Origin of the sequence: Microvirga sesbaniae (genome assembly GCF_025460805.1) — a bacterium.
Classification (GTDB): Bacteria; Pseudomonadota; Alphaproteobacteria; order Rhizobiales; family Beijerinckiaceae; genus Microvirga; species Microvirga sesbaniae.
Map to the genome: position 1 here is coordinate 1 of NZ_JAMXFJ010000021.1, position 57,233 is coordinate 57,233.

At 61.9% G+C, this 57,233-nt stretch carries 53 protein-coding genes (1 of these 53 running past the window's edge); 36 read left to right on the plus strand and 17 right to left on the minus strand.

Annotated elements, in window-relative coordinates:
* Positions 1-300 (plus strand): transposase (locus tag OCW50_RS22940; protein ID WP_262299103.1); only part of this gene is annotated, 300 nt, incomplete at its 5' end.
* Positions 301-313: 13 nt separating this feature from the next.
* Here OCW50_RS22940 and OCW50_RS22945 read toward each other — a convergent pair.
* Genes OCW50_RS22945 through OCW50_RS22955 form a run of 3 tightly spaced genes read right to left on the minus strand, consistent with a single transcriptional unit; the run spans position 314 to position 4,141 of the window.
* Positions 314-1,216: a YihY/virulence factor BrkB family protein gene (locus tag OCW50_RS22945; protein WP_262299104.1), complete on the minus strand. Its 903-nt coding sequence runs from the start codon at positions 1,214-1,216 to the stop codon at positions 314-316.
* Between the two features lie 57 nt (positions 1,217-1,273).
* A complete protein-coding gene (locus OCW50_RS22950; protein WP_262299105.1) occupies positions 1,274-3,055 on the minus strand; it encodes a hypothetical protein in 1,782 nt (593 codons plus the stop codon).
* An 18-nt stretch (positions 3,056-3,073) separates the two neighbouring features.
* Positions 3,074-4,141 carry an NAD(P)-dependent alcohol dehydrogenase gene (locus tag OCW50_RS22955; protein ID WP_262272564.1) on the minus strand — a complete coding sequence of 356 codons (1,068 nt, stop codon included), beginning with the start codon at positions 4,139-4,141 and terminating at the stop codon, positions 3,074-3,076.
* Positions 4,142-4,712: 571 nt separating this feature from the next.
* On the opposite strand from OCW50_RS22955, the gene OCW50_RS22960 reads away from it, so the two are divergent.
* The 7 genes from OCW50_RS22960 (at position 4,713) to OCW50_RS22990 (ending at position 12,766) form a co-directional block, all read left to right on the plus strand.
* On the plus strand, positions 4,713-6,659 hold the full coding sequence (locus OCW50_RS22960) for a PrkA family serine protein kinase (protein WP_262272563.1): 1,947 nt from the start codon (positions 4,713-4,715) through the stop codon (positions 6,657-6,659).
* Positions 6,660-6,688: 29 nt separating this feature from the next.
* Positions 6,689-7,993 (plus strand): YeaH/YhbH family protein, encoded by a 1,305-nt coding sequence (locus OCW50_RS22965; protein ID WP_262272562.1) that lies wholly within the window; start codon positions 6,689-6,691, stop codon positions 7,991-7,993.
* On the plus strand, positions 7,990-9,534 hold the full coding sequence (locus tag OCW50_RS22970; RefSeq protein ID WP_262299106.1) for a SpoVR family protein: 1,545 nt from the start codon (positions 7,990-7,992) through the stop codon (positions 9,532-9,534). Before OCW50_RS22965 ends, OCW50_RS22970 begins: the two co-directional genes overlap by 4 nt.
* Before the next feature lie 212 nt (positions 9,535-9,746).
* Positions 9,747-10,208 (plus strand): hypothetical protein, encoded by a 462-nt coding sequence (locus tag OCW50_RS22975; RefSeq protein ID WP_262272560.1) that lies wholly within the window; start codon positions 9,747-9,749, stop codon positions 10,206-10,208.
* 66 nt (positions 10,209-10,274) lie between these two features.
* Positions 10,275-10,565 (plus strand): DUF8829 domain-containing protein, encoded by a 291-nt coding sequence (locus OCW50_RS22980; protein ID WP_262272559.1) that lies wholly within the window; start codon positions 10,275-10,277, stop codon positions 10,563-10,565.
* Positions 10,566-10,784: 219 nt separating this feature from the next.
* On the plus strand, positions 10,785-11,738 hold the full coding sequence (locus tag OCW50_RS22985; protein WP_262299154.1) for an MDR/zinc-dependent alcohol dehydrogenase-like family protein: 954 nt from the start codon (positions 10,785-10,787) through the stop codon (positions 11,736-11,738).
* Between the two features lie 2 nt (positions 11,739-11,740).
* Complete coding sequence (locus OCW50_RS22990; protein ID WP_373371494.1) at positions 11,741-12,766, plus strand: Gfo/Idh/MocA family protein; 1,026 nt, start codon at positions 11,741-11,743, stop codon at positions 12,764-12,766.
* Positions 12,767-12,930: 164 nt separating this feature from the next.
* Here the strand turns inward: OCW50_RS22990 and OCW50_RS22995 are convergent, their stop codons facing one another.
* The 6 genes from OCW50_RS22995 to OCW50_RS23020 are packed head-to-tail and all read right to left on the minus strand — an operon-like array spanning position 12,931 to position 18,271.
* The gene (locus OCW50_RS22995) at positions 12,931-13,860 is read right to left on the minus strand and encodes a glycoside hydrolase 5 family protein (protein WP_262272557.1); all 930 of its coding nucleotides are present in this window, start codon (positions 13,858-13,860) and stop codon (positions 12,931-12,933) included.
* Positions 13,857-14,630 carry a TIGR04290 family methyltransferase gene (locus OCW50_RS23000; RefSeq protein ID WP_262299108.1) on the minus strand — a complete coding sequence of 258 codons (774 nt, stop codon included), beginning with the start codon at positions 14,628-14,630 and terminating at the stop codon, positions 13,857-13,859. The genes OCW50_RS22995 and OCW50_RS23000 overlap by 4 nt, the downstream gene beginning before the upstream one ends.
* Before the next feature lie 8 nt (positions 14,631-14,638).
* Entirely contained in the window at positions 14,639-15,451 is an 813-nt protein-coding gene (locus OCW50_RS23005; RefSeq protein ID WP_262272555.1) for a sugar phosphate nucleotidyltransferase, read from the minus strand.
* Positions 15,452-15,453: 2 nt separating this feature from the next.
* Positions 15,454-16,563: a CgeB family protein gene (locus OCW50_RS23010; RefSeq protein WP_262299109.1), complete on the minus strand. Its 1,110-nt coding sequence runs from the start codon at positions 16,561-16,563 to the stop codon at positions 15,454-15,456.
* Entirely contained in the window at positions 16,560-17,171 is a 612-nt protein-coding gene (locus OCW50_RS23015; RefSeq protein WP_262299110.1) for a histidine phosphatase family protein, read from the minus strand. Before OCW50_RS23015 ends, OCW50_RS23010 begins: the two co-directional genes overlap by 4 nt.
* A gap of 17 nt (positions 17,172-17,188) precedes the next feature.
* Positions 17,189-18,271 (minus strand): inositol-3-phosphate synthase, encoded by a 1,083-nt coding sequence (locus OCW50_RS23020; RefSeq protein ID WP_262299111.1) that lies wholly within the window; start codon positions 18,269-18,271, stop codon positions 17,189-17,191.
* A gap of 410 nt (positions 18,272-18,681) precedes the next feature.
* Here OCW50_RS23020 and OCW50_RS23025 point away from each other — a divergent pair, with 410 nt between their 5' ends.
* From OCW50_RS23025 to OCW50_RS23055, 7 genes are all read left to right on the plus strand, one after another.
* Positions 18,682-19,794 (plus strand): NAD-dependent epimerase/dehydratase family protein, encoded by a 1,113-nt coding sequence (locus OCW50_RS23025; RefSeq protein WP_262299112.1) that lies wholly within the window; start codon positions 18,682-18,684, stop codon positions 19,792-19,794.
* A complete protein-coding gene (locus OCW50_RS23030) occupies positions 19,791-20,909 on the plus strand; it encodes an NAD-dependent epimerase/dehydratase family protein (RefSeq protein ID WP_262299113.1) in 1,119 nt (372 codons plus the stop codon). The genes OCW50_RS23025 and OCW50_RS23030 overlap by 4 nt, the downstream gene beginning before the upstream one ends.
* A gap of 42 nt (positions 20,910-20,951) precedes the next feature.
* Positions 20,952-22,085 (plus strand): glycosyltransferase family 4 protein, encoded by a 1,134-nt coding sequence (locus OCW50_RS23035; protein WP_262299114.1) that lies wholly within the window; start codon positions 20,952-20,954, stop codon positions 22,083-22,085.
* Positions 22,082-23,194, plus strand: a complete 1,113-nt coding sequence (locus OCW50_RS23040; protein WP_262299115.1) for a CgeB family protein — start codon at positions 22,082-22,084, stop codon at positions 23,192-23,194. The genes OCW50_RS23035 and OCW50_RS23040 overlap by 4 nt, the downstream gene beginning before the upstream one ends.
* A complete protein-coding gene (locus tag OCW50_RS23045) occupies positions 23,191-24,285 on the plus strand; it encodes a CgeB family protein (RefSeq protein WP_262299116.1) in 1,095 nt (364 codons plus the stop codon). Before OCW50_RS23040 ends, OCW50_RS23045 begins: the two co-directional genes overlap by 4 nt.
* The gene (locus OCW50_RS23050) at positions 24,282-25,391 is read left to right on the plus strand and encodes a CgeB family protein (RefSeq protein WP_262299117.1); all 1,110 of its coding nucleotides are present in this window, start codon (positions 24,282-24,284) and stop codon (positions 25,389-25,391) included. The genes OCW50_RS23045 and OCW50_RS23050 overlap by 4 nt, the downstream gene beginning before the upstream one ends.
* A gap of 109 nt (positions 25,392-25,500) precedes the next feature.
* Positions 25,501-26,535, plus strand: coding sequence for a UDP-glucuronic acid decarboxylase family protein (locus OCW50_RS23055; RefSeq protein WP_262299118.1), 1,035 nt, complete (start codon positions 25,501-25,503; stop codon positions 26,533-26,535).
* A gap of 251 nt (positions 26,536-26,786) precedes the next feature.
* Here OCW50_RS23055 and OCW50_RS23060 read toward each other — a convergent pair whose 3' ends face one another.
* Positions 26,787-27,977 carry a YihY/virulence factor BrkB family protein gene (locus OCW50_RS23060; protein WP_262299119.1) on the minus strand — a complete coding sequence of 397 codons (1,191 nt, stop codon included), beginning with the start codon at positions 27,975-27,977 and terminating at the stop codon, positions 26,787-26,789.
* Positions 27,978-28,237: 260 nt separating this feature from the next.
* Between OCW50_RS23060 and OCW50_RS23065 the strand changes: the two genes are divergently transcribed.
* Complete coding sequence (locus tag OCW50_RS23065; RefSeq protein ID WP_262268041.1) at positions 28,238-28,447, plus strand: hypothetical protein; 210 nt, start codon at positions 28,238-28,240, stop codon at positions 28,445-28,447.
* Positions 28,448-28,527: 80 nt separating this feature from the next.
* On the opposite strand, the gene OCW50_RS23070 is transcribed toward OCW50_RS23065, so the two are convergent.
* Positions 28,528-28,764, minus strand: coding sequence for a hypothetical protein (locus OCW50_RS23070; protein ID WP_262268040.1), 237 nt, complete (start codon positions 28,762-28,764; stop codon positions 28,528-28,530).
* Positions 28,765-28,836: 72 nt separating this feature from the next.
* On the opposite strand from OCW50_RS23070, the gene OCW50_RS23075 reads away from it, so the two are divergent.
* Positions 28,837-29,223: a response regulator gene (locus OCW50_RS23075; protein WP_262268039.1), complete on the plus strand. Its 387-nt coding sequence runs from the start codon at positions 28,837-28,839 to the stop codon at positions 29,221-29,223.
* A 55-nt stretch (positions 29,224-29,278) separates the two neighbouring features.
* On the opposite strand, the gene OCW50_RS23080 is transcribed toward OCW50_RS23075, so the two are convergent.
* From OCW50_RS23080 to OCW50_RS33240, 3 genes are all read right to left on the minus strand, one after another.
* Positions 29,279-30,154 carry an aldose 1-epimerase family protein gene (locus OCW50_RS23080; RefSeq protein WP_262299120.1) on the minus strand — a complete coding sequence of 292 codons (876 nt, stop codon included), beginning with the start codon at positions 30,152-30,154 and terminating at the stop codon, positions 29,279-29,281.
* Between the two features lie 123 nt (positions 30,155-30,277).
* Positions 30,278-30,667, minus strand: a complete 390-nt coding sequence (locus OCW50_RS23085) for a response regulator (protein WP_262299121.1) — start codon at positions 30,665-30,667, stop codon at positions 30,278-30,280.
* 340 nt (positions 30,668-31,007) lie between these two features.
* The gene (locus tag OCW50_RS33240; RefSeq protein ID WP_315974464.1) at positions 31,008-34,019 is read right to left on the minus strand and encodes a bifunctional diguanylate cyclase/phosphodiesterase; all 3,012 of its coding nucleotides are present in this window, start codon (positions 34,017-34,019) and stop codon (positions 31,008-31,010) included.
* 921 nt (positions 34,020-34,940) lie between these two features.
* Between OCW50_RS33240 and OCW50_RS23105 the strand changes: the two genes are divergently transcribed.
* The 6 genes from OCW50_RS23105 to OCW50_RS23130 all read left to right on the plus strand — a co-directional run bounded on the left by OCW50_RS23105 (position 34,941) and on the right by OCW50_RS23130 (position 40,812).
* Positions 34,941-35,627 (plus strand): response regulator transcription factor, encoded by a 687-nt coding sequence (locus tag OCW50_RS23105; RefSeq protein WP_262268036.1) that lies wholly within the window; start codon positions 34,941-34,943, stop codon positions 35,625-35,627.
* A 72-nt stretch (positions 35,628-35,699) separates the two neighbouring features.
* Positions 35,700-36,062 (plus strand): hypothetical protein, encoded by a 363-nt coding sequence (locus tag OCW50_RS23110; RefSeq protein WP_262299122.1) that lies wholly within the window; start codon positions 35,700-35,702, stop codon positions 36,060-36,062.
* Between the two features lie 303 nt (positions 36,063-36,365).
* Positions 36,366-39,167 carry a hybrid sensor histidine kinase/response regulator gene (locus OCW50_RS23115; protein WP_262299123.1) on the plus strand — a complete coding sequence of 934 codons (2,802 nt, stop codon included), beginning with the start codon at positions 36,366-36,368 and terminating at the stop codon, positions 39,165-39,167.
* A 2-nt stretch (positions 39,168-39,169) separates the two neighbouring features.
* Positions 39,170-39,658, plus strand: a complete 489-nt coding sequence (locus OCW50_RS23120; protein ID WP_262299124.1) for a chemotaxis protein CheW — start codon at positions 39,170-39,172, stop codon at positions 39,656-39,658.
* 50 nt (positions 39,659-39,708) lie between these two features.
* Positions 39,709-40,092 (plus strand): response regulator, encoded by a 384-nt coding sequence (locus tag OCW50_RS23125; protein ID WP_262268033.1) that lies wholly within the window; start codon positions 39,709-39,711, stop codon positions 40,090-40,092.
* A 6-nt stretch (positions 40,093-40,098) separates the two neighbouring features.
* On the plus strand, positions 40,099-40,812 hold the full coding sequence (locus tag OCW50_RS23130; protein ID WP_262268032.1) for a protein phosphatase CheZ: 714 nt from the start codon (positions 40,099-40,101) through the stop codon (positions 40,810-40,812).
* A 225-nt stretch (positions 40,813-41,037) separates the two neighbouring features.
* Here OCW50_RS23130 and OCW50_RS23135 read toward each other — a convergent pair whose 3' ends face one another.
* The 3 genes from OCW50_RS23135 to OCW50_RS33245 all read right to left on the minus strand — a co-directional run bounded on the left by OCW50_RS23135 (position 41,038) and on the right by OCW50_RS33245 (position 47,294).
* The gene (locus OCW50_RS23135) at positions 41,038-43,797 is read right to left on the minus strand and encodes a heparinase II/III domain-containing protein (protein WP_262299125.1); all 2,760 of its coding nucleotides are present in this window, start codon (positions 43,795-43,797) and stop codon (positions 41,038-41,040) included.
* Between the two features lie 163 nt (positions 43,798-43,960).
* Positions 43,961-44,581: a response regulator FixJ gene (fixJ, locus tag OCW50_RS23140; protein ID WP_262268030.1), complete on the minus strand. Its 621-nt coding sequence runs from the start codon at positions 44,579-44,581 to the stop codon at positions 43,961-43,963.
* Positions 44,547-47,294 (minus strand): PAS domain-containing sensor histidine kinase, encoded by a 2,748-nt coding sequence (locus OCW50_RS33245; protein WP_315974465.1) that lies wholly within the window; start codon positions 47,292-47,294, stop codon positions 44,547-44,549. Before OCW50_RS33245 ends, fixJ begins: the two co-directional genes overlap by 35 nt.
* Before the next feature lie 379 nt (positions 47,295-47,673).
* Between OCW50_RS33245 and flgB the strand changes: the two genes are divergently transcribed.
* The 13 genes from flgB to OCW50_RS23215 all read left to right on the plus strand — a co-directional run.
* Positions 47,674-48,060 carry a flagellar basal body rod protein FlgB gene (gene flgB, locus OCW50_RS23155; RefSeq protein WP_262268028.1) on the plus strand — a complete coding sequence of 129 codons (387 nt, stop codon included), beginning with the start codon at positions 47,674-47,676 and terminating at the stop codon, positions 48,058-48,060.
* Positions 48,060-48,476, plus strand: a complete 417-nt coding sequence (gene flgC, locus OCW50_RS23160; protein WP_262299126.1) for a flagellar basal body rod protein FlgC — start codon at positions 48,060-48,062, stop codon at positions 48,474-48,476. Before flgB ends, flgC begins: the two co-directional genes overlap by 1 nt.
* A gap of 1 nt (position 48,477) precedes the next feature.
* The gene (gene fliE / locus OCW50_RS23165) at positions 48,478-48,807 is read left to right on the plus strand and encodes a flagellar hook-basal body complex protein FliE (RefSeq protein WP_173950050.1); all 330 of its coding nucleotides are present in this window, start codon (positions 48,478-48,480) and stop codon (positions 48,805-48,807) included.
* 10 nt (positions 48,808-48,817) lie between these two features.
* Positions 48,818-49,606 (plus strand): flagellar basal-body rod protein FlgG, encoded by a 789-nt coding sequence (gene flgG / locus OCW50_RS23170; RefSeq protein WP_262299127.1) that lies wholly within the window; start codon positions 48,818-48,820, stop codon positions 49,604-49,606.
* A 24-nt stretch (positions 49,607-49,630) separates the two neighbouring features.
* Entirely contained in the window at positions 49,631-50,092 is a 462-nt protein-coding gene (flgA, locus tag OCW50_RS23175; RefSeq protein ID WP_262299128.1) for a flagellar basal body P-ring formation chaperone FlgA, read from the plus strand.
* Positions 50,092-51,192 (plus strand): flagellar basal body P-ring protein FlgI, encoded by a 1,101-nt coding sequence (gene flgI / locus OCW50_RS23180; protein ID WP_373371493.1) that lies wholly within the window; start codon positions 50,092-50,094, stop codon positions 51,190-51,192. Before flgA ends, flgI begins: the two co-directional genes overlap by 1 nt.
* A gap of 32 nt (positions 51,193-51,224) precedes the next feature.
* Complete coding sequence (locus OCW50_RS23185; RefSeq protein ID WP_262299129.1) at positions 51,225-51,704, plus strand: MotE family protein; 480 nt, start codon at positions 51,225-51,227, stop codon at positions 51,702-51,704.
* The gene (gene flgH / locus OCW50_RS23190; protein WP_262268022.1) at positions 51,701-52,399 is read left to right on the plus strand and encodes a flagellar basal body L-ring protein FlgH; all 699 of its coding nucleotides are present in this window, start codon (positions 51,701-51,703) and stop codon (positions 52,397-52,399) included. Before OCW50_RS23185 ends, flgH begins: the two co-directional genes overlap by 4 nt.
* Before the next feature lie 24 nt (positions 52,400-52,423).
* Entirely contained in the window at positions 52,424-52,933 is a 510-nt protein-coding gene (locus OCW50_RS23195) for a flagellar basal body-associated FliL family protein (RefSeq protein ID WP_262299130.1), read from the plus strand.
* A gap of 66 nt (positions 52,934-52,999) precedes the next feature.
* Positions 53,000-53,737, plus strand: a complete 738-nt coding sequence (gene fliP / locus OCW50_RS23200; protein ID WP_262268020.1) for a flagellar type III secretion system pore protein FliP — start codon at positions 53,000-53,002, stop codon at positions 53,735-53,737.
* A gap of 117 nt (positions 53,738-53,854) precedes the next feature.
* Complete coding sequence (fliF, locus tag OCW50_RS23205; protein WP_262299131.1) at positions 53,855-55,492, plus strand: flagellar basal-body MS-ring/collar protein FliF; 1,638 nt, start codon at positions 53,855-53,857, stop codon at positions 55,490-55,492.
* A complete protein-coding gene (locus tag OCW50_RS23210) occupies positions 55,492-56,136 on the plus strand; it encodes a hypothetical protein (protein ID WP_262299132.1) in 645 nt (214 codons plus the stop codon). Before fliF ends, OCW50_RS23210 begins: the two co-directional genes overlap by 1 nt.
* A 6-nt stretch (positions 56,137-56,142) precedes the next feature.
* Positions 56,143-57,233, plus strand: the 5' portion of a protein-coding gene (locus OCW50_RS23215; RefSeq protein ID WP_262299133.1) for a MotB family protein. The gene runs 145 nt beyond the window's last position; the window shows 1,091 of its 1,236 coding nt (coding positions 1-1,091); it begins with the start codon at positions 56,143-56,145; its stop codon lies beyond the right edge, outside the window.

The window sequence follows — 57,233 nt, forward strand, 5'->3', positions numbered from 1 at the left end:
CAGGCTGCGGCTCTGATCGAGGGCCTGCCCGCCCAGGCGGTGTTGGGCGACACGGCCTACGATGCCGATCATCTGCGCCAGGCCATCGCTGACAAGGGCGCTCTTGCGGTGATCCCCAACAATCCCGCGCGGGCCAGGAAGCACCCGCTCGACAAGCACCTCTACGCTCAGCGCCACCTGATCGAGTGCTGCTTTGCCAAGCTCAAGCAGTTCCGCCGCGTCGCCACGCGCTTCGAGAAAACGGCCCGAAACTATCGCGCCGTCGTCACCTTGGCCGCCATCGTCCTATGGTTACGATAAGTGTCCACACAGCCTAGAGCGAGCGAGCCGGGACCTCCCGGCTCGTTTCGCGTTCGGGCTCCGAGACGGGCCCGAGACCCCTGCTGCCGCGGCTCTCGGCATAGGCCTTGGTGAATTCGGCGCCGAAGAGCAGGATCAGGGACGAATAATAGATCCAGAGCAGAATTGTGATGATGGAGGCGGCCGCCCCGTAGCTCGACGCGACGTTGCTCTTGCCGAGGTAATAGCCGATCAGAAACTTGCCGAGGGTGAAGAGCAGGGCCGTCACCAGAGAGCCGGTCCAGACATCGCTCCAGCGCAGGTCCACGTTCGGGAGGAGCTTGAAGATCATGGCGAACAGGAGCGTGGCGACCGCGAAGGCCACCAGGCTGTTCAGGAGCCGCAGGATGACCGTGGCTCCCGAGAAATGAGCCTCCAGATAGTGTCCGACGGCCGTCAGACCCGTATCGACGACAAGCGACACGAGCAGAAGAAAGCCGATCCCCAGCACCAGGGCGAAGCTGACGAGCCGGGTCCGGACGAAGTCCAGGACGCCGTAGCTCGCGGGCGGCTTCGCCTTCCAGATGATGTTGAGATCGTCCTGGAGTTCGACGACCGCCCCGGTGACCAGGAGGAGAAAGGTCACGATCCCGACCGTGGTGCCGATGATGCCCGACCCCACATTGCTGGCGCTCGCGATCATGGCCTCGAGGGCGGATGCCTCGTTGGTTCCGATCAGGCCGCCGAGTTCGGCCACGATGGCCCCCTGGGCCGCCTCCCGTCCGAAGGCCAGCCCGGCAACGGCAATGGCCGCGAGCAGCATGGGGGCCAGGGAGAAGACGGTGAAGAACGCGATGGAGGCGCCCAGGCTCATGGCGCGGTCGCCCCACCAGCCCGCGAACGCCACTTTCAAGAGCCGCCATGTGCCGGAAAACATGCAAGGACCGATCCGACGGGCCCGAAGGTCCATCATTGCAAGCGTGTGACTTGGCCGTTAACGGATGGGAACTTTCCCTTGTTCCTGGGAGCGCGACACGGCATCGGGCTGCCGCAGAAGGCGGCCGTAGCGGCCGGCGGCCTTGCGCAGGCGGATCGCTTCCTCGCCGCCAAGCGCGCTCGCCGCCATGAGGTGGGCGCCCAGCTGGAAGGCGCAATAGCAGACGAGCAGGAACGCCGGCAGTTCGGCGGGCACCGGATGGCCGCCCTCCCGCTCGACCACGGCGCGAAGCCGGGCGGCTTCCTCCTCCGTGAGGCCGAACTCGACGATCGCTCCGGCAATGTCCCAGCCGATGTCCTGATGCCCGATCAGGTCGTGGGCGGCGCTGTGGTCGAGCGCGTCCGTCTTGAGGAGGCGGTCGCCGCAGACCAGCCATTTCCACGGAGGCATGCGGTTGTCGGACCAGACCCGGCGCACCCTTCGCTCGAGGTGCCCCGGGTCCGGCAGGGATCGCTCCAGGCGCGAGGCTGCGGCGTCTCCCAGGGCCTGCCCGGTATTGTAGACCGCCATGCGCCGCAACTCGTCCAACGATGCCCCGGGCTGCCCGTCCGCAGGGCAATGGCGGTTGCGAAATCCCAGATAGGCCCCGAGGTGATCGACCAGCCGGGTGCGATCGACCGGGACCTGATCGAGGCTCGGTGCATCCTCGTGCCAGCGTTGCACGAGAAAGCCGTGGCGGTAGCCTGCGACCTCCGGCGCAAATCCGGCCTCGTGCAGGAGCCGGGCCATCCGGAGTTTCCTGGCGCCCGCCTCCCCGAGACCCGCAAACTTCACCAGCCACGGGATGCCGTTGCTCCGCGCCAGGAACTTCCGTCGCTCCTGCTGGACATTGGAGGCTGGCCAGCTCGCCTCGTCGCCGTAGCGGCGCGATCGCCAAGCTCCGCCTGACAGGTCCTCGAGCGGCCCGTCCCGGGAGCCGACCAGGTCTCGTACCCAGACGGAAAGGTGGTGGGCGGGTGAACCGCCGAGCAGAAGATCGTCCATGGCGCGCACATGCCGTTCCGCTCGGCTCCACCGCTCCTGGTGAGAGGCGCTGGCCTGGGGGCCGAGCGGACCGTGATGACTCGGAAAGAAGACAATCCGCTCGCGCGGGACACCGGCCGCCTCCAGCCAGTCGGCGACCGCCCCGAACGAGCTTCCGGACAGGCCGGGCCCTTCGTCGACGATGGCGAAGGCCCTGTCCCGCTCCGCCGTCAGCTTTGCGGCGAGAGCCGGATCCACCGCCACCTCGCGCCGGAACGGATGGCCGACCGGGCGAAGGGTGACCGGGGGCGGGGCGTCGATGGCGGCGGCCACGAGGGCGCTCAGACCGGCGCCGATGCTGCGGATCCCGATGACCTGAGTCCTCGCATCCAGACCCGAAGCCCTGGCGGCTTCCAGATAGCTTTCCGGATAGAGGGCGTAGAAGGCATAGCCCTCCGCCTGCTTGACGCGGATCCTCCGGGATGGATCGAAGCTGAGAAGCGTCGCGAGGAAGGTCGAGGCGGGGCCGTTTCCCTGAAACCCGTTCCACCAGGATCCCGCGATGCTGCGGGCAAGGATCGAGAGGCATTCCATGCCTTTCCCGTGGACCGCGGACGGCACGTCACGGCCATGGTCGTGGAACTGCGCGTCGATCATTCCCTGAACGAGTTCGCTGGTCGCGATGAAGGCCGCCACGAGAGTGCCATGCCGCTCGATCCCGGGCGGCATGGCCTGCATCCTGGTCAGGATGTCGGCGATGGCGGCTTGCCGGGCCCCCACCGTCTCCTCCGTCTCGACGTCCCCGTAGACCAGCATCGAACGGCCCGTCCGGGCTCAAGCCGCCGCCGCGTCCTGCTTCAGCGACGCCATGTCGATCACGAAGCGGTATTTCACGTCGCTCCTGAGCATCCGCTCATAGGCCTCGTTGATCTTCTGGATCGGAATGATCTCGATTTCGGACGTGATGCCGTGCTGGGCGCAAAAATCGAGCATCTCCTGCGTTTCGGCGATGCCGCCGATCAGGGAGCCGGCCAGCTGACGCCGCTTCATGATCAGGTTGAACACGGTCGTGGCCGGATGCGGCTCGGCCGGAGCGCCCACCAGAACCATGGCGCCGTCGCGGGCGAGCAGGACGAGATAGGCGTCGAGATCGTGCGGCGCCGCCACGGTGTCGAGGATGAAGTCGAAGCTGTTCAGGTGCGCCTTCATGGCCTCTGGATCCCGCGACACGACGACCTCGTGGGCGCCGAGCTTGAGGGCGTCCTCCCGCTTGTTGGGCGAGGTGGTGAACAGCACCACATGCGCCCCCATGGCCCGTGCCAGCTTGACGGCCATGTGCCCGAGGCCGCCGAGGCCGACCACGCCCACCTTGTGCCCCGGCTGCACGCGCCAGCGGCGCAGGGGCGAATAGGTGGTGATGCCAGCGCACAGAAGCGGCGCCGCCGCGGCCAGGTCCATTCCGTCGGGCACCTTCAGGACGAAGCTTTCGTCGACCACGACGGTGTCGGAATAGCCGCCATAGGTGTTGGCACCGGTGCCCTGCTCGGGGCCGTTATAGGTGCCGGTGAACCCGACCTCGCAATACTGCTCCAAGCCCTCGCGGCAGCTCCGGCAGGTGCGGCAGGAATCGACCATGCAGCCGACGCCGACGAGATCGCCTTCCTTGAACTTCTGAACGCCCGGTCCGACGTGCGTGACGCGGCCGACGATCTCGTGGCCTGGCACACAGGGATAGAGAGTGCCACCCCATTCCGCCCGCGCGGTGTGCAGATCGGAGTGGCAGACGCCGCAATAGAGGATTTCGATCTGGACATCGCTTTCGCGGGGCTCGCGGCGCTCGAAACGGAAGGGGGAAAGCGGTGCGGACGCATCCTGGGCGGCGTAGCCGAAAGCTTTGATCACGGGAGTGTTCTCCGGTTGGGAAAGGCTTGAGTGTGCAGATCCGCTCGCCCTGGGAGGGATCCTGCCGGGCCTTCTGGGCACCCAAGACCATAGGCGCGATCGGTCCGCCGTCAACGGCTCGGCATGCGCTTTGTTCAAGGGAAGTTCAGTCTGGATCCGGCATCACTGAATGTGGAGTTTTTCACATGGTCACGTTCAATTGACTCGCCGGCTCCTGGTATTTGCGGACCGGCATTCCCACTCTCTCATAAGGTCCTGCGATGGCTTGCGGAGAGGTGCCAGCCAGCTGCCGGCGGCGGCAATGCGGCACAGTGGATTTCAGGGGGCATCGAGAAACTTTAACTTGCTGTCCCGCCCGCAATCCGCGAGGCTAGCTGCTGAGGGCGGGCATATTTTCAGGGCGCACGGGTCGACCCGAACACAATCGAGCCTGTCGCGACCTGCCTTTTTCTCCGCCATGACAAAAGGAGTACGCCGCATCATCTTGGCCGCATCATAGTATCGCATGGTCTGGGCAACCTTAGCGGTGCACAATAGTTGTCTCTGAGAGGGATTGGATTTCGGTGGCGCCATGCTTCATTCCGACGACCTGTTCTCGAGTTTCTTGAAGACTTATGAGACCCGCCGCGAGGCGGAGATGTCCCTGGCGGACTACCTGGAAGGGTGCCGCAACGATCCCATGATGTATGCGAGCGCTCCCGAGCGCATCCTGGCGGCGATCGGCGAGCCCCAGCTTGTCGATACGTCAAAGGATGCACGCCTCGGCCGTATCTTCATGAACCGCACGATCCGGGTGTATCCGGCCTTCTCCGAGTTCTACGGCATGGAAGAGACGATCGAGATGATCGTGAGCTTCTTCCGCCACGCCGCTCAAGGCCTGGAGGAGCGCAAGCAGATCCTCTACCTGCTCGGACCCGTCGGCGGCGGCAAGTCCTCCCTGGCCGAACGCCTGAAATCCCTGATGGAGGTCAATCCCATCTATGTCCTCAAGGCAGGCGACGAGATCAGCCCGGTCTTCGAAAGTCCGCTCGGGCTCTTCGACCCGGAGCAGATGGGTCCCATGCTGGAAGAGCGTTACGGCATCCCCCAGCGGCGCCTGACCAATCTGCTCAGCCCCTGGGCCATCAAGCGCCTCGACGAGTTCAAGGGCGACATCTCCAAGTTCCGCGTGGTCAAGATCAACCCGTCCCGCATGAGGCAGATCGCCATCGCCAAGACGGAGCCGGGCGACGAGAACAACCAGGACATCTCGTCCCTCGTCGGCAAGGTCGACATCCGCAAGCTGGAGACCCTGTCCCAGGCCGATCCCGACGCCTACAGCTATTCCGGCGGTCTCAACCGCGCCAATCAGGGCATCCTCGAATTCGTCGAGATGTTCAAGGCGCCGATCAAGATGCTGCACCCCCTGCTGACGGCCACGCAGGAGGGGAATTATGTCGGCACCGAGAATATCGGGTCCATCCCGTTCAGCGGCATCATCCTGGCCCATTCCAACGAGGCGGAATGGCAGACCTTCCGAACGAACAAGAACAACGAGGCCTTCATCGACCGCATCTACGTGATCAAGGTGCCGTATTGCCTGCGGGTCACGGAGGAGCAGAAGATCTACGACAAGCTGATCCGCACCTCGGAGCTGGCCGGCGCGCCCTGCGCTCCCGCCACGCTGGAGATGCTGGCGCGGTTCTCGGTCCTCTCGCGCCTGCGGGCGCACGAGAACTCGAACTTCTATTCCAAGATGCGGGTCTATGACGGCGAGAGCCTGCGCGAGGTCGACCCCCGCGCGAGAAGCCTGCAGGAGTACCGGGACTCGGCCGGTGTCGACGAGGGCATGGACGGCATCTCGACCCGCTTCGCCTTCAAGGTCCTGTCGGCCACCTTCAACCACGACACCATCGAGGTCGCGGCCGATCCGGTCCATCTCATGTACGTGCTCGAGCAGTCCCTGAGGCGCGAGCAGCTGCCCCAGGACGTGGAGCGACGCTATCTGGAGTTCATCAAGGCCGAGCTGGCGCCGCGCTACGCCGATTTCATCGGCCACGAGATCCAGAAGGCCTATCTCGAATCCTATCATGATTACGGCCAGAACCTGTTCGACCGTTACGTGGCCTATGCCGATGCATGGATCGAGGATCAGGACTTCAAGGACCCCGATACCGGACAGCTCCTCAACCGGGAGCTCCTCAACCAGGAGCTGACCAAGATCGAGAAGCCGGCCGGCATCGCCAATCCGAAGGACTTCCGCAACGAGGTCGTGAAGTTCTCGCTCCGGGCCCGGGCCGGCAACCATGGCCGCAACCCGTCCTGGACCAGCTACGAGAAGATCCGCGACGTCATCGAGCGCCGCATGTTCTCGCAGGTCGAGGAGTTGCTCCCCGTGATCAGCTTCGGGTCCAAGAAGGACAGCGAGACCGAAAAGAAGCACGGCGAGTTCGTGGCGCGTATGATGGACCGCGGCTACACCGAGCGCCAGGTGCGGCGTCTGGTGGAATGGTACATGCGTGTGAAGCAGGCGGGCTGACAGAAGACGGAGGCAGATCAGGCGATCCTATGTACATCATCGACCGGCGCCTCAACCCAGGGGGCAAGAGTCTGGCCAACCGCCAACGTTTTCTTCGCCGAGCCAAGGCGCAGATCCAGCGGGCCGTACGCCAGACCGCAGGCGATCGGGACATCACCGATCTCGAGCGGGGAGGGGAGGTCTCGATCCCGGCCGATGGTGTTCGCGAGCCCAGCTTCCGGCGGTCCGGCGAGGGCGGCGTGCATGACCACATCCTTCCGGGCAACAAGCGCTTCGTGGAAGGGGATACCATCGAACGCCCGCCCGGCGGGGGCGGAAGCGCGGCCGGGGGCGACAACGGCGAAGGCGAGGACGATTTCCGCTTCGTCCTGACCCGCGACGAGTTCCTCGACCTGTTCCTCGATGACCTGGAACTGCCCGACCTCGCCAAGAGGCGGGTCGCCACCGTGGAGACGCAGGGGATGCGACGGGCCGGCTACACGGTCACCGGGTCGCCCGTGAACCTCGCCTTGCTGCGCTCCATGCGCAATGCCCTGTCGCGCCGCATCGCCATGCGGCGGCCGAAATCCCAGGATCTGCTCCGTCTCCAGGAGGAAATCGACCGGCTGGAGGAGCGCGAGGGGCCGTCCGAGCGCCTGACCGCCCTGCGCCAGGAGCTGGAGCTGCTTCAGCTGCGCAGCCGGCGCTTTCCCTACATCGATCCCATCGATCTGCGCTATCGCCGCTTCGAACCCGTGGCCAAGCCCGTGGCGCAGGCCGTGATGTTCTGTCTCATGGACGTGTCCGGCTCCATGACCGAGCACATGAAGGATCTGGCGAAGCGCTTCTACATGCTGCTCTACATCTTCCTGACGCGGCGCTACAAGCACGTGGAGATCGTCTTCATCCGCCACACTCACGAGGCCAAGGAGGTGGACGAGGAAACCTTCTTCAACAGCCCCGAGACCGGCGGAACGGTGGTATCCTCGGCCTTGCGCGAGATGCAGCGGATCGTCGAGGAGCGCTACTCGCCGGACGCGTGGAACATCTACGCGGCCCAGGCCTCAGACGGCGACAATTCCCCGAACGACGGCACCACCAGCGCGGCCATGCTGCGCGACGTGATCCTGCCCGTGTGCCAGTACTATGCCTATCTCGAGGTCGGCAGCGACAGCGACCGCATGCAGACCGGATTCATCAACCACAAGACCTCCCTGTGGCAGACCTACGAGACGCTCCAGGAGCAGGGGGCCAACCTCGCCATGCGCAAGGTGAACCACCGTCGCGAGATCTACCCCGTCTTCCGCGAACTCTTCCGCCGGCGGGACGCGGATGCTGGAGCGAAGGTGCCATGAGCATACTCGGGCGCGACAACCTGCTCTTTCATGGGGCGGATTGGGACTTCGGGACCATCCAGCGCATCCATGACGCCGTCGAGGCCATCGGGGTCGGCGAATTGGGGCTCGACGTCTATCCCAACCAGATCGAGGTGATCACCGCCGAGCAGATGCTCGATGCGTACGCGTCCATCGGCATGCCCCTGTTCTACAAGCACTGGTCCTTCGGGAAGCGCTTCGCCCTGCATGAATCGAGCTATCGCCAGGGCCTCATGGGGCTGGCCTACGAGATCGTCATCAATTCGAATCCGTGCATCTCCTACATCATGGAGGAGAACTCGGCGACGATGCAGACCCTCGTCATCGCTCACGCGGCCTTCGGCCACAACCACTTCTTCAAGAACAACTACCTGTTCAAGGAATGGACCGACGCGGACGGAATTCTCGATTATCTCGAATTCGCCAAGGGCTACATCACGCGCTGCGAGGAACGCTACGGGCACGCGGCCGTAGAGCGCGTCCTCGATGCCGCCCATGCGCTGATGTCGCATGGGGTTCATCGCTACCCGCGCAAGAAGCGCCCCGACCTGCGCTCGGAGGAGCGGCGGGAGCGCGAGCGCCAGCTGCATCAGGAGCAGACCTTCAACGACCTGTGGCGCACGGTGCCCACGAAAGGCGCCGCCGCGAAGCCCCAGCTGAGCGAGGAGCGCCGCCGCGCCCTTCTCGAACTGCCGCAGGAGAACCTCCTCTACTTCCTGGAAAAGTCGGCACCGCGCCTGCAGCCCTGGCAGCGCGAGATCCTGCGCATCGTGCGCCAGATCGCCCAGTACTTCTATCCGCAGCGCCAGACCAAGGTGATGAACGAGGGCTGCGCCACCTATTGCCATTACCGCATCATGATCCGGCTGCACGAGACCGGGCAGATCAGCGACGGCGCCTTCCTGGAGTTCCTGCAGTCGCACACCAACGTCACGCGGCAGCCGGAATTCGACGATCCGCATTACGGCGGCATCAACCCGTACGCGCTCGGCTTCGGCATGATGCAGGACATCGAGCGCATCTGCACGGAGCCGACGGCGGAGGACCGGGAGTGGTTCCCCGACATCGCCGGCGGCGGCGACGCCATGGCGGTGCTGCGTGACGTGTGGGCGAACTACCGGGACGAGAGCTTCATCTCGCAGTTCCTGAGCCCGCATCTGATCCGGCGGTGGCGCATGTTCCACCTCGTCGACGATCCGGACCGCCCGGAGCTCATGATCGAGGCGATCCACGACGAGCGCGGTTACCGGCGCCTGCGGCGCTCCCTGTCGCGCCACTACGACGTCGGGTGGAGCGATCCCGACATCCAGGTGGTGGACGTGGACCTCGCCGGCGACCGGCGCCTGATCCTGCACCATCACGTGCTCAACCGCACCCTGCTGCACAAGGACGATGCCCAGCGCGTCCTCCAGATGGTGGCCAATCTGTGGGGCTATGCGGTCGTCCTGAAGGAGGTGGAGCCGGCCACCGGCGCGATCTTCCAGGAACACGTTGCCCACCCGCACGAAACGCTCTTCTGACGCCTCGGCGTCGGGCTCGGCAGCCGCTCGGACGCCGGGTCCGGCCCGATGCCTCCCGGTTGAAAAAACGGGATCGTCGGCAGCGGAAAAACGGGTCTTCTTTCCGTACGATGCGCCCGTTTGACGCAAAAAAGCCAGGGACTCACGCGATCATAGGATCCCCTGGGCTCGGCCCTGGTTTCGAGGGTCGGCTCCCTTGCAGGAGAATACCTATGGAACACAAGCCTGTAGAGAAGCTGCGTAGCGTCGCTGAAGTGCATGAGTTGAGCCAAGGTTTCCTGTCACGGCGCGAACGCCTCGAGCGTTGGGCCGAAGTGTTGGAGCGCCAGCCGAAACGGCGCCTGCGGTCTCTCGGCGAGATCGAGTTCGTTCCCAAGGACAAGCGGCCCGAGCTGAGATCCGACGAATCCCCCATCACGGTGGCTTTCGAGGATCCGGTCCTGCGGGCGGCTGGCCTGAAGGGCGACACGCTCGGGGATGCCATGGAATTCTTCGAGCTGTCCGAGGGAGCCTCCCATCGCCTTCTCTGCTCCTGCATGAACGGCTGGAGCATGGAAGCCGGCACCACGGCGCGGAAGGTCCACCGCATCGCCAATCCCGACCATCGTCTCATGCTGTTCACGACGGCAGGGCTGCTGACGGCGGCCCCTGCGGTGTTCTACTTGCTGAGCTGAAGGAAAGCTGCGGCGCCGAGCCCGGCGATCGGTCGGGCCCGGTGCCGGTTGGATGGAGACGAACGAATGACGGATGCGCCGTCCCGTCGGATCGGACTGCCCTGGTACACCCGCGAGGATTACTCCCGCATCCGTGAGATGATCATCGATCCGCACAACCTCGCACCCACCTACGATGCCTGGCTGGCGGCGGCCGAGAACAACGAGAATGTCGGTCGCCAGGCCGGTCTTCAGATCATGCGGGTCACGCTCGAGCCTGACGCCTTTGCACGATGGTGTCGGGAACAGGGCCTCCAGCCCGACAGCGCAGCGCGCACGAGATACGTCGCCGAAGTCAGCGCCCAGAGCGCCGGCTGAAGCGCCACAGTCTTCATGCCCCGCCGGCGGCCTGCCCCAATAGCCAAGCCTTGACGTCTCCTGCCTTGACGTCTCCTGGCTTGACGTCTCCTGGCCCGTGCCTAGTTGCTCGGGCTGTAGGGTGGAGGCACAAACTTGCTGAACGAGAGCGGCGCGAGCAGCGACATTTCCGGCTTTCCCGCCGATGGGAAGGATGGGCCCGCGGTGTCCGGGCACACCATGCGGGCGGCCGTCCTGACCGGGCCTGGGCAGATCGAGATCCGCGAGGTCCCCCGTCCGGAGCCGGGACCCGGTCAGGTGCGTCTGCGCCTGGAAGGGTGCGGCGTGTGCGCCTCCAACCTGACGCCGTGGGCAGGACCGGAATGGATGCAGTACCCCACCGAGCCGGGCGCGCTCGGGCATGAAGCCTGGGGCTTCGTCGACGCGGTCGGCGCAGGCATCGAGGGCTTCTCTGTCGGCGACCGGGTCGTGGCGCTCTCCTATCGATCCTATGCCGAATACGATCTGGCCGAGGCCGATGCGATCGTTCGCCTGCCGGACGCTCTCGCGGGTCAGCCCTTCCCGGGCGAGCCGCTCGGATGCGCCATGAACATCTTCCGGCGCAGCGAGATCGAGGCAGGACAGACCATCGCGATCATCGGGATCGGCTTTCTCGGCGCCCTGCTCACCAAGCTCGCCTCCGACGCCGGCGCGCGTGTCATCGCCATTTCGAGGCGGCCGTATTCGCTCGGTCTCGCCCGCCGCATGGGCGCAGCCGAGACGATCGCGATGGAGGACCATCATGCGATCATCGAACGGGTCAAGGAGCTGACCGGCGGCACGTTCTGCGATCGTGTGATCGAGGCGGTGGGCAAGCAATGGCCGCTCGATCTTGCCGGCGAGCTGACGCGCGAGCGGGGCAAGCTCATCGTGGCCGGATACCATCAGGACGGGCCGCGGCAGGTCAATATGTGGCTCTGGAACTGGCGCGGCATCGACGTGGTCAACGCTCATGAGCGCGATCCCAAGATCTATGTGCACGGAATGCGCGAGGCGGTGGATGCGATCGCGTCGGGGCGTCTCGATCCGAGCTCCCTGTACACCCACAGCTTTTCCCTGGACCGACTCGGCGAGGCGCTCGATGCCACGCGCGATCGGCCGGACGGTTTTCTCAAGGCCCTGGTGACGTATTGATGGTGCAACAGGCTGTGCTCGAGACGGGTTCTGAAGCTGCGCCTGCGCGTCCGCGTGTCGGCTTCCTCGGCGTCGGCTGGATCGGGCGGCACCGCATGCAGGCCATCCTCGGCACCGGCGCCGTCGACGTCGCGGCCATCGCGGATCCATCCCCGGCGATGGCCGCCGAGGCCGGCAAGTCCGCCCCCGGGGCGCAACAGGTTGCGACCCTCGACGAGATTCTCGATCTCGGCGTCGACGGCGTCGTCATCGCGACACCGAGCGCCATGCATGCCGAACAATCGATCAGGGCGCTGGAGCGCGGCGTCGCCGTGTTCTGCCAGAAGCCGCTCGGACGCACGGCCGCGGAGGTGCAGGCCGTGGTCGATGCCGCGCGCCGATCCGATCGGCTGTTGGGCGTCGATCTCTCTTACCGGTTCACGGAGGGCATGCGCCGCATCCGCGAGGTCATCGGCACGGGTGAGCTGGGACCTATCTATGCCGTCGATCTCGTGTTCCACAACGCTTACGGCCCCGACAAGCCATGGTTCTACGATCCCGTTCTGTCAGGCGGCGGCTGCGTGATGGATCTCGGCGTCCATCTGGTCGATCTCGCCTTGTGGACCCTCAACAGCCCCGGCGTCGCGGGCGTGACCGGCAAGCTCTTCGCCGGCGGCGCGCCGCTGCAGGATCCCGCGTCCCAGGTCGAGGATTATGCCGTCGCGACGGTGACGCTTGAAACGGGCGCCGTTGTGCAGCTCGCCTGCTCCTGGCGGCTCCAGGCCGGATGCGACGCGATGATCTCCGCCACGTTCTATGGAACGCAAGGAGGCCTTTCGCTGCGCAATGTGAACGGATCATTCTACGACTTCACGGCGGAGCGCTACCGCGGGACATCCCGAGAGACATTGGCCGTGCCGCCCGACGAGTGGGGTGGACGCGCTGCTGCCGATTGGGCATCCCGCCTGGCCGCGGGCGAGCGGTTCGATCCGGCTGCGGAGCACTTGGTAGGGGTCGCGAGAGTGCTCGACTCGATTTATGGGCGTTGACGGCCATCGCACGAAGCGGTGCACCGTCATCCCCTCGTGGTCGTCACCGGCCCTTGTGCCGGTGATCCCGAACATCCGGAACGCCGGGTCCCGTCGGATCGGGATGGCCGGGACAAGCCCGGCCATGACGTGACGGGTGTCAACATTCTGAGACGCATCGTGCGTCAGAGAACTTCCAACACCTTGCCCGGCGAAGCAGCCTGTCCCGACGGCGCATAGCGGCGGATCATGCTGGCGCAGAACTCCGCGAACTCCTCCTTGACCTGCGGTGCGCTGGTGTGATGCGGAGCGATCCCGCGGTGCTCGGGCGTGAAGCAGAAGGTCACGGTGACGTCGAAATCCGCCAGCGCCTCCATCTGACGGTCGAACCATTGGAGCGCGTTCGGGCGGAAGCTGTCCGCCCAGGACAGGCCCGTGCGCAGGTATTTCACGCCGAGCCGCTTCATCCACGTCACCGCCTCGTCGAGGCGATGGTCCTCATAATGGAACCACTGGCACAGGCCCATCTGCGGCGTGTATTTCGCGAATTCCTCGAGAGCCGGCTTCGGCGTGCCGTCTTCGCGCAGGAGACCCATGTAGAAGTGCCGGTAGTAGGACGAGCCTTCGGCTTCCCTATGGCGCGTCGTGGCCTCCCAGGCGCGGGGAAGATCGTAGAGGCTGTACCAATGAATCTTCGGCACCTTGCCGATCAGGAGTTCCGCCGTCCGGTTCAAGCCCCAGGCCTGGACCTCCTCGGCGCCGAAGGTCGAGATTCCGACCTCGCTCACCCAGATGGGCTTGTCCGTCACGGCGCGGACCTCGTCGATCTTCGCGGGCCAATCGTGGATCTGCCACAGGTTCCAATCGAGCGGGAATCCGTGCACGGCCACGACATCGATCTCATCGAGGGCGCCATGGCCTTCCAGCTTCTTGATGAAGCCGGGGTCGATGGGCGAGATGCCGCCGAGCACGCGGGGCAGGTTGGGGTTTTCGGCCCTGATCGCCTGACCCGCAACGATCGCCATCTCGGAGAAGAGCTTCCAATCCGGGTCGATCTCCGGATCCCAGTGGGACTTGTTGTTGGGCTCGTTCCAGATCATCGCGGCTTCGATCATGCTTGTCTCCCTTGGGCCGGATAGACGGCGCCCGCACCGGGCGGAGCGTCGACACGGCGGCAGATGTAAACTTCAGTTTCGGGGTGCTGGACGATCTCGAATCCGGCGCTGCGGAGCATGGCTTCGACGCAGGCGGCGTTCGGGGCCCACCAGTTGGTCGGATCATCGGCATAGCGATGCTCGATGAAGTGCATCTTCGGGTAGCGCGGATCATCGAAGTGATCCGTCTGCCAGAAGGTGTAGTTCTCCGCGACCGGCATGACCTCCGCGGACCCACGCTGCATGGACTGAAACACCAGAAGATCCCTGGCGACGTGCTCGTGGATCAGGTCGAGGGCCAGCAGCGGGTGGCGCAGATGATAAAGCACGCCCATGAAGAGCACCACGTCGAAACGCTCCCCGAGCTGGCCAAGATCGTAGACCGAAAGCTTCCGGAACTCGATGTCGTGGCCCATGGTCTGGGCGGCGAACCGGGCCTGGGCGAGATAGGTTTCGTCGAAATCGATGCCGAGGACGCGCTCCGCGCCGCGCTTCTTCATCTCCATGGAGTAGAAGCCGCCGTTGCAGCCGATGTCGAGCACGGTTCTGCCGGTGAGATCCTGCGGGATCGCGTCGGCGAATTGCCGCCATTTCACGGCCGGATAATTGCCGAGGAAGTGGTCAGGAGCGGTCCAGACGCCACCCTTCAGCTCGATATTGTGAAACCATGGCCCGAGCGCTTCGGCTTTCCGGCGGATTTCGTCCGGCGGCGTGGGATCGATGGCATTCATCGTAGCGACTACTCCCTGTTCAAGTCGTGAAGCCCCCGAGGCAGGCGCCCCGCCGGCCAGCCCAGGGCCACCCGGGCGCCGGTTATTGTGTCGTGCTGGGCAGCCTCGCTCAGCAAGCCGATGGCGGCCCGATATCCGTGCAGGGTCCCCACATCGACATAGGATTCACCGGCCTGCACGCCGATAGCCTCGCCTCCTTGAGCCAGATAGGCATTCACCAGCGTGCCGAAATACTCATCCTGGCGGTCGCGTGAAATCCAGAGCTCGTGCAGGGCTTTCAGAATGTGCCCGGACATCTTGAAAGCCCCCCAGATCCAGCGCGACCCGGCGTCGCTCCGCTTCACCTGGATTTCCCGGACGCGCTTCTCCTCGTCCAGGATGACCGCATCGAAAACGTCGGGATTGTCGACGGGAAACAGCAGAAACGAGAGAACGTCGTCCGGCAGTTCCGCCAAGGCCTTCTCGGGAAACCAGACCGTATCGGGCAGGCCGACGATCACGCTTTCGTCCAAGGGAATGAGCGGCGCGGCCTGGAAGATTGCATCGCACAACCCACTGGCCTGCGGCTGAACCACATAGGCCATGGAAGCGCTGCCGTAGCTTGCGCCATAATATTCCATGATGTCGGATTTGCCCGGAGAAATCACGAAGCAGATCTTGTTCGCTCCACCATGGATCATGCGCTCGACGAGGTACTCGCTCACGGCGCAGGGGCGCTCGATGCCGTTGTCGAGCCGGCTTCCGACGGGCAGAAGCTCCTTCGAGAACGCCAGGGGCTGGATGCGGCTGCCGGTCCCGGCCGCGGGTACGATTCCCCACATGATCACGCCTCCATCATGGCGGCCGGGCCGCCGGTCGAGCGCGAAAGGGATGTGGCGCCGCCGAGCAGGATCTCAAGTTCTCGCGCCCTGTGCTCCGACGTATGCTCTTCGAGCACCCTGTCCCGCCCGGCCTTGGCTATTCGGCCCAGTTCGGCGTCCGTGAGGTCGAGGGCCGCGACCGTATCCTCCATATGGCCGACAATCAGGATCTCCTTGCCGGGCTGGAAGAAGCTGTCGAGCCCCTCCCAGGTGTCCGACAGAATGGGCGCCCCGCAGGCCGCGGCCTCGAAGAGCCGCCCGGATGGACACCAGCCCATCTCGGCCATGGCCTGCCGGGTGATGTTGAGCGTGAGGCGCGAGGACGAGAAGAAGGCCGGATGTTCCGGCGGGGGAAGGTGCCGCACGAAATGGATGTTGGGCTGCCAGGGGAAGTCGTCGGGATACTGTGCCCCTCCGATCAGGAAGCGCCGGTCCGGGCGGCGGGCAGCCGGATCGATGAACAGACGTTGCAGCGTGTCCTGGCGGTCCGCCGCATAGGTGCCGAGATAGGACAGATCCGAACCGTAATGCTGGACCCGTAGCACGGGACGGTGCACGTCCGGATCCACATGGCCGTAAAGCGGCGCGACACGTTGTGCGCCGAGTTCCGTCTTCAACCTCTGGAGAGCCCGGCCTCCGGTATAGCTCAGGACCAGGTCGAAGCCCGCGAGCCCCTGTGGACCGATGTAGCTGATCGGCTCGCCCGCATCGAGACGCGAGAATGTCACCGGCGTGTCGAGATCATAGAATACGCGGGTTGCGCGCGCGCTCGCCAGCACGAGAGTCCCGGCGACGATTCCGTCCGGGCAGTAGGACGTGACCATGGCGACGTCCGCATCTCTCACTTCTTCCTCGGCCCGACGGCGAACGTCGTTCCATTCCTGATAAAGAATGAGATCACCGCCCGGGATCTCGACGAAGTCCCGATTCGCGCCGTAATAGGGCACGTCCTTCTCGAAGAACACGACCCTGTGCCCTCGCTTCGCGAGCGCTCGGCACAGGCCGCGCCACAGGGTCGCGTGGCCGTTGCCCCAGGATGACGAAATGGTCAGACCGAAGACGACGAATTTCATGGGCCTGCCACCTCGTTCAGGCGTAGAACCTTGGAGCCCCAGTCGCCCACGACCAGAGTGGAGATCGAAGCGGGTTCCACGTCGATCCGGTCATAGGCGTCGATCGGCATGCCGAGGTGGTAGAGGAGGGCGGCCTTGATCACATCGCCATGGCTCACGAGAACGACCGCCCGGCCTGCATGAAGGCTGCGCAGTTGTTCCATGACGCCGACAATGCGCGCTTGCGCTTCCAGCATCGTCTCTCCATCAGGAGGGCGGCTGGTGCTGCGCGAGCAGTTCCAGGACAGCCAGAGCGGATCCTGTCCCAGCGCATCGAAGCTCATGCCGGTCCAGCGACCGTAATCGATTTCGGTGATGGCGTCACGAACGTGAAGCCTCTGTCCAAGGCTCGCCGCGACGGGCTGGGCCGTTTCCAGAGCTCTCTCGAGGGGGCTTGCGCAGACGCAGGCCACATCGTCCCTCGCAAGACGCTCCGCCAAGCACTCCGCCAAGCGCTCGGCCTGGCCTTTCCCGACCGGGCCGAGCTTCACATTCGGCATGCGCCCGCACAGGATGGTGCCGACCCGATCATGGGCGGCATGGCGGACGAGGAAGAACGTGGTGGTCACCGCGACCCTCCCGCGCCCTAATCGCCATCGCCGCTGATGAAGCGGAGGGTTCTGTCGCGGGCCTCGTTGTCGGTGAATTGCTGCGGCGGAGACTTCATGAAGTAGCTCGACGGGCCCGTGAGAGCGCCCCCGATCCCGCGGTCCATGGCAAGCTTTGCGCAGCGCACGGCGTCGATCACGATGCCGGCAGAGTTCGGAGAGTCCCAGACCTCGAGCTTCACCTCCATATTGAGCGGAACGCCGCCGAAGGTGGTTCCCTCGAGACGGATGTAAGCCCATTTCCGGTCGGTGAGCCATGGCACGTGATCGCTCGGCCCCACATGGATGTCGCCTGCCGGGAGCGGAACGTCGAGCTGGCTCGAGACGGCCTGCGTCTTCGAGATTTTCTTCGACTCGAGACGCTCGCGCTCCAGCATGTTCTGGAAGTCGGTGTTGCCGCCGAAATTGAGCTGATAGGTGCGGTCGAGACGCACCCCACGCTCCCGGAACAGATTGGCGAGCACGCGATGGACGATGGTGGCGCCGACCTGGCTCTTGATGTCGTCGCCAATGATGGGGAGGCCGCGTTCCTCGAACCGTTTGCGCCATTCGGGGTTCGAGGCGATGAAGACCGGGATGCAGTTCACGAAGGCGCACCCTGCTTCGAGCGCCCGCTCAGCGTACCACTCGGTGGCCTTCTGCGAGCCCACGGGCAAGTAGGACACGAGAACATCGGTCTTGGACTCACGCAGGATCGCAGTGACGTCGGCTTCGTCGTGAGAGGATTCTTCGATCGTCTCGCGCAAATATTTGCCGAGCCCGTCCAGCGTCCTGCCTCGATTGACGATGATCCCGCTCTGTGGAACGGACGCGAAGCGCTGGGTATTGTTCGGCTCTGCGAAAATGGCCTCGGATACGTCGCGGCCGACCTTCGAGGCATTGACGTCGAAGGCAGCAGACACTTCGACGTCTCTGATATGATATCCGCCGAGCTCCACGTTCATCAGGCCGGGCACGGGCTCGTTGCCGATCGCATCCTTGTAGTAGGAGAGTCCCTGCACGAAGGACGAGGCGCAGTTGCCGACGCCCACGATGCCGACGCGGACCTTCCTCGAACTCATGACGGATCTCCCATGTATGGCCGGCCGGATGCTGTCTTGTCAGGCAAAAGTATATATGCGGCCGCAGGCATCCGACCTGGGCCTTCTCCTAAGCTTGGCCTCCAACGTTTGAAGAAGGTTCCTTGTTCCGTCCGGAAACCGCGTCTGTGACTCTTGTCTTCACGGCTGTGCGCCCAAACTACTGCCCTGAGGGAAGGAACAAAGATGATCCCTCGGAGTTTGTTGAACGCAATCTCAAGCTTCTGAAGGGGATATGTGGCGCAGCCCGCCATTGGCGAGGCCTGCTGCAATGCCTGCTCTCGGACTGGACCATGCGTCGGCTCTGCGTCGCATCTCCAGCTTGGGACTGGGCAGTCGTCTCCTGCCCGATCCATTGGCGCTCAGACCAGGAACAAATCTGGAGACATCTCGTGACGGATACGATCCTTATTACCGGTGGTGCAGGTTTCATCGGACGATACGTTGCGCGGGCGTGCCTTGACCGTGGTCATGAGGTTCGTGTGCTCGACAGCCTCATCGAGCAGGTCCATGGCGACAGAACCCAGGCCGACGGGCTCGATCCGGACGTGGAGGTCGTTGTCGGAGACGTCCGTGACGAGGCGGCGCTCCTGCGGGCGCTCAAGGGCGTAACGAAGGTCGTCCATCTTGCGGCCGAGGTTGGCGTCGGTCAGAGCATGTATGCGGTCGACCGTTATGTCTCCGTGAACGATTACGGCACGGCCGTGCTGTTCCAGCAGCTCATCGACAATCCGGTGAAGCGGGTCGTGGTCGCGTCTTCCATGAGCATCTATGGCGAAGGTCTCTATCGCGACGTCGATGGCCGAATCCATGAGGATGTCGTCCGCAAGCCGCGTGCAGGCGAGAACGATCCGTGGGATCCTCTGGATGAGCAGGGGCGGCCTCTCATCCCGGTGCCGACACCCGAATGGAAGAAGCCGGCCCTGGCGTCGGTTTACGCGCTGTCGAAATATGTCCAGGAGCGCCTGACGCTGACCCTGTGTCCGGCCTACGGGATGGAAGGCGTGGCTCTCCGGCTCTGGAATGCCTATGGGCCTGGGCAGGCCCTGTCCAACCCCTATACGGGGGTTCTCGCCATCTTTGCGTCGCGGCTCCACAACGGCCAGCCTCCGATGATCTTCGAGGACGGTCAGCAGCGCCGGGACTTCGTTCACGTGGAAGACGTGGCGCAGGCCTTCGTTCTGGCCCTGGAGCATGAGAGGGCGCCTGGCGGCGTCTACAATGTCGGAAGCGGACAGGATCGTACCGTCTCCGAAGTCGCGCAGCTTCTGTCCGAAGCAATGAACCGGCCGATGGCGCCGGAGATTGCCGGCAAGGCGCGTATCGGCGATATCCGCCACTGCATCGCCGATATCAGTCGGATCCAGCAGGAACTTGGCTACGCGCCCCGAAAAGACTTCACCGAGGGCCTGGCGGAGCTCGCCGAATGGGTCGCCAAGCAGGAAGCCAAGGATCTCGTCAATGAAGCTCGCAAGGAGCTTGAAGCCCGGGGCCTCGTGGCATGAAAGCATCAGACGCATCGGCTGCCGCACCGGCCGTCCTTCGCCGCCGTCCCATTCTGGTGACAGGCGGCGCCGGCTTTATTGGATCCAATCTTGCCGACCATTTCGCCACTGAGGGGCACGATGTTCTGATCTACGACGCTTTGGCTCGGCCCGGCGTCGAACGTAATCTCGAATGGCTCAAGAAGCGGCACCCGAGCAGGATCTCAAGCGTGATCGGCGACATCCGCGACGAGACATCCGTTGCCGAGGCGACACGCGATGCTCAGGCCGTGTTCCACATGGCGGCCCAGGTTGCCGTGACGACCAGCCTGACGGACCCTCGCGCTGACTTCGAGATCAACATCCGCGGAACCTTGAATGTGCTCGATGCCCTCAGGCAGCGCGGCGATCGTGTTCCTCTGATCTTCGCCTCGACGAACAAGGTCTATGGCGACCTTGCCGATGTGGAGCTGGAGAAGACGAACGACGCCTACAAGCCGCGCAGCCCCGCAGTCCGGAATGCGGGAATCGGCGAAAGCAGACCTCTCGACTTCCATACGCCGTACGGTTGCTCGAAGGGAGCGGCGGATCAGTATGTGCTGGACTACGCGCGCTCCTTCGGAATTCCGACCTGCGTCATGCGCATGAGCTGCATCTACGGGCAGCGGCAGATGGGAACGGAGGACCAGGGATGGGTCGCCCATTTCCTGATCCGCGCTCTCAAAGGCGAACCCATCACGATCTACGGCGACGGCTGCCAGGTTCGCGACGTGCTCGATGTTTCCGATGCGGTTGCCGCATACGCCTCGGCGTGGAAGCGGATCGATACGGTTCAGGGGCGGGCTTTCAATCTCGGCGGAGGCCCGGCAAACGCGATCAGCCTGCGTCAGCTCATCACCCACATCGAGGATGTCATCGGTCGTTCGGTCGAGACGATCTACGCTGAATGGCGTGCCGGCGACCAGCGCTACTACGTCTCGGACACCCGCCTCGCCACGCGCGATCTCGGCCTGAAGGAACCGATCTCCTGGCTCACGGGCGTGGCTGCTCTCGCGGCATGGCTGCAGGATGAGAATGGGCTCGCGCGCTCGAATTCTCTGCCTTCCTCCGTTCAGAATGCCGAGGCTCTGTCATGAGGACCCATGTTGCCTGCGGGTTGCGTGACAACGAGAGACGCCATGGCATGGCCTGACGGTGTAGCAGGTCTGCATGTGCTGATGACAGCAGATGCGGTCGGCGGGGTCTGGCAATACGCGCTCGATCTCAGCGATGGTCTGCGTGCACACGATGTCAGCACCACGATCGCCGTGCTCGGGCCTCCTCCATCGGCCGATCAGCAGGCGGCGGCTCAAGCCTCGGGTGCGACCCTTGTGATGACGGGCCTCTCGCTGGACTGGACCGCCCAATCCCCGCATGAGGTCGAGGAAGCCGGCGAAGCGATTGCCCGTCTCGCCGCGGACCTTCGCCCGGATCTCGTTCATCTCAACGCGCCGGCGCTGGCTGCTCGCGCGAACTTCGACATTCCTGTCGTGGCCGTGTGTCACTCTTGCGTTGCGACCTGGTGGCAGGCTGTGAAAGGCGGCTCCCTGCCGGAGGAATTCGTATGGCGGACCGAACTCGTCAAGAGAGGCTATGCGTCTGCCGGCCGCCTCCTGGCGCCGACCCTCGCATTCGCTCACGCCACGGCGAAGGCCTATGAACTCTCCCAGGTCCCGAGTGTCGTGAGAAATGGCAGGCGACCCGCGCCGGTCTCGGCAAGCGGGCCAAACGGCGATTTCGTCTTCACGGCTGGGCGCCTCTGGGACGAGGGTAAGAACTTTGCAGGCGTCGACCGCCTTGCATCCCGTCTCGCCATACCGGTTCTCGCCGCCGGATCGGTTCAAGGACCCAATGGCGCGAAAGCTCAGGCCGCTCATGCCAGAGTGCTCGGCCAGTTGAGCGACATGGAGGTTGCCCGGCACCTGAGCGGCAAGCCGATCTTCATCTCGCTGGCGCGATATGAGCCCTTCGGTCTTGCCGTTCTGGAAGCCGCCCAGATGGGATGCGCCTTGATCCTTTCCGACATACCGACGTTCCGGGAATTGTGGAAGGATGCCGCGCTGTTCGTCGATCCGGACGACGAGAGCGCCGTTATCGAGGCAACCGAACGCCTTGTCCGGGATCCGGAAACCCGCCGCGTCCTAGGGAGCGCTGCACGAGCACGCGCCGACGCCTACACCATCGAAGCCATGAGTGCCGGGGTTCTGAGCGCGTATCGGTCCCTCCTGGAACCGAAGCCCTCGCGATCCCCCCTTGAGGGAGCCGCTGCATGAAGTTCGTGTATTTCACCCATTCCCTCGCCTCGTGCTGGAACCATGGCAACGCGCATTTCCTGCGCGGCGTCCTGCGAGAACTCGTTCATAGAGGGCATGCTGTCGCCGCCTACGAGCCACGGGGAGCCTGGAGCCTCGAGAACCTCCTCAAGGATCATGGAGATGCAGGGCTCGATGCCTATCGCAGCCTCTACCCTGAATTGTCCTCGGACGTCTTCGACCCGGACCTGGACATCGAGGAGGCCCTTGCCGATGCCGACGTGGTGATCGTTCATGAATGGAACGAACCATGGCTGGTCGCAGCGATTGGAAAAGTGCGCCGGCAGGGCGGCCGGTTCACGCTCCTGTTCCATGACACGCATCACAGAGCCGTCAGCGATCCCGATGCCATTCGTCAGTTCGATCTCGACGGCTATGACGGCGTCCTCGCATTCGGGGAAACTCTCGCGGAGGTCTATCGACGCTGGGGCTGGGGAGATCGGGTCCATGTCTGGCACGAGGCTGCCGATACAAGGCTCTTTCACCCGCCTGCGCGTGACGTGGGGCGGAACGGCCTGGTGTGGATCGGCAACTGGGGTGACGGCGAGCGAAGCGCGGAGCTCGAAAGCTTCCTGTTCCGCCCCGCCCAGGCGGTCGGCCTTCCTCTCGATATCTACGGCGTGCGGTATCCTGACGAGGCGCTGCGCATGCTGGCGCGCTATGGCGTCACCTATCGCGGCTGGCTGCCGAACGCCCGGGCTCCCGAGGTGTTCGCGCGCCATGTGGCGACCGTTCACGTACCGCGGCGGTTCTATGTCGAGGTGCTCCCAGGCATTCCGACGATTCGCGTCTTTGAGGCTCTTGCCTGCGGGATTCCGCTGATCTCCGCGCCCTGGCGCGACTCCGAAGGCTTGTTCAATCCCGGATCTGATTTCCTCGTTGCCGAGAATGAGACGCAGATGGAACGCCATATGAAGGCGGTTCTCCATGATCCGGACCTGCGCAAGTCGCTGGTGGAGAATGGCCTCGACGCCATTCGCAGCCGGCATTCCTGTGCTCATCGCGCCGAACAGCTCCTCTCTCTTCTCGCAGATCATGGCGCCGCGTCGCCAATGGAGATGTCCGCATGAAAATCGCCTTTTATGGCTCCAGCCTTCTGTCCTCGTATTGGAATGGTGCCGCCACCTATTATCGTGGTCTCCTGAGCGACCTCGCCCGCCGTGGCTACAGCATCACGTTCTACGAGCCGGATGCGTTCGACCGCCAGAAGCATCGGGATATCGAGCCGCCGGACTGGGCGGAGGTGAAAGTTTATCCTGCGACGGTCGAGGCCATGCGTGGAGTCGTGTCGGAGGCGGCAAGGGCCGATGTCGTGGTCAAGGCTTCCGGCGTCGGTGTTTTCGACAGCGAGTTGCTGGAAGGGATCGTTGCAGCGTCTCGTCCCGACGCGATCCGCATCTTCTGGGATGTTGACGCGCCTGCAACCCTCGCTGAACTGCGCGGAAGCCCCGATCATCCGCTGCATCGCGCAATGCCGGCTCTCGATCTTGTGCTGACCTATGGCGGCGGTCCGCCGGTGATTGACGCCTATGAGAGCTTCGGCGCCCGCCAGTGCATCCCGATCTACAATGCCTGCGATCCGTCGACCCATCATCCCGTCCCGGCGGATGATCGCTTTCGGGCAGATTTGTCCTTCCTCGGCAATCGTCTGCCCGATCGCGAGGCTCGTGTGGAGCAGTTCTTTCTGGAGCCCGCCGCCCAGCTCCCGGACCGTCAATTCCTGATAGGCGGCAATGGCTGGGAAACAAAGGGAATGCCGTCGAACGTCCGTCACATCGGCCATGTTTACACGCGCGACCATAACGCCTTCAACACAAGCCCGCTGGCGGTTCTCAACATTGCCCGCGACTCGATGGCAAGCACCGGATATTCGCCCGCAACCCGCGTTTTCGAGGCTGCGGGAGCCGGAGCGTGCCTGATCACGGATGCCTGGATCGGCCTGGAGTTGTTCCTGAAGGAAGGAGAAGAGGTGCTGGTGGCCCGCGACGGCAGGGATGTCGCTGACCATGTCGAGGCCCTTAACCCCGAGCGTGCCCGCGCGATCGGCGCCGCGGCGAGGGAGCGGATCATGGCTGAGCACACGTATACCCGCCGCGGCGCCGAGGTGGATGCGATTCTGCGCCAGGAAGTCTCCCGGAAGCGCGAGAGGAGCGTGGCGTGACCAAGCTCCGCGTCGTTGTCCTGGGATTGAGCCTGTCCTCCTCATGGGGGAACGGCCATGCGACAACCTTCCGCGCGCTGTTGAGGGCTTTCGCGGCGCGGCATCACGATGTGCTTTTCCTGGAGCGCGACGTGCCGTGGTATGCCTCTCATCGCGATCTGAAGGATCCTGACTTCTGCCGGCTGGAGTTCTATTCCAGCCTGGAGGATCTCAAGCGATACCAGGAAGCGATCAAGGAAGCCGATGCGGTCATTGTCGGCTCCTATGTGCCGGACGGTGTCGAGGTCGGCCGCTACGTCCAACAGACAGCCCAGGGCGTCGTGGCGTTCTATGACATCGACACGCCCGTGACGCTCGCGAAACTGGCGAGGGGCGACTACGAGTACCTCGCGCCCGGCCTGATCCCGGATTACGACGTCTACTTCTCGTTCACCGGAGGGCCGACGCTCGACGTGCTGATGGCGAACTACGGTTCGCCCGCCGCCCGGGCGCTTTATTGTTCGGTCGATCCCGAAGCATATCCGAGCCTTGACGAGGAGAAGCGCTGGGATCTGAGCTATCTCGGGACTTACAGTCCCGACCGGCAGCCGACCCTGGAGCGGCTCCTGATCGAGCCGGCCCTGCGAGCGCCTCATCTTCGTTTCGTCGTTGCCGGCCCCCAATATCCGGCAGACATCGCTTGGCCGGAAAACGTCGAGCGCATCGATCATGTGCCTCCGAGCGGCCACCCGGCCTTTTATGCGCGGAGCCGCTATACTCTCAACGTGACCCGGGCCGACATGATCAGGGCAGGGTACAGCCCGAGCGTTCGCCTGTTCGAGGCCGCAGCCTGTGGAACGCCGATCATCTCCGACATGTGGGACGGAATCGAGACGCTTCTCGAACCTGATCGGGAGATCGTGCTGGCGCGCCAGTCTGACGATGTTCTCACGGTTCTCGCTACTTGGCCCGACGACAGGAGAAGGGACCTGGGAAGCCGAGCACGGCTCCGCATTCTCGAAGAGCATACATCGGCTCACCGTGCCGCATCGATGGAGCGGGATCTTTTCGAAGCCCTTCGAAGCCGACGTCAGGAACGGCCGCTCGCTTTGGCAGTTGAGTCCTGATGCTATGAATAGATTCAAGCGAGGCATTGAACAAATGCCAGGCTTTGCGGTTGGGGCAGAGTAGGTTTGTACCTTGAGACCCTCTGAAGGTCTGAGAAGGAGCGTTCTCATGAAGAATGGCACAAGTAAGCATGTTCTCGTAGCCGGTGGGGCCGGATTCCTTGGGTCGCACCTCTGCGATGCTCTTCTCAGCGAAGGTGCTCATGTGACCGTCCTCGACAATTTTCAAACGGGTCGAAAGCAGAATATCCGCCATTTGGAGCGGGAGCCGCGCTTCGATGTCATCGACAGCGATATCATCAAGCCTCTGCCGACCCGGCTGCGGTCGAAGCGGCTGAAGGTCGATCAGGTCTTCAATCTTGCCTGTGCAGCCTCCCCTCCGCATTATCAAGCCGATCCGGAGCACACGATGCTGACGAGCGTCGTGGGCACGCACAATCTTCTCACGTTCGCTGAGGCGACAGGTGCCCGCTTCTTTCTCGCTTCGACCAGCGAAATCTATGGCGATCCGGAAGTGCACCCGCAGACGGAGAGCTATTGGGGCAACGTCAATCCGACCGGGCCGCGCGCATGTTATGACGAAGGCAAGCGCGCCGCCGAGACGCTGACCTTCGACTTCGACCGTGCAGGAAGGGCCGACGTTCGCGTGGCGCGGATCTTCAATACCTATGGCCCGCGCATGCGTGCCGACGACGGCCGCGTCGTGTCCAACTACATCTGCCAGGCTCTTGCAGGCGAAGAGATCACGGTCTACGGGGACGGAAGCCAGACACGATCGTTCTGCTACGTGTCCGACCTCGTCGATGGTTTCTTGCGCCTGATGGCCTATGACGGCCCGTTCCCGGGTGCGGTCAACCTCGGCAACCCGGTCGAGCTCACCGTGGGTGATCTGGCCGAGAAGGTTCTCGCCATGACCGGCTCTTCTTCCCGCGTTGTCACGCGGCCTTTGCCGGTCGATGATCCGCGCCGCCGGCGTCCCGACATATCCCTGGCCAAGAAACTCCTCGGATGGTCGCCACGCACAGCGCTGGATACTGGCTTGGGAGCGACGATTGCCTGGTTCTCGGACGAACAGGCCAATGACGGCACGTTGCCTCGCAAGATACCGGCTGTCGGAGGTACGATCTCGGCCGGACAAGTCTAGAGCATTTTTCGGCGAAGTGGACCCGGTTCGCCGTCAAACATGCGGCAAGCCAAAGAAGAGAGGTGATTCCACGCCAGGGGAAACAGCTCTAAGGCCCTGCGACAGACATAGACGGCCCATAGGGGCGCGCTGGATAACCAACAGCGCGCCCTTGTTCGTTCGGGATCGATGGCGGAGCGGGACGCCTCAGGCATCGACATGAAAGAAGGCGCCCCCCGGGGAAGCGCCTTCTCTGGTCGTTCTTCCGGTGATCAGCTCTTCGCGACCCCGATCGTGTCGGCCATCCGTGCGCCACGAACGCCCATGGGCTGGTCGGTGCCTTCGGTTGTATCCTTCGCCGTCTGGTGCTCCATCTCCGAGTTGATCTCGGCACCCAGCAAGACGACGATTGTCGACAGCCAGATCCAGGTCATGAAGCCGATGACGGCGCCAAGCGAGCCATAGGTCTCGTTGTAGCTTCCGAAATTCGCGACATACCATGAGAACAGCATGGAGACGGCAAGCCACAGGACCGCAGCGATGATCCCGCCGGGCGTGACCCACCGCCACTCTGCCTTGTCACGGCTCGGCCCGAACCGGTAGATCAGCGATAAGCCCAGCACGACTCCGATCAGCAGAATCGGCCAGCGCGCAAGGGATACCAGCCATTCGGCTCCTGAGCCCAGGCCGATGAAGTTGAGCACGATCGGCAGAACGATGATTCCGGTGAGGGCGACAAGAATGAAGACGATCGCTCCCAAGGTGAAGGACAGGGACATCAGGTTCAGTTTGATGAAGCTTCTCTTCTCCTCCTCGCCATAGACGATGTTGAGGGCGTCGAAGATGGCCTTCATGCCGGCATTGGCGCTCCACAGGGACAAGCCAAGACCGAAGATGAAGCCGAACCCGAGAGCACCGCCGCCCTTGGACGCGATACGGGTGACCTGTTCGCGGATGATGTCGAGCGCACCCCCGGGCAACACGCCCGACAGGGTATTGAGATGATCCTGGATCGTGGCCGGATCGGCAAAGAGGCCGTAGATGGAGACAAGGGCTGCGATCGCCGGAAAGAGCGCCAGCAGGGCGTAGTAGGTGACGCCGGCCGCAACCGACATGATGCGGTCTTTGCCGAACTCTTCATAGGTGCGCCACAGGATGTCTTTCCATCCTTGGGCTGGGATCTCCGTTGGCGTGTCGGCGCTCCGCCCGCGCCCCTTCTCGGCAGCTGCCTGCGGCGGGGCATGCTGCTTCTCGCCCAAGTCTGAATCGCTCCGTCGGTCCTGACGGCGGGTCGATGCCGGTTGCGACGACGATCGTCCTGTTTGGACGGGATCCGCGCGATCCCCTCCGACAACGAGCCGAAGGAGGGCCCATCCGAGCACCACGGCCCACATGGTCGTGACAGTCGAGGTTGAGGAGGATTGCCTCCCTCCAAGTTGCTGAATTGCCGGATTATTCGCCATGATCGACACTGCCTCGGTTGTCGGGTGCAGGCCGAACGGCCTGGTTCAACCGTAAACCTTCCGAATTACTCAGTGGTTCCACGCACTTATTGAGTGGAGACGGTCCTGAACTACTCACCATAAGGTTTGGTCTTGATCTGCATTGCAGAGGCGGAGAGCCGGTTCGTCGGTTTTGCACGACCGCATTTGATCGGACGCTTTAACCCGGATGCAAGACTCTCTGGACCAGTGTCTCCCTCGATCCACGAGGAGGGTCTGAGATGGACGAGTGGTCAGGACGCAAGTGGGAGCCAGTCACGGAGGAGCGTCTGCTTCGGGCGATCGATGTGCTGGTCGATATCGCGAAGGAGCACGGGCCGGCTTTCAATCCGGTCCTTGAAACGGTCCGCCAGGAGCTGCACGAATTCCGCTCCCGGACGAAGCCCATGGCCGAGCAGGCAGAGCAAGCCCCTGTCCGCAAGGCAGGCTGAGCCCGCTGCTGCCACGGAACCTGTGAGGGGGCACCGCCATTTGTCCAGCTGTCGGGCGGTGCTTCCCTCAGGAGGGTTCATCAGGCGGGCTGAAGCTGCTCCTCGCGCACGAGGCGCTCCGGGCCTTGCTGGTTGCCTTTGATGTGGTACTGAAAGCCGCTGCTGTCGGCAGGGAGAAGTCGGATCACCTCCCAGGTGTCTTGAGGCTGGACGACGTCGATGGTCGCAACCATGTTCAGGAAGGCCTCGACGGTGTTGGTGCTGGCAAGCTTGACCATTCGCACCTGATCTCCGACCTTGTACTTGTGCGATGCCATGTCTCTGGATTCCCGCTCAAAAACCTACCTGAGCTGTAGGAACTAACATAAGTTAGTTTCGTTCCATGGCTCATGATGAACAAATATTCAGAGGACACTCCGGTTGTTCTGCTCGTCGAGGATGAACTCCTCGTGCGGATGGCGGCGGCCGGCGATTTGGAAGATGCCGGCTTTCATGTGCTGGAAGCGGCCAATGCCGATGTAGCCCTTGCGGTTCTGGAAACCTGCTCCGACGACGTCCAGGTGCTTTTTACCGACATCGACATGCCGGGATCCATGAATGGACTTGATCTGGCTGAAAATGTCCAGCAACGGTGGCCGCACATCTCGCTCCTGATCTCGTCTGCCTATCACAAGCCCACCCCCGGGCAGATCCCCGATGACGGCCGTTTCGTCCCGAAGCCGTATTCCAGCGAAGACGTGGTTCAGCACATCCGTGAACTCGTGACGAGCCAATAGGCCGGGCGGGCATCGGAGTGGCCAACGCGCAGCTTGAAGGTCCCCGGCGACAGGATCAGACTCCCCCGTGACGGATCGTGATCTTCATGACGAAGTCACGCGCTCCGCCGGGCTGAATGAGAACAATGCCTGGCTTAGTGGACAATTCACCATCGAAGCCTTCCGGATCCGCATGACCCTGCCAAGGTTCGATGCAGATGAAGCCGGCGCCAGGCTTGGTCCAGATGCCCAGATGCGGCATCCCTGAGAAGTCGACACGGATCGATCCGCCCTGTGGCGCTCCATAGACGACCGATCGGCTTTCGAGGCGGTCGAAGACAAGAGCATCCGCCTCAAACAGCGCGTCGTCCAGTAAGAGCGTTCCATCGCGAACGGGGCTCGTCTCGGCTTTGCTGCTGATCAGACCGTCGACCGGCCGGCGAATTGGAGCGGGCTCCTCGCGCTCGAAACGAATTGCGTGTGCCTCCCGCGGCGCCCCAAACGGCAGCGGCCATCGAAAGGCCGGGTGAAATCCGAATGAGACCGGCATGGCGGCCGAGCCGGAATTGGTGACTGAAGCTGCGATCGTCAGCGTCGTTCCGTCGATCGTGTAGGAAACGTCGAGTTGGAAGGGAAACGGATACTGCCGAAGCGTGGCCTCGTCGGAATGCAGGCGGAACAGGCACCGGGACGGCTCGACCTCTTTGATCTCGAACCGGGATCCCCGTGCAAAACCATGCTTTGGCAGCTCATATTCGGAGCCATCGACTTGGATCCGATCATTGCTCACACGGCCGACGACGGGAAAGAGAAGTGGGGAGCGCCCAGTCCAGAAGGCAGGATCGCCGTCCCACAGAAGGTCCCGGCCCCGCTCGTCCTGAAGCCGAACGAGCTCTGCGCCTTTATCGGACACCTGAGCCCGGAGTTGGGGGCTCGCAATCGTAACGCTCATCGGAACAAGTCCTCGCTTGGCCGACCACCTTAGCACGGAGCGGGGCGTGGAGCCGATCACGGCGTGAGGGTATCGACAGATTTGATGAATGGCCCTTGGAGCGGCTTTCACCAAGCCTGAGCATCAGCGCGCAACCCTGACGAGTGGGGGTAGAACTTGCGCCAAGTCATTTGGGTTGAAGGGCTTTTCCCAGCACGGGACTGACGAGTAAGCCTGCGGAACGGAGGCCGGTGCATAACCCGTCGCAAACACGAACGGAATGCCTTGCTCGATCAGGGCGTCGGCGACAGGGAAGACGGCCGCGCCACGCAGGTTGATGTCGAGCACGGCCGCATCGACCTGCTCCGAAGACGAGAGCAGGGCCAGAGCTTTCTCCCGGTCAGAAGCAGGTCCGATGACCGTGGCGCCTAGTCTTTCCAAAGCCAGAGCCATGTCCTCGGCAATGAAATACTCGTCCTCGACCACGAGGATTCGACAATCCTGCAATGCCTGCGTGCTTTCAGAGACCGCCATGCGCCTACTCCTCTGCCAAACAACCTCGCGATGGGGCAGTCTTCTTGATAGGCTGGCTTGAGCATTAAAAGGAATAACATAAGTAAGCCCTGGAGGTTCCTCCCGGACCAGAAATGCTCGGGGAAGCTCAAACTCCTAAGGACGGTGATGGGCTTGGCCCGGCTGCCAGTACGGCCGGTTGGGCTGCGTTGCCGCCCGGCGTGCCATATCCCTCCGCCCTCTGCCCCTAGCGCATCGTGCGGAAAAGTGGATCCGGTTTTCCGTTCTGACCGATGCTCTCATTCAAGAAGAAAGCATCGGATCTGATCCCAAAAGTGGGTCCACTTTTGGGTCCGATGCTCTAGCGGCTCAAGAGTTCCATGTTTCTCTCAGATCGGGGCTTTATGAGCATTCTGTCCCACTGCATCAAGAGATCCGGGACATGGGACGCCGCCATGGGCTTCGCATAGAGGTAGCCCTGCGCATGATCACATCCCAGATCACGCAGGCGCCGGGCTTGACCATGCGTCTCCACGCCCTCCGCCGTCACCTGCAATTGCAGGCTTCTGCCAAGGCCGATGACGGCCGCCGTGATCGCCTCGTCGCCGGAATCATGCTCGAGATCACGGATGAAGCTTCTATCGATCTTGATGTGGTCGACGGGAAACTGCTTCAGGTGTGTCAGCGAGGCATAGCCGGTTCCAAAATCGTCGAGCGCAATCTGAATGCCGTGTTCCCGAAACTGTGCGAGAGCCGAGGCGACGTTGCTGGAGTTCCTCCCCAGGAGCACGGTCTCCGTGACCTCGACCTCGAAGACCCTGGGCGGAATTTTTAGCCAGTCGAACGTTCTCAACATGCCGTCGACCAGCCCCGACTGGCCGAACTCAGCCGGCGACAGGTTCAGCGCGATGCGGCCGAAAGGGAGGTCCTGATCAAGCCACTGACGCACATCCGCTGCGATCTTCGAGATCAGAGCCTTCCCGATCGATATTGCTGTTTCATGGTCCTCGAAGACGGCCCCGAAGGTGTCGGGAGTCAGAACGCCTTTCGTTGGATGCTGCCAGCGCGCCAGGGCCTCAAGGCCGACGATTTCGCCTGTCGAGAGATTCACTTTCGGCTGGTAGAACGGAATGATCTGATCGCTTTCGACCGCCTCTCGCATCCCTCGTCCCAAAGAGACGCGCTGTTCGAGAACTCTCCGCATGTCCGGCGAGTACGTGACGACTCTGTTGCGCCCCTGAGATTTTGCCTGGTACATGGCAATATCCGCATCTTTGACCAGTTCCGTCGGCGTCCCATCGTGATCTGGGAACGCCGCGACGCCGATGCTTACGCGACTGATGAGGGTTCGCTTCCGGTATGTGAAAGGCTTGCGCAGCATATCTGAAATCAAGGTGCCCAAACGCGCGGCGTTTTCGAGCTTGAGGGGATCGACAACCAGCACCGCGAACTCATCTCCACCGACCCGAGCCACGGTATCACAAGCGCGAACCATGGCCGAGAGACGACGGGCCGTCTCCTGCAGCAGCGCGTCACCCGCATCATGACCAAGCGTGTCGTTGATGTCCTTGAAATCATCCAGGTCGATCAGCAGGAGGCTGACGCTCGTGCCGCCCTTCTGGGCGGAAGCGAGGGCGGCCTCAAGCCGACGTTGGAAGAGATTGCGGTTGGGAAGACCCGTAAGCGCGTCGTGATTGGCCGAGCGCCAGATTTCCTCCTCGGCTTCCTTTTGCTCGCTGATATCGAACGTGACACCTACGATCCGATCGGTCCCGGCTCTCTCGGCCCGCGCTCGGAGCCATCGAATCTCACCGTTCGGCAGTACGTAACGGCACTCCACGGCGTCGGAACCGCGGATCTGGATCCGTTGAAGGAACTCTTCGACCCTCTGATGGTCGTCCGGATGGACACCCGTCATGAAGGTTCTATCAGTGCCAGGCGTGACGCCCAGGAGTGCAAGCGCATTCTCAGACCGCGTGGTGGCACCTGTCTGCGGATTGAACTCCCACGCCATCATATGCGCGGCTTTCAAGGCGAGACGCAAACGTTCTTCACTTTCCCTCAGAGCCTGCTCTGACTGCTTGCGCTCGTGAATATCCATGGCAATGCCGAACCATTGCTCAACCTTGCCGTGCTCATTCTTGAGCGGTTGCCCTCGGATGATGAACCAACGATGCATCCCATCCGACGCACGTCGCAGCGGCATCTCAAGTTCGAACGATTGACCGCCGCGAAGAGCGCCGTCCCACATCTCGGAAGCCCGCTCGCGATGGAGCGGGTGGATCACCGTGAACCAGCCTTTTGGCGTCGAGGCGGGACCGGGCCCTGCATATTCATGCCAAACATCGTTGCAGTATGTGAGTTCCCCGTCCGGATCGCTGAACCAGACCACCTGCGGAGACGTAAAGGAGAGGGGCATGACGTCCATGAGCGTGCGAAGGCGCTTCTCGCTCTTTCGGAGGCTCTGCTCTGCTCGGCGGAGCTCCGTCACGTCGCGGGAGATGCACAGATACGCTTGTGGAGTCCCATCGCGCCCCATGATGGGCGTGACCACCACGTCCCACCATCTCTGCCCCCCTGCCGTTGTCGCACAAGGGCCCTGAAAACGTCCAATCCCGCCCGATTTCGCTTTCTCGAGCGCTTCACACGCCTCTCTCTCGGCGACACCGCTCCAGAGATCAGCCCAGCTGCGACTTTCGATCGTACTGAAATCCGCCACATCCATCGCGCGCAAACCGCTTTGGCTCATGAAGCGAAGGCCACCTTTGAGGTCGAAGACTTTGATGCAGTCGTCGGAGCCGGCCAGCAGACGCCGCGTAAACTCCTCGCGGTCTGCGGCCGCCCTGTTGGCGAGCTTCAGCTCCAGTTGACACATCACCGCGCCCGCGAGGGCCGTCAAAGCGTGCTCCTGTTGCTCGCTCAAACCCTTCGGGCGTGCTTCGTGGCCGAGCACGCACAGCATCCCCAGCGGAAGGCCGTCCTTCGTTTTAAGAGGTGCTCCCGCGTAGAATGAAAACTTGGAACGTCCGTTGGCTAACGGATGATTCTGAAATCGAGGATCGGTTGCCAGGTCTGAAACAACAAACACTCCCGGATGCAGCATCGCATGGTTGCATATCGAGATCTCGCGAGGCGTCTCTGAGATCTCGAGGCCGATCCGCGCCTTGAACCACTGCCTGTGCTCATCCAGGAAGGAGATGAATGCCGTTTCCGTCTTGCAGATCTCTGCTGCAACTTTTGCGATGCTGTCGAATTCGAGCTCCGCTTCGGTATCAAGGATGTCGAATTGATGAAGGGCAGCAAGGCGGTCGACCTCGTTCCAACGAGGTGCATCGCAGTGGCCAGGACATTCTACCATTCTGAAATCGCCCACGCCGAAGCATACAAGTTGCTCAGGAGATGTCGGAGCCCAACGGACACAGCAGAATGGCGTCATGCCTCGAGGACATCTCGATCTGCCGCTGATGGAACATCCGGGCTCACAACCGGTAAAATGGCAAAGCGTCATGCTGGCCCGTCAATCAGGCCTGCCATAGTGCTGACGTTGGTTCTGTCTGCAATAAACTGAACTATATTCAACCCTGGGATAGCCGCCAGTTACGGTTGAGGTCAAGCAGCGGCGAAAGCTCCCTCGCCATTACGGTTAACAGGACCTACGCGGACCGGCGGACGTTCAACGGGCGTGCGGCCTTGCCCGACGGCCTCCGTCGGGCCGCAAGTCCAATAACGGGACGCGCGCGAGAGGAAGTCCGCTCCGCGCAATCTTCATCAGATACGAAGCGATGCGGGATTCGATCCTGGTGCGGGCTCCGGTTCAGGATTGCGATGAGCCGAGACCATTCGCGGCCGGGACCGGTCGTCAGCGGATTCGCCTGGAACGGTCGGGCGCCACGGATCGAGCGGGACAGGCGGATACGTGGTTCCACGTAGAGAAAAACTGCGGACACTACGTAGATATTTCGTGTCATCGGCGGCCAGCCTGCGCCGGTGACTGCAATTCTGCAACATCGGAATGGTAAAAAGCACTGGATTGTCAGCCTGTTGCTCCTGCGATCCGGAGAGGCCGCTGCCCCTGACCCTCACCGAGAGGCCCCTTAAGAGCTGCTTAAGGTTTGTTAAACGGCATTAACCATAACCTCGGGGTCGCTCCCATTATTTACGTATTGTCCGTCATGGGGGCAAAATATACATTCTCCACATCGCCGAATGACGTGGATATCCAAAGTAAATATATCCCTGGCGAAAAGCAAAAATGTGAAGAACGCACTTAATTATTAAGGCGGGGCAGAATAAAATGTATATCGTCGTCGATGACCGGCAGATGGTTACGTCTGGATATGTTGCAAGCTTCAAGCGCGAAGGCATATCCTCCCTTGGCTTGTACGCTAACGAATTCACCGACTGGCTGGAATCGGCATCCGACGCCGATCTCGAAGCGGTTCAAGGCTTCGTCCTTGGGAGCTTCGAAGAGCGGGTCCATTCTGCCGAAAGCATCCGCCGCTATTCCAAAGCCCCTATTATCGCTTTGAGCGATGTTCGGTCCCTCGAGGAGACCCTGGAACTCTTCACGGCGAAATTTGACGACGTCGTCCGCAAACCCGTCCATGTTCGCGAGATCCTCGCCCGGTCGGAAGCCGTGTGGCGTCGGGTCAATGCGGGTGCCGGAAAGAAGATGCACAACGACGCCGACCGGTTGAAGGTCTTCTTCGATGGTCGCGATCCGGAGGTCGACGGGATGCCTTTGGCGCTTCCGCGCCGCGAGCGGCATATCCTCGAATACCTGGTCCGCAAGAGAGGACATCGTCTGACCAAGAAGCAGATCTTCGACGCGGTCTATGGGATCTACAGCGACGACGTCGAGGACAGCGTCGTGGAAGGGCACATCAGCAAATTGCGGAAGAAGCTTCGGCAACGTCTTGGTTATGACCCTATCGATGCCAAGCGGTATATCGGCTATTCCTACGTCGGGGCAGCTTCATAGGTCTGCCCGTCGGAGGCTCCGTTCAGCGATCCGCGGCCGATAACCACCGGCCAGCGAAATCCCTGATATGTCGTGATTGCAGCAATCCCCCGCGGGCCCGAGCCCTCGCGGGGTTTTTTGTGTTGTCGCCATGATGCGGGAACGAGAGCCCGCCGCGGGAAATGCGCGGACCGTGGATCGCTGCTCGGCGGACGCAGCGCATGGACGGCATGGAACCTGGACCGGCAAAGGGTCTTTCCATCGATCAGTGCGCTGCAGCTGCTGAACATCGCAATGCAGCGGATCCCGATGTTTGACGAAAGTTCCGAAATAAAATCGGTTTGTCTTCATGGCGTTAACTTTATTGCAGGGAACGAGGACTTATTCTTCCTCAGCGTCATGAGTGAAGCTGCAATGACATGGGAGCTTTTCTGGATCGTCGTTCTTGACCCTTGAGGTCGTCGGACCGCGCCAGACCTGCCCCGACAAGAACATCAGCAGACCTCTGACGGAGTGAACAGGGCTATCGGGGCAGGGTATGACGGCGCAAGTCTTGGCGACTCCCATCCAGGGACGTTCTCACACCGGCTGGGCATCTTCCAGTTCTTGAGCGAGGCTCAGGATGCCGCCCTTCGAACTCCAAGCATGGACATGAGGTTCAGCGCTTTGTTGCCGGCGTGAAGGCCGCAGGATTCATCCATCGTGAGGGGCTCGATGATTGTGCCCGTCAGTTCGCGTAACTAGAGTTGAGATACGGCAATGGACGACCTTCTTCTTGAATTTCTAACCGAGACCAACGAGCACCTCGAGACGGTCGACGTGGAGATGGTCCGATTCGAGCAAGACCCCAATAACGAGGCAATTCTCAGCAACATCTTCCGGCTGGTTCATACCATCAAGGGAACCTGCGGATTCCTCGGTTTGCCGCGCCTTGAAGCTCTTGCCCATGCGGCTGAGACCCTCATGGGAAAATTCCGGGACGGCATGCCGGTTACAACGCCTGCCGTCTCGCTCATCCTTGCGACCCTCGATCGGATCAAGGAGATCCTGGGCGAGCTCGAGCGGCAGGGCGCGGAGCCCGAAGGGTCCGACGGCGATCTGATCGAGATGCTCGACAAGATGGCATCACAGGAAGCGCCCGCTCCCGAACCCTTCGTTCCTGCGCCGTCGCCGCAATCCTCCGGCCAGTTGGTCTATCAGGTCCTGGAGCGCGAGCTGAAGCCGGGAGAGGTCTCGCTGGACGAGCTCGAGCGGGCCTTCCAGGAGGCGCCAGGTCCAGAGAAGGCTTCGACCTCCGGCACGCTGACCTATCAGGTGCTGGAACGTCCGTTGAAGCCCGGCGAGGTGTCGCTCGACGAGCTCGAGCGAGCGTTCCGAGAAGCGCCCGGGCCGGCTCCCCTGGTCATTGACAAGCCCGCCGCCAGTGCCCCGAAAGCGGAGGCCGCAGCGCCTCAGCGTCCGGCCCAGGCGTCCAAGAAGAATTCGGACGCATCGGATGCCGGCGAAGGAGCTGAGGGCATCGCCGGGAAGGTCCAAACCATCCGCGTGAATGTGGACACGCTCGAGCATCTGATGACCATGGTCTCGGAGCTCGTTCTGACCCGGAACCAGCTGCTCGAGATCGCCAGGAGAAGCTCCGACGACCACGGATACAAGGTACCCTTGCAGCGGTTGTCCCAGGTGACGGCAGAGCTGCAGGACGGGGTCATGAAGACCCGCATGCAGCCAATCGGCAATGCGTGGCAGAAGCTTCCCCGCGTCGTCCGGGACCTCTCGAACGAACTTTCCAAGAAGATCGAGCTCGTGATGCAGGGTGCCGACACCGAGCTCGATCGGCAGGTGCTCGAAGTCATCAAAGATCCTCTCACGCACATGGTCCGCAATTCGGCTGACCACGGCATCGAGAGCCCGGCGGATCGAAAGGCTGCCGGAAAGCCCGAGAAAGGTACGATCCGCCTCAATGCCTATCACGAGGGCGGGTCGATCACGATCGAAATCTCCGATGACGGCAAGGGCCTGAACTTTGCCGCCATCCGGAAGAAGGCTGTCGAGAGAGGCATCGCGGGCGATTCCGAAGTGGAGCGCATGAGCGATGCGCAAGTGGCCAAGTTCATTTTCCATCCGGGCTTCTCGACAGCCGCGAAAGTCACATCCGTGTCGGGGCGCGGCGTCGGCATGGACGTCGTCAAGACCAATATCGAGCTGATCGGAGGCACCGTCGATATCCGTTCCGAGCAGGGACGCGGCACAACATTCACGATCAAGATCCCGCTGACCCTGGCGATCGTGGCCGCGCTCATCGTGGCTTCGAAGGATCAGCGCTTTGCGATACCCCAGGTCGCCGTCTCCGAACTCGTCAGAGTGTCGCCGTCGTCCGAGCATTCGATCGAACGGATCAACGGGACGCCCATCCTCCGCCTGCGGGACCGGCTGCTGCCGATCGTCCCGCTCTCGAAGGTCATGGGCCTGTCCGGGAATGAGGACGTCAATAACGGCTTCGTCGTCGTGACACAGGTCGCCCACCAGCGCTTCGGCATCCTTGTCGACGGTGTCTTCCATACCGAAGAGATCGTCGTGAAGCCGATGTCGTCGAAGTTGCGACATATCCAGCTCTTCTCCGGCAATACAATTCTGGGCGATGGCGCCGTCGTGCTCATCATCGATCCCAACGGTCTCGCCCGGATGGTGGGCTCGGGCGCCGACAGCAACGAGTTCCAGAGCGATGCCGGCCTTGAGCAAACGATCGCGGCGGCGGATGAATTGACGAGCCTGCTTGTCTTCCGCGGCGGTGGGGAAAGTCTCAAGGCGGTTCCGCTCTCTCTCGTAACCCGTCTGGAAGAAATCGATGCCTCGACCATCGAGTGGTCCAGCGGCCGCCCGGTCGTCCAGTATCGCGGACGCTTGATGCCTCTCGTATCGTGCGACGATGAACTGGCCATCAAGCGGCAGGGGATGCAATCTCTGCTGGTGTTCTCCGATGGCGAAGTCTCCATGGGCCTGGCTGTCGCCGAGATCGTCGACATCGTTGAAGACAAACTCGACGTGGAGCTGCTTGCCGAGCGGTCCGACCTGGTTGGATCTGCCGTGGTCCGTGGCCGCACGACCGAGATCGTCAACATCGCACATTACCTTCCGATGGTTCTTGAAACCTGGGCCCGCAAGGACCGGCGCGGCGGACCCGACAAATCCCTGCTCCTCGTCGACAGCTCGACGTTCTTCCGCGATATGCTTGTCCCCGTCCTCAAGGCGTCAGGATACAGGGTTCAAACCGCCGCGACGGCCCAGGAGGCAGTTCGCCTCCTGTCGAACGGGTTGCAGGTCGATGTGATCGTCACCGATCTGGAACTCTCGGGACATTCCGGCTTTGCGTTGGTTGCTTCTCTGCGAGCCGATCCGCATCACAGTTCCACCCCTGTCATCGGAATGACCGTCAAACCTGACGCGCAGCAGATTGCCCTTGCGAGGAAACTGCGTATTTCGGAGATCGTTTCGAAAATCGACAGACGGGGGCTCCTCTCCGCCCTGGCAGAGCTGAACGCATCGCTTGAAGAGGCTGCATAAGAATGAAACAGATTGAACCGATTGCAACCGGTGCAACCAAGGTTACCTCCAAGCAGATGGAATTCGTGACGGTCACGGTCGCTGGGCAGCTCCTCGGCTTGCCGATAAGCCGTGTTCATGATGTTTTCGTCGTCAGTGAGATGACGACTGTCCCGCTGGCCCCCGGCGAAATTGCAGGTCTTCTGAACCTGCGTGGCCGGGTCGTGACTGCCGTTTCGCTCCGCCGACGCCTCGGCTTGGGAGACTCGACCAGCGTTGAACGACGCATGGCGGTCGGACTCGAAAACCATGGGGAGGCTTACGGCCTCCTCGTTGACGAGGTCGGCGAAGTCCTCAAGCTCGATCCAGACGAGATGCAGCCCAATCCGGTTCACATGGACCGAGGCTGGGTTGGGCTATCGCAGGGAGTTCATCAGCTGCACGACAAGCTCCTGATTGTTCTGGATGTCGATGCCGTTCTGGCGTTCGAAACCGAACGGGAAGCTGCATAATCGGTTCCAGGAGCCTATCGGGCGTCCGCGCATTCTGAGGATTTGATACCGTGAGTCTCGACCTTTCTACTCCTGTCCTTGTCGTTGACGATTACCAGACAATGGTCAGGATTCTCCGGAACCTTCTCAAGCAGATCGGTTTCAACGATGTGGATGATGCCTCCGACGGGCAGGCTGCTCTCGAGAAGCTGAGGGCCAAGAAGTACGGGCTCGTCATCTCGGATTGGAACATGGCTCCTATGACGGGTTACGAATTGCTTCAGCAGGTTCGGTCCGATGCTGAGCTAAGCTCCTTGCCGTTTATCATGGTCACCGCCGAGGCGAAGACCGAGAACGTCGTCGCTGCGAAGAAGGCGGGCGTCAACAATTATATCGTCAAGCCGTTCAACGCCGATACGCTGCGGACGAAGATCAGCGCTGTGTTCAGCGGATAAGTGATCATGAGCAAGGTCATGAAGCTACAGAAGAGCTATCGTATCGAAGCGAGCATGGGCGTGCTCCCTCACGACGAGGGGGCGCAGGAGCGGCATTCCGAAATTATGAGCTTGCTCGGCACGATCAGGGAGTCGATCGTTCCGGCACGCGACATCTCCGCCTCGCTGCTTGAGGAGCATCGGCGGGACATGCAGGAGGCACTTCGCCTGAAGGTGGAGCTGGACTCCATTTATGAGGCCATCAACCGGACCAAGAGGGAAATTGCCACCCTTCGCTATGCCGGCGCGCAAGGCCAAGAGATCACCCGGGTGACGGACGAACTCGGTGCGATCGTTCTCGGCACCGAGACGGCAACCAACTCGATCCTCGCGGCCGCCGAGAAGATCGACGATCTGTCCAGCAACCTGTCATCGCGCTTGAGCGGCAGTGACCAGGAGATCGCTCGTGAGATCTTGGATCATGTCATCAGTATCTTCGAGGCTTGCAATTTCCAGGACATAACCGGGCAACGCATCAGCAAGGTCGTGAATGCGATGCGGTTCGTTGAAGAGCGTGTCCATCACATGATTGATATCTGGGGTGGCCTCGAAAGCTTCAAGGATGTCGAAACCATCGATGACTCGAGCCGCAAGGGAGAGGCAGCTCTCCTGAACGGTCCCGCACTTGCGACTGACAAGGGCGTGACATCACAGGATGCGATCGACGCACTCTTCGATTAGAGCGTCGTGTGGACGAAGGCGGGCCACACTCGTGACCCTCTCCCCGTCATCACCGGGCTCGTCCCGGTGATCTCGATCGTCTGGAAAACCGAGCCCCACCGGATCCGACCCCAACCGGGTTCCACTTTTCACGTCCGATGTTCTAAGGCCGGCATCGGAGGTCGGTCCATTGTATTCGGCGGCTGGGACGATAAAGCAGTATCGGATGGCCTCATGCCGGAAGAGTCACCCCAGCAGGCTGCGGACGTCTTGCTGCGCCAACAGGTCCAGCATGCGACGAAGCCCCTGCTCGTTGTTCGTAAGGATCATCCCTCCGCAGACCTCACCGGAGCCGGAGAACCTGTAAGTGAGGGCATTGGCGGGTTGAAGGCCTCCCGATGGATGCGAAAGAAAACCTTGCAGGGAGCCAGGATGATCGTTGCAGCCATTCTGGATCCTCATTCCACTGTACTGACCTGCGATTCCGTGCGGGATCATGCGCAGCCGGCTCCTGTCGCGAAAGCCGATCGCAAGATCTGCGTTCGCGAGCGCAACGGCGATTCCTTCCGCAAAGTGAAAGTGTCCCTCAAACGACAGGCTGTCCGCCGAGCCGAGGAAGCGGTCGAAGATGGCGACTGCATCAAGATTATCCAGGCACATGATGGTTCGGGTATGCTCGAACCTTGGTCCGAAAACATTCGTGCCGAGTTGGATGACTTTCACGTCGTTGAAGGTTGCTCTGGACTTGACCCAACCATGTCCTGAGGACGGGTTGCAGCCTTCCAGAATCGCGATGTTGTGAGCGCCCGGTGATGTGAGGTAGTGGCGTGTTGGACCTGGCTGATTGTGACTTGAGCCGCCCGGGTCCGTGATCCATTGTACCCCGCGCGCTGCATAGACAAAGGACGAGCAATCGAAGTGACCATTCTCGTGGCGTTGTTCACCGAAGGATGCGCAAAGATAGCTCCAGTGTGGCTTGTGTTCGTAGTTTCTGAAGACGACCACGCCGTCCGCCTCCGCGGCAAAGATCCGTGGGCCCAGCGGGTAGGACAGCTCCGCTGCTAATTGCGGGTCCGAGAGCAGAGATCGGCCGTGCTTGGAAATCAGTCGACGCAGCCAGGACGCATGGTGGTATCCCCGAGGAGTTTCGCCCACGGGGGGCAGCATGCCGGCCGGGTCCGTGATGCCAACGATGGTTGTAAGGCCACGCGTCAGCCGAGCTTCGAGGCTGTCCCGGAATTCCGTGGCTTCCGGAATGACTCTTAGATTCTCGACCAGAAGCAGTCCGGCAGACAGGATTTCGAGCCGGTTATGAAACGACCGCTCGATCGATGATCCATCAGGGTTGATCAGCAGGTCAAAGCCACTGCGGAGTTGGGAAAGCGCGACGGTATGCCAGTATGAAGCCATCGGGAACAGGGGCGCCGCATCAACGATGGCCAGCAATGCACAGGCTGTGCGCAACTGAATGTCCGATGGCGAGAAGATGTTCTGACTGAGGATCTCCGAAAGGGCGAAGCCATATCTCAGGGTTTCTGCGCGGAGAATATCCCGCCGCCGGTCGCCTTTGCGGCGGCCGGGTTCTGGAACCAATGCGACCAAGCGCAAGAATACCTCGGCCCGGGTGGCCATCGAGAGGGGATAGGTGCTCAACGGGTCCCGCGATTGGCCCCAGGGATTTGACTGTATCCACGCAAGAGCGAGATCCACCGCCCGTCTCGGTCCACCCGCAGCCGGACTCCCGGCCAGATCGAGGAGCCACGAAAGTGATTGGAACTCCAGGCGCCAAGATGAAGATCGATAGGGATCCTCGTCCCATTCGAAAGCGTCGGGGATAGGCCACGGCTCCTGACCCGCGAGGGTGAGGCGATTGTCGATGATCGTCGGCTCTTCGCCGTGCTGCACAGCCTTGAGACGATCGTGAAAAGTCATCGGCGAGCCCGGGCGATCGGCATCGACGAACCAGTCGATCGGACTCACAGGTGCCTTGAGGGCCGCCGGGCCATGGAGCCCTCCAAGCCGGTTGCGCACCTCCTCGAGGAAGTCGAGCGGATCGAACCTGTCTTCCCCGAGAATCGTCTCAAGCAGAAGATCCTCACCGGCTGTGACCTCAAGAGGGGTTACGAGGCTGATCGCAGCCTCCTCCCGTCTAGCCTGGAAGCCGAGTTCGACCGACGCCGCTCCGGCAGGAGGGTTGAGTTCAAGCGTAAAGCGCCTCGTCTGCCGATGGACCGGGATATCGATGAAGGCATCCATGACGGGAGATGATGACACTCCCTCATAGGGAGGCTTCAACTCAGTGCCCCGTGCATCCCGGAAAACAACACGCGCCAGAGCGCCGTCACCTTCCGGGCCGTGGTTGACGAGCTGCCCACGCACGAAGAGCGGGTGTCCTGGAACGGTTCCATATCTTTGCCAGCGCGGCGTCGTGCTGAGGCCCCACCATGTTCGACGTGAGGCGGGTACGGTCGAGCCGTCGACAGGAGGGTCGTTCTGAGTTCCCTGTTCGCCTGGTGCCGACCGAGTCGCTTGGTCGATCCGAAGGTTGCGGATCGTAAACGGATGCGAGTTGCGCCAACTGCGTATCGTGACGGTCAGACGCTTTGCCGGGGCTGGGATGAAGAAACGAAATTCAACGAGCGCTTTACGGGAATGCACGGTGGACCGATCGTAGAACGCGGGCCCCGCCATGTAATAGCTGTGAGGATCGATCTGGCTTCTTGATAGTCCTGGAACATAGGCGAACTCGATGCTCGACCCATCGTCGGTCAGGAAGTCTATTCCAACGGCTGCGAAATCCTGAACGGCCCGACTCTTTTCCTCCTGATGCCAAGAGACCTCGAAGTTGAGCTCGCACCACGCATCGTTGGAAACATCTTTGAATTCATAGACGGCGCGGGACCAGCGATTATGATTTGCAACGACCTGGATATCGTCGCCGGGACTCGCTGAACCGTCTTCAGGCTGATCACGATGAACCGGCAGAATGCGTGTAACGTCGGGCATGCAGATACCAAAGCCTTATCGTGAAACCTTGATGAGCGTAATCGCTGTGGGGAGAGCGATCATTCTGAGCCTGGCTGAAGAACGGGCAATGACGAGAGAGTCTTTGCCGTGTTGGTTCCAGGATCTCGATGGACGCTTGCCCTGTCCGCCCCGACGCGGGTGTCTAGTTCCCGGTTGCGACCTCGAGAAACAGCGCCATGCGGATCAACTCGGAGAGGCTTTTCGCTTCCATCTTCGACATCACGTTGGAACGGTGGATCTCCACGGTGCGGATGCTGATGTTCAGCTCATGGGCGATCATCTTGTTGGCTTTCCCGGCAACGAGGCCGTCGAGCACCTGGCGCTCCCGTTGCGACAGCGATTGCAGGCGCGCCTGCGTCCGAAGGAGTTCCTGGTTCTTACGGACGCTCTTCTCGTCGCATACCAGGGCGAAGCGCACGACCTCCAGAAACCGGTCTTCCCGGAAGGGCTTCTCGAGGAAGTCGATCGCACCTGCTTTCATTGCTTCGACTGCAAGAGGGATGTCGGCATGACCCGTCATGACGACGACCGGAACATTAAGCCCGCGAGAGTGGAGGCGCCGGATGAACTCCAGACCATCGATGCCAGGCATGCGAACATCTGTAACGATACAGCATCTGCCTGGATCTTGAACCTCGTCGAGAAATGATTTCGCGGAGTCGTAAAGACGAACGTTCAGGCCAGCCGATACCAGCAGAAACGAAAGAGCTTTTCGAACTCCAACGTCATCATCCACCACATACACGATCGGCGTGTTCGACACTGGCCATGTCCTCCTTGTCGACAGTTCTAAGAGTGAAATGGAAGGTTGTTCCCTCGCCGGGTGTCGATTCCGCCCAGATCTTGCCCCCGTGTGACTCGACGATCGTCCGGCTGATCGAGAGGCCGACCCCCATGCCACTCTGTTTCGTGGTCGTAAACGGCTTGAACAGGTTCTTCAAGATCTCCGGTGCAATACCGGACCCGGAGTCCTGGACGCTGATTTGAACGAGAGCCTCGGAAGGCATGGCTCTCGCCCTGATCGTCAGCTCGCGCAGGCTCACGTCCTGCATCGCTTCAATGGCGTTCCGGATGAGATTGAGCAGAACCTGCTGGATCTGGACACGGTTCACGAAGACCAGTGGGTTCTCGGACGGGAAATCGAACTCGACCTTGATCTCCTTCTCCTTGGCTCCCACCAAAGCCAAGGCGCTGGCTTCCTCGACAAGTCGCTGCAAACCTTCGATCTGGTGCTCACTTCCTCCCCGAGCGACGAACTCGCGCAACTGGCGGATGACCTCGCCCGCGCGCAAGGCCTCTTCGGCAGCCTCATTCACGGCATGCCGAACAAGGGCAACCTTGTCGCCCTCGATGTTACTCAGGATCATCCCGCAGCCTTTGAGATAGCTGGTGATGGCGGTCAGAGGTTGATTGATTTCATGGGCCAGCGTTGAGCCCATTTCGCCCAATGCCGTGAAACGGGACATATAGGCAAGCTCGGATTGCAGCTCCTGCATCCGTGTCTCGGTCCTCTGGCGCTCGGTCAGGTCACGGATGAAGGCCGTGAAAAAGCGTTCACCGTCGGCTTCCATCTCGCCAACCTGAACTTCCATGGGAAAGGTCGAGCCGTCCTTTCGCTGAGCCACGGCGACGCGGCCGCTCCCGATGATGCGGCGTTCTCCCGTATCGCGGTACCGACGGATGTAACCGTCATGCTGCTCCCTGTAGGGAAGGGGCATCAGAAACTTGACACTTGTTCCGATGACTTCCTCCGGATGGTAGCCGAACATGCGTACGGCCGTGGCACTGAAGGAGCGAATGATGCCGCTCTCATCGGCGACGATCATCGCATCTGGAACGGTCTCAAGAATGGATCTCAGGTGAGCCTCTCTCGTTCGCAGTCGCTCCTCGCTGGACCGCAGGGCATTCTCCGCGAGCTTGCGCTCCGTGATGTCCTGGATCGTGCCGATCTTGCGGACAGGCCGGCCATTCTCGTCGACCATTGTGCGACCGATGGCCGTCACCCAGCGTTCGATCCCCGTATCCGCACGAATGACCCGGAAGGTGCCGCTATAGGTCAAGCTGGTGTCAGGCCCGCTGCCATAGAAGGTCATGTCCATATGCAGTCGGTCGTCCGGGTGGACGCAGCCGAGAACAACGTCGCGAGTGATGTCTGCATCGGGCGCCAAGCCCAAGATCTGGCAGGCCTCCGGTGTCCATTGGCGCCGGCCCGTGACAAGGTCCTGGTCCCAGATGCCGAGCGCGGTCGTTTCGATGGCCAACCGCAAGCGTTCCTCGCTGCTGCGAAGCTTCATTTCCGCAAGCCGCTGGTCGTGGATGTCGGTCACCGTGCCCACCCACTCGACGACATGCCCATCCTCGTTCAGGAGCGGGACGGCTCTCATCAGCACCCATCGATACAATCCATCGGAATGTCGAACACGGTACTCGAAGATGCGAGGTTCGTCTGATGTCCGAACCGATTGCCATTGGCTTTGCAGTTTCTCCCGATCATCCGGATGGACGGCCTCCAGGAATCCGTAGCCGGTGTAATCTCCCTTGGCTTGACCGCTGAAGGCTTCCCAGCCCCAGACCTTCGTGATCAAACCGTCCGTCGTTGCCCGCCAGACGATAGCGGCACTCGCTTCGATCAGAGCCCGATACTGCTCCTCGCTTTGACGAAGTCGCTCGGCGGCGGCCCTTTGTTCGTGAATATCCGCGACCGTACCAACCCATTCCTGCACGACACCATCGGGATCCCGAAGGGGAACGGCTCTCGTCAGAACCCAGCGATACTCGCCATTCGACTGACCAATACGGTACTCGATCGTGCCGGCTTCCTCGGACGCAAGCGTCTCCAGCCAAGCCGATGTGACGCGTGCGCGATCCTCGGGGTGGACGTTCTCCAGCCAGGCGAAATCAGTGAGGTCGTTCAGGAATTGGCTGTCGGGAGTTCCCCATCCTAAGGCTCCGTCGATGATCGAACCATTGGGTGATGCCCGCCAGACCACGGCTGCGCTCGCCTCGATCAGGGCTCTGTATCGCTCCTCCTGCGTTCTCAGAGCGGCCTCAGCAGCCATGAAGCGGCTGACGTCACGAGATGTCAGGACATAGTTACATATCGTCCCGGATCGGTCCTCGACAGCATCGATGGTTATCCTGCAAAGGAGATGGCCACCTCTCTTGGTCGTGCAGCGAGCCTGATCTCCATAATGGCCGAGTTTCTTGGCAAGCCGGAGGCCCTCGAGCGCCTTGTCTCGGCTGACGGCATCGGATGGATACAATATCGAGAAGTGTCGACCCAGCGCCTCAGGGGAAGCCCAGCCATAGATATGTTCGGCACCCTGGTTCCACGATACGATATTCCCTATCGCGTCCAGCGTGATCAGGGCAAAGTCGCGAATCGAATTCAGCACGCGCTCAGCATCCGCAACCGGCCGCACCTCTCGACCTGATCGCGCATCGAGTCCGTTTGTTAACGCAGAAGTATGAGTCATTACCCCCCAACCCATGTGCTGCGTTGCATGCAGGAACGAAGTCTAGCGGCGCAGAAGCGCCGTGACTAGTAATAGTGATATGCCCGTTCGGCAATGAAAGTCATCGGTGCGATGACACAAATGCCGTATATTCAGCAATCGAAAAAATACGGGCAGCCCTTGCGACATTGTCGCTCCATCGCCAACAGAAGCACACATTCTTATGGTAATGATATAGCTTTAAGCGCCTATCACCTCGGCTCCCGCACACCTTGAAAAGCCAAGGTCGGCATCCGTGCTGAAACCATAGGCACATAGAACGAGCCTCACGCCGGCAGGTCAGCCTCATGCAAGGTTGGAAGGTTAAATGCCTCTTTACCATACTTGCCTGGAGACCTCTGTGACGGCACCTGTCTATCTGTTCGACTTGGCATCGCGACAGGCCCAGTGGCTAGCCGCCCGCCAAACGACCATTTCCGGAAACGTTGCCAACGCCAACACTCCCGGCTACCGCGCTAGGGATGTCGAGCCGTTCGCGGATGTTCTGGATAAAACCAAACTGGCGATGGCTGCAACGAACACCGGCCATATCGGCTTCACTCCTTCCAAGGCCGAAGCCAGCAAAGTCAAGAAGGCCGACAGCTGGGACACGGTGTATTCCAAGAACTCCGTCAGCCTGGAGCAGGAACTCATCAAGTCCGGTGAGGTCAATCGGCAGCATTCACTGAACACAAGCATCGTCAAGTCATTCCACCGAATGCTGATGTCGAGCGTGAGGACTTCGTAATGATCGATCCCCTGGTTGCATCCGGCAAATTATCGAGCTCGGGTCTGGAAGCGCAGTCTGCTCGCCTCCGCGTGATCTCCGAGAACATCGCGAACGCGCAATCCACCGGCCGGACGCCGGGGTCGGATCCCTATACCCGCAAGACGATCACCTTCAAGTCCGAGCTCGACCGCACCCTCGGAGCAGCCTCGGTCACCGTCAAGGACGTGGGGCAGGACGAGTCCGCGTTCCCGGTCGAGTACGATCCAGGCAACCCAGCCGCTGATGAGAACGGCATGGTCAAAAAGCCCAACGTCAACATGCTGATCGAGATGGCGGACATGAGGGAGGCCAATCGGTCCTATCAGGCGAACCTGCAGATGATGAAGCAGGCCAGAGCCATGATCTCTGCAACAATCGATCTCATGAGAGGCTGATATGGTCAGTGCAGTTTCCTCCATCTCCTCAATGATCGACCGTCCAGCGGCGGTCGCTGCGATCCCCACATTCGGTGCGCCCCCGGCCGCGGGAGCGGTGTCCGGCGCATCCCAGGCAAGCTTCAGCGAAACGATGGCGCAAGTGGCGACCTCGGCGGTCGACACCATGAAGGCCGGCGAGGCCGCTTCCATTGCCGGGATCCAAGGCAAAGCCTCGGTGCAGCAGGTCGTCGAAGCGGTCATGTCGGCCGAGCAGACCCTTCAGACGGCCATCGCCATCCGCGACAAGGTGGTTGCGGCCTACCAAGAAATTGCCCGGATGGCGATCTAAGGAGATTCAAATGAGAGCGCTCGCAATCGCCGCAACCGGCATGAATGCACAGCAGCTGAATGTCGAAGTCATTGCAAACAACATCTCGAACGTGAACACCACGGCCTTCAAAGGGGCCCGGGCCGAATTCACCGATCTGCTCTATCAAACCGAGCGATCCCAGGCCATCCCGAACCAGGCAGGATCAAGCCCGGTGCCGGAGGGAGCCATGCTGGGCCTCGGCGTGAAGACCGCAGCCATCCGTAACCTGCACCGGCAGGGATCGCTGACGAATACGTCGAACCAGTTCGATCTCGCCCTCAACGGTCGCGGCTGGTTCCAGGTCAATGCTCCCAGTGGCGAAATCGTCTACACCCGAGCGGGATCCTTCAACAAGAACGGCGATGGGCAACTCGTCACGCTCGACGGCTACACGCTCAACCCGCCGATCATCATTCCCGCGAACACGCTCGACGTCACCATCAACGAGTCCGGCGAAGTCTTCGCCAAGATCGACGGACAGGCTCAGCCGCAGAATCTCGGTCAGCTGACGCTTGCGAATTTCGCAAACGACGCCGGCCTGGAGCCGATCGGCAGCAATTACTATCGCGAGACCATCGCGTCCGGCGCCCCGGCGGTCGGCATCCCGTCGGATCCGGGGTTCGGCAAGATCCATCAGGGCTACCTCGAGGCTTCCAACGTCGATCCCATCAAGGAAATCACGAACCTGATCTCGGCCCAGCGCGCCTTCGAAATGAATTCGAAGGTGATCCAGGCTGCCGACGACATGGCCGGAACGGTTTCCAAGGGAATCCGCTAAGACGGGCAGCCGGGTGAACCTCTCATGAAGCATCTCTTCCACATTGCACTTTCGGTAGCCGCCCTGGCTTCGGCGGGCGCTCGGGCTGCCTCGGCTGAAGAGCGTATTCTCCCGGTGCCGTCCATCACGATCTATGCCGGTGACACGATCACCGAGTCGATGCTCAAGGATCGGACGTTTCCTGAGAACTACCGCTACCGGACGGCCGTCATCGAGTCTCCCCGGGTCCTCGCAGGTAAGATGGCCCGCCGGACTCTTCTCCCCGGGGAGCCCATTCCCATGAATGCAGTCGACGATCCCAAGCTCGTGGCGCGGGGCGTTCAAACCCAGATCGTGTTCGAAGAGGGCGGTCTGTCGATCATGGGAACCGGGATCCCGCTGCAATCCGGAACGCTGGGAGAGACGATCCAGGTCAAGAACGTCGATAGCGGCCGGATCATCACCGGCCGAGTCCAGCCCGATGGCCGGGTCCGAATCGGATTTTGATGATGCTTCGCTCGATTCTCTTCCTGCTTGCCGTTCTCCTTTCCTTCCAGAGCCACGCTGCGACGCGCATCAAGGACGTGGCGGCCGTTCAGGGTGTGCGCGACAACCAGTTGATTGGCTATGGCCTCGTGATGGGTCTCCAAGGTACCGGTGATACGCTTCGCAACTCCCAGTTCACCGAGCAATCGCTGCAATCGATGCTGGACCGGATGGGCGTCAACGTCCGCGACATCAACTTGCGGACCCGTAACGTCGCGGCCGTCATCGTCACGGCCGATCTCCCTCCGTTCGTCGGCGCGGGATCCCGCATCGATGTGACGGTCACATCCATGGGGGATGCCACGTCTCTGAAGGGCGGAACCTTGATGCTCACCGCCCTCCAGGGCGGAGACGGACAGGTCTATGCCGTCGCACAGGGAGCCATCGCGGTATCCGGGTTCTCCGCACAGGGCCAAGCGGAGACGCTCACCTCGGGGGTGGCGACCGCTGGGCGCATCCCGAACGGCGCGCTGATCGAGCGGGAAGTCCAGGGCGGATTCAACACGTCCGGACCGCTGGCCTTCGAACTCAAGAACCCGGACTACAAGACCGCAACCCTCATCACCGATGCCATCAACCAATACGCCCAGCAGCGTTATGGGGCTCGCGTCGCGTCCCCGCGCGACTTCCGGACGGTCGTTCTGCAGAAGCCGAAAAATGTCGCAGCGACACGATTCATCGCCGAACTGGGGGATCTCGAGATCAGACCGGACACGCCGGCCCGGATCGTAGTGGACCAACGGACCGGCACGGTCGTGATCGGAAAGAACGTCCAGATCTCCACGGTAGCGATCACGCATGGCGCTTTGACGATCCGGGTGACGGAAACCCCGGAGGTATCGCAGCCGGACCCGTTCTCCATGGGCCAAACCGTCGTCGTGCCTCGCACCCAGATCACGGCCGCGGAGGAGAGGGTGCCCCTTGCCATCGTTCGGGGAGCGGATCTGCAGACCCTCGTCAAAGGTCTGAATCAAATGGGTCTCAAACCCTCCGATGTCATTGCCATTCTCCAAGCGGTCAAGACCGCCGGGGCACTTCAAGCAGAACTGGTGATCCAATGACCAAACCGACGATCATCAAGACCTTTCAGCCGATGGCGCTCGCCGCTTGCGTGCTCGCCGGGGCGGCGTCATACCAAGGTGCCTGGGCGCAGGACGTGAAGACGGATGCTAAGAGCAACCAATACTGCGCCAGCATTGCCGATGCCGCGTCAGATGCCCGCTTCACGCTTCAGAAACAGGCGCTCGCCGACATGGAGAAGGAGATCGAGAGCCGCATCAAGGTTCTTGAGTCCAAGCGCGCCGAATACGAAGAGTGGCTCCGACGCCGTAACGAGGTTCTAGAAAAGGCCGACGAGACCATCGTCCTGATCTATTCGCGCATGCGCCCCGATGCAGCAGCATTGCAGCTCACCAATATGGACGAAGAGATCGCTGCGGCCGTCATCGCCAAGCTCAACCCGCGGGTGGCAAGCGCGGTCCTGAACGAAATGGAACCGGGACGGGCGGCTCAACTGGCGAATGTCATCACCGATGCCCCGAAGCGGGACAAGAACACCGTGAGGCAGAATTGAAACACGTCATCCTGATTGTCGGCCTGTGTTTCCTCGGCGCCTGCGCAACGAGGCCCGAGGAAATTGGACGTGAGCCGGTTATGACTCCGGTCGGCTCCGGCATCGCGGTCGACCGTGAGCCGCTTCCCCACCTGTTCAAGGCCGGCGGCAGGTCTGCGGCGAACTCGACCTGGAGCAATGCCAGCGCCGATCTCTTTACGAGTCCGCGAGCCAGACAGGTCGGCGATATCGTCACGGTGAACATTCAAATCGACGACAAGGCCGAGTTCGACAATGCGAGCGATCGATCGAGGAAGTCCTCGATCAGCGCCGGGCTCGATTACGCCTTTTCGTTCAAGGGGTGGAACGCGGACGGGACCGGCGATTTCGGCGTCGACTCCTCATCGTCATCGAACGGGCAGGGCACGATCGACCGGTCGGAGAAGCTGCGCCTATCCGTCGCTGCCGTCGTCAACGAGGTCCTGCCGAACGGAAATGTCGTGATCAGTGGCTCTCAGGAAGTGCGCGTCAACTACGAGCTCCGCATCCTGAACATCGCCGGCATCGTGCGCCCGCGGGACATCTCGCCGAAGAATACGATCAGCTACGACAAGATCGCCGAGGCTCGGGTGTCCTATGGCGGCCGCGGACGCCTGATGGAGGTCCAGCAGCCCGCCTATGGACAGCAGATCTACGATGTCGTGGCGCCTTTCTAGATAGTTCATCAAGACGAGAGAAGAATGGCCAAGGCCCTAGAACTTCCAGCGCCGTCCGGAAGCGCACCGAGCAAGGAAGGATCGCTCCGATGGCTCCTGACGCTCGGCCTCCTGACGCTTCTGTCGGCTGCCATCGGTGGTGGATTCGGTCTGGTGATGGTGTCCGGCATCGAAAAGCAGGTCGAGGAAAAATACAAGGCCCTGCCGCACAAGGCGGAAGTCGTCAGCCCCTACACGGGGAACATCGCTGTCAAGAAGCTGGCTCCGGTCGTCACCAATCTCACCGGTTCGGAGACCGACTGGGTCCGGATCGAGGCGTCTATCGTCTACCAGCCGGGGGGCGACCAGAACCCCGATGTGCTTGTCGCCGAGGCAAGGCAAGACATGTTGTCCTATATCCGCACGATGTCATTGGCTCAGATCCAGGGCCCCAGCGGTCTTCTCCATCTGCGTGAAGACCTCAACGAGCGCGCCAGGCTGCGTTCGAAGGGAGCAATCCGGGAACTGGTGCTCGAAACATTGATCGTCCAGTAGTTTATCGGCATTGCTGCCTCGCCCGTTCTAGGGCGGCTGCCCCCTGATTTGATGAAAGACATTGTGATGCTCCGTCGCTTCCCATTCGCCGTAACGTTCCTCTTGGCGGCAACGAGCGCCCACGCCCAGATCGCAGGTCTGGACGCGCTTCTTCCTCCCGGAGACGGCGCTGTCAGCGGCCGAATCATTCAGCTCGTCGTGCTCTTGACCGTCCTGTCCCTAGCGCCCGGCCTGCTGATCATGGTGACCAGCTTCACCCGATTTGTGGTCGCCTTCTCGTTCCTGCGCTCGGGTCTGGGCCTCCAGAGCACACCGGCCAACCTGTTCCTGATCAGCCTGTCGCTCTTCATGACCTTCTTCGTCATGGGACCGACCTTCGACCGCGCCTGGAACGACGGGGTCAGACCTTTGACGGAAAACCGCATCTCGGAAGCGGAGGCATTCACCAAGACGACAGAGCCGTTCCGCGATTTCATGCTGACCCATGTGCGGCCCAAGGATCTCCAGATGTTCAGTGATCTGGCCGCTGTCAATTATCCGAAGCCCGCCGAGGGTGAGAAGATAGACCTCCGCATTCTCATTCCTGCCTTCATGATCTCCGAGCTCCGGCGCGGTTTCGAGATCGGCTTCCTGATCGCATTGCCGTTTCTCGTGATCGACATGATCGTCGCCACACTGGTCATGTCGATGGGCATGATGATGATGCCGCCGACGGTTCTGGCTCTGCCGTTCAAAATCCTGTTCTTCGTCCTCATCGACGGCTGGAACATCCTGGTGAGCGGCTTGGTGCGCTCCTATTTCTGACCGACTCCTGCCCACGGTGGGCACAAATCCGGGCTGCGAGGGAGGGCTGGCAACCTTCGCACAAGGTTGACGAAGCACAAGTGATCTCGACACCTCTTACCAGTACCGAGATCCTCTATGCCTGGTCGTCAACACGCCGAAAGATTATGGAGTAGTTTAATGCTGCTGGGCGCACGTCGCCTGGCTGCGTTGGCCGCGATCGGTCTCGCGGTTTTCCTGTCGGTGGGCATCGGCACCTATTACCTCAGCCGGCCCGCCCAAGAGACGCTCTACACGGGTCTGGACCGTGAGGACGTCGGCCGCATGGGTGCCGTTCTGAAGGATGCCGGCATCCCCTTCGACGTCAGCGCCGATGGAACGGCTCTCCTCGTCAGCTACGGCAATACGGCGCAGGCTCGGATGCTGCTGGCCGAGAAAGGGCTGCCGCACAGCACCAAATCCGGGTATGAGCTCTTCAACGACCTCGGCTCGCTCGGGCTGACCTCCTTCATGCAGGAGGTCACCAAAGTCCGAGCCCTTGAAGGCGAGCTCGCCCGCACGATCCAGGGCATGAAGGGTATCAAGGCCGCGCGGGTTCATATCGTTCTGCCGGATCGTGGCTCGTTCCGCCGCGAGCAGCAGCCGCCTTCGGCCTCTGTCGTCATCCGGACCGTACCGGCGGATGACGCCTCGTCGGCTCAGGCGATCAGGCATCTCGTCGCCGCCGCCATCCCGGGCATGGCCGTCGACAAGGTCACCGTCATGAACACGGAGGGGACTCTTCTGATGTCCGGAGACGATGCAGCCAATGCATCGACCGGCAAGATGGCCCGCCTCGAGAAGAGCGTCGGTCTGGAGATCCAGGACAACGTGCGTCGCACCCTGGCGCCCTATCTCGGGACCGGCAACTTCGAAGTCAGCGTGGCTGCGCGCCTGAGCACGGACAAGGTCAGCACCAATGAGACGATCTTCAATCCGGAATCCAAGGTCGAGCGCTCCACCCGGACCATCAAGGAGACGGAGGTTTCCCAGAACAAAAGCGGCCAGAAGCCGACCACCGTTCAGCAGAATCTTCCCGATGAGAATGTCAGGGGCGAATCGGGCGACAGCTCGAGCGAGGACAACCAGCGCCGCGAAGAGCTGACGAACTACGAGATCTCCTCGAAGACGATCCAGACGATCAGCGACGGATACCAGATCAAGAACCTGTCCGTGGCCGTCCTGGTCAACAGGTCCCGGATCGCGTCGCTGCTCGGCGAGAACGCGACGCCGGCCGAAATGGACGCCAAGGTTGCCGAGATCGAGCAGCTCGTGTCTTCTGCGGCAGGGTTCAGCAAACCCCGCGGCGATCAGATCAAGGTTGCCGCCGTCAGCTTTGTCGACGACAGCGGGATGCTTCAGCCCGTTCCTGGTCCGTCGGTTGCAGAAATCCTCATGCGTCAGTTCGGGACGGTCGTCAACGCACTGACCATCCTGGCTCTGTGCGCCATGATGATCTGGTTCGGACTGCGCCCGGCCGTTCGCATGCTCATGGCTCGTCACCAGGCCGAACTCGAGCTCCAGCGGGAGCAGGCGGCGGCACTCGCCGCGGCAGAGGCGGAGGAGGCTCTCGAGGCGAGCAAGGAGACCGCCCTGCAGATTGCATCCGATCTCGATGAGCAGAATCTGATCGAGATGCCGCGGACTCCGCAGCGCAAGCTCGAGCAGATCATCGAGCTCAGCGAGGAGCAGGCCGCAGCCGTTCTCAAACAATGGCTCGGGCGGGAGGCTGCGTAATGGCCGGAACGCTAGCCAGCCTCCTGGCGGATTTCTCAAATCCGACTGCCGGCGATGCTTCGGGCATCGGCCTCTTGCGGGCTGCTAAGGCCGCGCCTGAACCGGTTCCCGAGCCGAAGCAGCCCGCTGCGGACCGGCAGGCGGACCTGGTGAGGTCGGTCGAGGCAAGGGTCAGAGCCGAAGAGCGGGAGACCGCCCGCAGGGCGCTCGAGGATGCCGTCGCGGCCGAGCGCGCCCGCCATGCGGAGGATATCGACACCCAGCGCGCCGTGTGGGCGGAGGAGCAGGCTCAGCGACTATCGGCTCAGATTTCAGAGGCCCTCGACCATATCGCCTTGAGCGTCTCGGAGCGGGTTGCCAATATCCTCAGGCCCTTCGTGTCGGAGGCCTATCGCCGACAGACCCTCGCCGAGTTCAGCGATGTGCTCGCAACCTTGCTCTCGAGGCGGGGTGAGAACCTTTTGACGATTTCGGGGCCGGACGATCTCCTTTCGGCCATGAAGCCGCATCTCGAAGGCCATGGGAGCTCCATCGCGTTCGTTCCGAGCGACCGGATCGAGGTCAGCGCGAGCATCCAGGATACATCCGTCCAAACCCAGTTGAATTCCTGGTCCGTGCGCCTGGCCCAGACGTTAGAGAGCTGATGACCGATGGCGAATTCAGATAAGCAGGAGATCGTCATCGTCCGTCGGAGCGATGACGGCGAGGATGTCGTCAAGGGAGGCGCCTGGAAGATCGCTCACGCGGACTTCATGACGGCCATGATGGCATTCTTCCTCGTGATGTGGCTGATCAGCCTGACGGATGAGGAGACGCGAAGCGGCGTCGCCAACTACTTCAATCCGGTCCAACTGGCCCAGTCGACTCCGAACAAGAAGGGGCTCGACGATCCACAGAACGTGCCGCCCGACAACGAAACGGACAACACCAAGGATGGCAAGGAGAAGGGAAGCGGCGAAGGAACGGGCGGAAAGTCGCACCAGCTGCGAAAGCCCCGCTTCAAGGAGGGAGCGCTCTTCCAGGATCCCTATGCCGTTCTGGCCAGGATTGCCGACGAGGTCGAAGCGACCCCCCATGACACGCTGGGCGCGGACGTCACCCCGGGCGAGAGTGATGTGCCGGGCCTCAAGGCCGGCGAGGCTTTCAGAGATCCTTTCGACCCGCTCTACTGGCAGGTGGCTCCCGTTGACGAGCTGAAGACCGATACGCCCTCGAAGCCAGGAACCGCAGCGCCGGCTCCGTCGAAGGCGGTCATGGATGCGGTTGCGGCCCTGAGCCAGAAGCCCGCCACGGGTGCCCGGCCGGATTCCAGGACTGCCACCAAGCCGTCGGCATCGAACGAGGGCAGGGACATGCAGGCGAACGGGGCCGCTCCCGACCCGGGAACTCAGGTCTCCGACAACGATGCCAATGCGGCAACGGCCGCGGACCTGAAGGCTGCTGAACTGAAACGAGAGATCCTCAAGGCCGTTCAACCCGCGAAGGACACGACCCCGCAGCCGCACATCGAGGTCCGCCGGACCGGCGCGGGAACTCTGATCAGCCTGACCGACGACTTCGACTTCACGATGTTTGCTGTCGGCTCGGCCGAGCCGCATGCAAAGGTTGTGCGGGCCATGGCCGAGATCGCCAGGATCCTGCAGTCCCGCCCGGGCAAAATCGTGATTCGCGGTCACACGGATGCCCGCCCGTTCAAGTCTGCCAACTACGACAACTGGCGGCTGTCCCAGGCGCGGGCTCA

What these genes read in the sequence shown, in the direction of transcription:
- OCW50_RS23040 (WP_262299115.1), top strand. Translation starts at nt 22,082, where the DNA reads ATGAAGTTCGTGTATTTCACCCATTCCCTCGCCTCGTGCTGGAACCAT.
- OCW50_RS22950 (WP_262299105.1), bottom strand. Translation starts at nt 3,055, where the DNA reads ATGCTGGTCTACGGGGACGTCGAGACGGAGGAGACGGTGGGGGCCCGG.
- OCW50_RS22985 (WP_262299154.1), top strand. Translation starts at nt 10,785, where the DNA reads ATGCGGGCGGCCGTCCTGACCGGGCCTGGGCAGATCGAGATCCGCGAG.
- OCW50_RS23085 (WP_262299121.1), bottom strand. Translation starts at nt 30,667, where the DNA reads ATGGCGGTCTCTGAAAGCACGCAGGCATTGCAGGATTGTCGAATCCTC.
- OCW50_RS23135 (WP_262299125.1), bottom strand. Translation starts at nt 43,797, where the DNA reads ATGCCCGACGTTACACGCATTCTGCCGGTTCATCGTGATCAGCCTGAA.
- OCW50_RS23080 (WP_262299120.1), bottom strand. Translation starts at nt 30,154, where the DNA reads ATGAGCGTTACGATTGCGAGCCCCCAACTCCGGGCTCAGGTGTCCGAT.
- OCW50_RS22965 (WP_262272562.1), top strand. Translation starts at nt 6,689, where the DNA reads ATGTACATCATCGACCGGCGCCTCAACCCAGGGGGCAAGAGTCTGGCC.
- OCW50_RS23105 (WP_262268036.1), top strand. Translation starts at nt 34,941, where the DNA reads ATGTATATCGTCGTCGATGACCGGCAGATGGTTACGTCTGGATATGTT.
- OCW50_RS23045 (WP_262299116.1), top strand. Translation starts at nt 23,191, where the DNA reads ATGAAAATCGCCTTTTATGGCTCCAGCCTTCTGTCCTCGTATTGGAAT.
- OCW50_RS23195 (WP_262299130.1), top strand. Translation starts at nt 52,424, where the DNA reads ATGGCCAAGGCCCTAGAACTTCCAGCGCCGTCCGGAAGCGCACCGAGC.
- OCW50_RS23120 (WP_262299124.1), top strand. Translation starts at nt 39,170, where the DNA reads ATGAAACAGATTGAACCGATTGCAACCGGTGCAACCAAGGTTACCTCC.
- OCW50_RS23035 (WP_262299114.1), top strand. Translation starts at nt 20,952, where the DNA reads ATGGCATGGCCTGACGGTGTAGCAGGTCTGCATGTGCTGATGACAGCA.
- OCW50_RS22960 (WP_262272563.1), top strand. Translation starts at nt 4,713, where the DNA reads ATGCTTCATTCCGACGACCTGTTCTCGAGTTTCTTGAAGACTTATGAG.
- OCW50_RS23130 (WP_262268032.1), top strand. Translation starts at nt 40,099, where the DNA reads ATGAGCAAGGTCATGAAGCTACAGAAGAGCTATCGTATCGAAGCGAGC.
- OCW50_RS23075 (WP_262268039.1), top strand. Translation starts at nt 28,837, where the DNA reads ATGATGAACAAATATTCAGAGGACACTCCGGTTGTTCTGCTCGTCGAG.
- OCW50_RS23030 (WP_262299113.1), top strand. Translation starts at nt 19,791, where the DNA reads ATGAAAGCATCAGACGCATCGGCTGCCGCACCGGCCGTCCTTCGCCGC.
- OCW50_RS23070 (WP_262268040.1), bottom strand. Translation starts at nt 28,764, where the DNA reads ATGGCATCGCACAAGTACAAGGTCGGAGATCAGGTGCGAATGGTCAAG.
- flgG (WP_262299127.1), top strand. Translation starts at nt 48,818, where the DNA reads ATGAGAGCGCTCGCAATCGCCGCAACCGGCATGAATGCACAGCAGCTG.
- OCW50_RS23000 (WP_262299108.1), bottom strand. Translation starts at nt 14,630, where the DNA reads ATGAATGCCATCGATCCCACGCCGCCGGACGAAATCCGCCGGAAAGCC.
- flgC (WP_262299126.1), top strand. Translation starts at nt 48,060, where the DNA reads ATGATCGATCCCCTGGTTGCATCCGGCAAATTATCGAGCTCGGGTCTG.
- fliP (WP_262268020.1), top strand. Translation starts at nt 53,000, where the DNA reads ATGCTCCGTCGCTTCCCATTCGCCGTAACGTTCCTCTTGGCGGCAACG.
- OCW50_RS22970 (WP_262299106.1), top strand. Translation starts at nt 7,990, where the DNA reads ATGAGCATACTCGGGCGCGACAACCTGCTCTTTCATGGGGCGGATTGG.
- OCW50_RS23065 (WP_262268041.1), top strand. Translation starts at nt 28,238, where the DNA reads ATGGACGAGTGGTCAGGACGCAAGTGGGAGCCAGTCACGGAGGAGCGT.
- OCW50_RS23115 (WP_262299123.1), top strand. Translation starts at nt 36,366, where the DNA reads ATGGACGACCTTCTTCTTGAATTTCTAACCGAGACCAACGAGCACCTC.
- OCW50_RS23060 (WP_262299119.1), bottom strand. Translation starts at nt 27,977, where the DNA reads ATGGCGAATAATCCGGCAATTCAGCAACTTGGAGGGAGGCAATCCTCC.
- OCW50_RS23210 (WP_262299132.1), top strand. Translation starts at nt 55,492, where the DNA reads ATGGCCGGAACGCTAGCCAGCCTCCTGGCGGATTTCTCAAATCCGACT.
- OCW50_RS23005 (WP_262272555.1), bottom strand. Translation starts at nt 15,451, where the DNA reads ATGTGGGGAATCGTACCCGCGGCCGGGACCGGCAGCCGCATCCAGCCC.
- OCW50_RS22995 (WP_262272557.1), bottom strand. Translation starts at nt 13,860, where the DNA reads ATGATCGAAGCCGCGATGATCTGGAACGAGCCCAACAACAAGTCCCAC.
- OCW50_RS23185 (WP_262299129.1), top strand. Translation starts at nt 51,225, where the DNA reads ATGGCGCTCGCCGCTTGCGTGCTCGCCGGGGCGGCGTCATACCAAGGT.
- OCW50_RS22980 (WP_262272559.1), top strand. Translation starts at nt 10,275, where the DNA reads ATGACGGATGCGCCGTCCCGTCGGATCGGACTGCCCTGGTACACCCGC.
- fliF (WP_262299131.1), top strand. Translation starts at nt 53,855, where the DNA reads ATGCCTGGTCGTCAACACGCCGAAAGATTATGGAGTAGTTTAATGCTG.
- OCW50_RS23055 (WP_262299118.1), top strand. Translation starts at nt 25,501, where the DNA reads ATGAAGAATGGCACAAGTAAGCATGTTCTCGTAGCCGGTGGGGCCGGA.
- OCW50_RS22945 (WP_262299104.1), bottom strand. Translation starts at nt 1,216, where the DNA reads ATGTTTTCCGGCACATGGCGGCTCTTGAAAGTGGCGTTCGCGGGCTGG.
- flgA (WP_262299128.1), top strand. Translation starts at nt 49,631, where the DNA reads ATGAAGCATCTCTTCCACATTGCACTTTCGGTAGCCGCCCTGGCTTCG.
- flgI (WP_373371493.1), top strand. Translation starts at nt 50,092, where the DNA reads ATGATGCTTCGCTCGATTCTCTTCCTGCTTGCCGTTCTCCTTTCCTTC.
- OCW50_RS33245 (WP_315974465.1), bottom strand. Translation starts at nt 47,294, where the DNA reads ATGACTCATACTTCTGCGTTAACAAACGGACTCGATGCGCGATCAGGT.
- OCW50_RS23020 (WP_262299111.1), bottom strand. Translation starts at nt 18,271, where the DNA reads ATGAGTTCGAGGAAGGTCCGCGTCGGCATCGTGGGCGTCGGCAACTGC.
- OCW50_RS23010 (WP_262299109.1), bottom strand. Translation starts at nt 16,563, where the DNA reads ATGAAATTCGTCGTCTTCGGTCTGACCATTTCGTCATCCTGGGGCAAC.
- OCW50_RS22975 (WP_262272560.1), top strand. Translation starts at nt 9,747, where the DNA reads ATGGAACACAAGCCTGTAGAGAAGCTGCGTAGCGTCGCTGAAGTGCAT.
- fliE (WP_173950050.1), top strand. Translation starts at nt 48,478, where the DNA reads ATGGTCAGTGCAGTTTCCTCCATCTCCTCAATGATCGACCGTCCAGCG.